This window comes from Caulobacter segnis (assembly GCF_003243465.1).
Classification (GTDB): Bacteria; Pseudomonadota; Alphaproteobacteria; order Caulobacterales; family Caulobacteraceae; genus Caulobacter; species Caulobacter segnis_A.
This window is the reverse complement of sequence record NZ_QFQZ01000002.1, coordinates 55,412-106,600: the sequence shown is the minus strand read 5'-3', so window position 1 is coordinate 106,600 and position 51,189 is coordinate 55,412. Positions and strand designations below refer to the sequence as shown.

Annotated in this window: 67 protein-coding genes (2 of these 67 only partly in view); 19 read left to right on the top strand and 48 right to left on the bottom strand. The window is 66.7% G+C overall.

All coding sequences use genetic code 11. The annotated features are described in order from the left end of the window. From DI526_RS01485 to DI526_RS01465, 5 genes are all read right to left on the bottom strand, one after another. Positions 1 to 367: the 5' portion of a helix-turn-helix domain-containing protein gene (locus DI526_RS01485; RefSeq protein ID WP_304273229.1), read on the bottom strand. The gene continues 53 nt to the left of window position 1, outside the view; only the first 367 of its 420 coding nucleotides appear in the window; it begins with the start codon at positions 365 to 367; its stop codon lies off the left edge, out of view. A 91-nt stretch (positions 368 to 458) separates the two neighbouring features. Continuing rightward, a complete protein-coding gene (locus DI526_RS01480; protein WP_304273226.1) occupies positions 459 to 698 on the bottom strand; it encodes a hypothetical protein in 240 nt (79 codons plus the stop codon). Between the two features lie 109 nt (positions 699 to 807). Continuing rightward, positions 808 to 1,011: a hypothetical protein gene (locus tag DI526_RS01475; protein WP_304273223.1), complete on the bottom strand. Its 204-nt coding sequence runs from the start codon at positions 1,009 to 1,011 to the stop codon at positions 808 to 810. Further along, positions 1,011 to 1,280, bottom strand: a complete 270-nt coding sequence (locus DI526_RS01470; RefSeq protein ID WP_304273221.1) for a DUF2312 domain-containing protein — start codon at positions 1,278 to 1,280, stop codon at positions 1,011 to 1,013. The genes DI526_RS01475 and DI526_RS01470 overlap by 1 nt, the downstream gene beginning before the upstream one ends. 211 nt (positions 1,281 to 1,491) lie before the next feature. Next, positions 1,492 to 1,803 carry a hypothetical protein gene (locus tag DI526_RS01465; RefSeq protein ID WP_304273218.1) on the bottom strand — a complete coding sequence of 104 codons (312 nt, stop codon included), beginning with the start codon at positions 1,801 to 1,803 and terminating at the stop codon, positions 1,492 to 1,494. A gap of 259 nt (positions 1,804 to 2,062) precedes the next feature. Here DI526_RS01465 and DI526_RS01460 point away from each other — a divergent pair, with 259 nt between their 5' ends. Beyond that, positions 2,063 to 2,212 (top strand): hypothetical protein, encoded by a 150-nt coding sequence (locus DI526_RS01460; protein ID WP_304273215.1) that lies wholly within the window; start codon positions 2,063 to 2,065, stop codon positions 2,210 to 2,212. After that, entirely contained in the window at positions 2,209 to 2,445 is a 237-nt protein-coding gene (locus DI526_RS01455; protein WP_304273212.1) for a hypothetical protein, read from the top strand. The genes DI526_RS01460 and DI526_RS01455 overlap by 4 nt, the downstream gene beginning before the upstream one ends. Here the strand turns inward: DI526_RS01455 and DI526_RS01450 are convergent. Next, complete coding sequence (locus DI526_RS01450; RefSeq protein WP_304273209.1) at positions 2,438 to 2,632, bottom strand: hypothetical protein; 195 nt, start codon at positions 2,630 to 2,632, stop codon at positions 2,438 to 2,440. The two genes, DI526_RS01455 and DI526_RS01450, sit on opposite strands and share 8 nt — an antisense overlap. Before the next feature lie 287 nt (positions 2,633 to 2,919). Between DI526_RS01450 and DI526_RS01445 the strand changes: the two genes are divergently transcribed. Then, positions 2,920 to 3,054: a hypothetical protein gene (locus DI526_RS01445; RefSeq protein ID WP_304273207.1), complete on the top strand. Its 135-nt coding sequence runs from the start codon at positions 2,920 to 2,922 to the stop codon at positions 3,052 to 3,054. Positions 3,055 to 3,217: 163 nt separating this feature from the next. On the opposite strand, the gene DI526_RS01440 is transcribed toward DI526_RS01445, so the two are convergent. Both DI526_RS01440 and DI526_RS01435 read right to left on the bottom strand, forming a co-directional pair. After that, positions 3,218 to 3,772: a hypothetical protein gene (locus DI526_RS01440; protein WP_304273204.1), complete on the bottom strand. Its 555-nt coding sequence runs from the start codon at positions 3,770 to 3,772 to the stop codon at positions 3,218 to 3,220. 119 nt (positions 3,773 to 3,891) lie between these two features. Beyond that, on the bottom strand, positions 3,892 to 4,101 hold the full coding sequence (locus DI526_RS01435) for a hypothetical protein (RefSeq protein WP_304273201.1): 210 nt from the start codon (positions 4,099 to 4,101) through the stop codon (positions 3,892 to 3,894). A 742-nt stretch (positions 4,102 to 4,843) separates the two neighbouring features. Here DI526_RS01435 and DI526_RS01430 point away from each other — a divergent pair. Continuing rightward, entirely contained in the window at positions 4,844 to 5,266 is a 423-nt protein-coding gene (locus tag DI526_RS01430; protein WP_304273198.1) for a hypothetical protein, read from the top strand. Beyond that, on the top strand, positions 5,263 to 5,982 hold the full coding sequence (locus tag DI526_RS01425) for a helix-turn-helix domain-containing protein (RefSeq protein WP_304273195.1): 720 nt from the start codon (positions 5,263 to 5,265) through the stop codon (positions 5,980 to 5,982). The genes DI526_RS01430 and DI526_RS01425 overlap by 4 nt, the downstream gene beginning before the upstream one ends. Positions 5,983 to 6,388: 406 nt before the next feature. Here the strand turns inward: DI526_RS01425 and DI526_RS01420 are convergent, their stop codons facing one another. Both DI526_RS01420 and DI526_RS01415 read right to left on the bottom strand, forming a co-directional pair. Next, positions 6,389 to 6,706, bottom strand: a complete 318-nt coding sequence (locus tag DI526_RS01420) for a HigA family addiction module antitoxin (RefSeq protein WP_304273192.1) — start codon at positions 6,704 to 6,706, stop codon at positions 6,389 to 6,391. Positions 6,707 to 6,746: 40 nt separating this feature from the next. Next, on the bottom strand, positions 6,747 to 7,028 hold the full coding sequence (locus DI526_RS01415) for a type II toxin-antitoxin system RelE/ParE family toxin (protein ID WP_304273190.1): 282 nt from the start codon (positions 7,026 to 7,028) through the stop codon (positions 6,747 to 6,749). Between the two features lie 399 nt (positions 7,029 to 7,427). Between DI526_RS01415 and DI526_RS01410 the strand changes: the two genes are divergently transcribed. The 3 genes from DI526_RS01410 to DI526_RS01400 are packed head-to-tail and all read left to right on the top strand — an operon-like array spanning position 7,428 to position 8,270. Then, positions 7,428 to 7,604 carry a hypothetical protein gene (locus DI526_RS01410; RefSeq protein WP_304273189.1) on the top strand — a complete coding sequence of 59 codons (177 nt, stop codon included), beginning with the start codon at positions 7,428 to 7,430 and terminating at the stop codon, positions 7,602 to 7,604. Between the two features lie 49 nt (positions 7,605 to 7,653). Next, positions 7,654 to 7,839, top strand: a complete 186-nt coding sequence (locus tag DI526_RS01405; protein WP_304273186.1) for a type II toxin-antitoxin system HicA family toxin — start codon at positions 7,654 to 7,656, stop codon at positions 7,837 to 7,839. Then, on the top strand, positions 7,839 to 8,270 hold the full coding sequence (locus tag DI526_RS01400) for a type II toxin-antitoxin system HicB family antitoxin (protein WP_304273183.1): 432 nt from the start codon (positions 7,839 to 7,841) through the stop codon (positions 8,268 to 8,270). Before DI526_RS01405 ends, DI526_RS01400 begins: the two co-directional genes overlap by 1 nt. A 117-nt stretch (positions 8,271 to 8,387) precedes the next feature. On the opposite strand, the gene DI526_RS01395 is transcribed toward DI526_RS01400, so the two are convergent. From DI526_RS01395 to DI526_RS01320, 16 genes are all read right to left on the bottom strand, one after another. Continuing rightward, entirely contained in the window at positions 8,388 to 8,666 is a 279-nt protein-coding gene (locus tag DI526_RS01395) for an ogr/Delta-like zinc finger family protein (protein WP_304273180.1), read from the bottom strand. A gap of 109 nt (positions 8,667 to 8,775) precedes the next feature. Further along, on the bottom strand, positions 8,776 to 9,756 hold the full coding sequence (locus DI526_RS01390; protein WP_304273179.1) for a contractile injection system protein, VgrG/Pvc8 family: 981 nt from the start codon (positions 9,754 to 9,756) through the stop codon (positions 8,776 to 8,778). Then, entirely contained in the window at positions 9,756 to 10,253 is a 498-nt protein-coding gene (locus DI526_RS01385; RefSeq protein ID WP_304273176.1) for a phage tail protein, read from the bottom strand. The genes DI526_RS01390 and DI526_RS01385 overlap by 1 nt, the downstream gene beginning before the upstream one ends. Before the next feature lie 8 nt (positions 10,254 to 10,261). Then, the gene (locus DI526_RS01380; RefSeq protein ID WP_304273174.1) at positions 10,262 to 12,742 is read right to left on the bottom strand and encodes a phage tail tape measure protein; all 2,481 of its coding nucleotides are present in this window, start codon (positions 12,740 to 12,742) and stop codon (positions 10,262 to 10,264) included. A gap of 1 nt (position 12,743) precedes the next feature. Further along, positions 12,744 to 12,872 carry a GpE family phage tail protein gene (locus DI526_RS01375; protein WP_304273172.1) on the bottom strand — a complete coding sequence of 43 codons (129 nt, stop codon included), beginning with the start codon at positions 12,870 to 12,872 and terminating at the stop codon, positions 12,744 to 12,746. Positions 12,873 to 12,901: 29 nt separating this feature from the next. Further along, positions 12,902 to 13,198 carry a phage tail assembly protein gene (locus DI526_RS01370; protein ID WP_304273170.1) on the bottom strand — a complete coding sequence of 99 codons (297 nt, stop codon included), beginning with the start codon at positions 13,196 to 13,198 and terminating at the stop codon, positions 12,902 to 12,904. Between the two features lie 121 nt (positions 13,199 to 13,319). Further along, positions 13,320 to 13,832 carry a phage major tail tube protein gene (locus tag DI526_RS01365; RefSeq protein WP_304273167.1) on the bottom strand — a complete coding sequence of 171 codons (513 nt, stop codon included), beginning with the start codon at positions 13,830 to 13,832 and terminating at the stop codon, positions 13,320 to 13,322. Positions 13,833 to 13,892: 60 nt separating this feature from the next. Then, positions 13,893 to 15,035, bottom strand: a complete 1,143-nt coding sequence (locus DI526_RS01360) for a phage tail sheath subtilisin-like domain-containing protein (protein ID WP_304273164.1) — start codon at positions 15,033 to 15,035, stop codon at positions 13,893 to 13,895. 9 nt (positions 15,036 to 15,044) lie between these two features. Continuing rightward, a complete protein-coding gene (locus DI526_RS01355) occupies positions 15,045 to 15,419 on the bottom strand; it encodes a GPW/gp25 family protein (protein WP_304273161.1) in 375 nt (124 codons plus the stop codon). Next, positions 15,416 to 15,985 (bottom strand): phage baseplate assembly protein V, encoded by a 570-nt coding sequence (locus tag DI526_RS01350; RefSeq protein WP_304273159.1) that lies wholly within the window; start codon positions 15,983 to 15,985, stop codon positions 15,416 to 15,418. Before DI526_RS01350 ends, DI526_RS01355 begins: the two co-directional genes overlap by 4 nt. Before the next feature lie 117 nt (positions 15,986 to 16,102). Continuing rightward, a complete protein-coding gene (locus DI526_RS01345; protein ID WP_304273156.1) occupies positions 16,103 to 16,600 on the bottom strand; it encodes a hypothetical protein in 498 nt (165 codons plus the stop codon). 2 nt (positions 16,601 to 16,602) lie between these two features. Continuing rightward, entirely contained in the window at positions 16,603 to 18,648 is a 2,046-nt protein-coding gene (locus DI526_RS01340; protein WP_304273155.1) for a hypothetical protein, read from the bottom strand. Positions 18,649 to 18,650: 2 nt separating this feature from the next. Then, the gene (locus DI526_RS01335; protein ID WP_304273153.1) at positions 18,651 to 18,833 is read right to left on the bottom strand and encodes a hypothetical protein; all 183 of its coding nucleotides are present in this window, start codon (positions 18,831 to 18,833) and stop codon (positions 18,651 to 18,653) included. Positions 18,834 to 18,841: 8 nt separating this feature from the next. Beyond that, on the bottom strand, positions 18,842 to 21,106 hold the full coding sequence (locus tag DI526_RS01330; RefSeq protein ID WP_304273150.1) for a hypothetical protein: 2,265 nt from the start codon (positions 21,104 to 21,106) through the stop codon (positions 18,842 to 18,844). A gap of 7 nt (positions 21,107 to 21,113) precedes the next feature. Then, positions 21,114 to 22,337 (bottom strand): phage tail protein I, encoded by a 1,224-nt coding sequence (locus DI526_RS01325; RefSeq protein WP_304273147.1) that lies wholly within the window; start codon positions 22,335 to 22,337, stop codon positions 21,114 to 21,116. Beyond that, positions 22,330 to 23,277: a hypothetical protein gene (locus DI526_RS01320; RefSeq protein WP_304273144.1), complete on the bottom strand. Its 948-nt coding sequence runs from the start codon at positions 23,275 to 23,277 to the stop codon at positions 22,330 to 22,332. The genes DI526_RS01325 and DI526_RS01320 overlap by 8 nt, the downstream gene beginning before the upstream one ends. A gap of 320 nt (positions 23,278 to 23,597) precedes the next feature. Between DI526_RS01320 and DI526_RS01315 the strand changes: the two genes are divergently transcribed. Further along, positions 23,598 to 24,458 carry a hypothetical protein gene (locus DI526_RS01315; RefSeq protein ID WP_304273141.1) on the top strand — a complete coding sequence of 287 codons (861 nt, stop codon included), beginning with the start codon at positions 23,598 to 23,600 and terminating at the stop codon, positions 24,456 to 24,458. Positions 24,459 to 24,480: 22 nt separating this feature from the next. On the opposite strand, the gene DI526_RS01310 is transcribed toward DI526_RS01315, so the two are convergent. The 11 genes from DI526_RS01310 to DI526_RS01260 form a co-directional block, all read right to left on the bottom strand. Beyond that, a complete protein-coding gene (locus tag DI526_RS01310; RefSeq protein ID WP_304273140.1) occupies positions 24,481 to 25,173 on the bottom strand; it encodes a phage virion morphogenesis protein in 693 nt (230 codons plus the stop codon). Beyond that, a complete protein-coding gene (locus DI526_RS01305; RefSeq protein WP_304273137.1) occupies positions 25,170 to 25,667 on the bottom strand; it encodes a phage tail protein in 498 nt (165 codons plus the stop codon). Before DI526_RS01305 ends, DI526_RS01310 begins: the two co-directional genes overlap by 4 nt. Beyond that, positions 25,654 to 25,863, bottom strand: a complete 210-nt coding sequence (locus DI526_RS01300) for a hypothetical protein (protein WP_304273135.1) — start codon at positions 25,861 to 25,863, stop codon at positions 25,654 to 25,656. Before DI526_RS01300 ends, DI526_RS01305 begins: the two co-directional genes overlap by 14 nt. Before the next feature lie 16 nt (positions 25,864 to 25,879). Next, the gene (locus DI526_RS01295; protein ID WP_304273132.1) at positions 25,880 to 26,317 is read right to left on the bottom strand and encodes a hypothetical protein; all 438 of its coding nucleotides are present in this window, start codon (positions 26,315 to 26,317) and stop codon (positions 25,880 to 25,882) included. Next, positions 26,310 to 26,798 carry a glycoside hydrolase family protein gene (locus tag DI526_RS01290; RefSeq protein WP_304273131.1) on the bottom strand — a complete coding sequence of 163 codons (489 nt, stop codon included), beginning with the start codon at positions 26,796 to 26,798 and terminating at the stop codon, positions 26,310 to 26,312. The genes DI526_RS01295 and DI526_RS01290 overlap by 8 nt, the downstream gene beginning before the upstream one ends. Next, complete coding sequence (locus tag DI526_RS01285; protein WP_304273129.1) at positions 26,795 to 27,151, bottom strand: hypothetical protein; 357 nt, start codon at positions 27,149 to 27,151, stop codon at positions 26,795 to 26,797. Before DI526_RS01285 ends, DI526_RS01290 begins: the two co-directional genes overlap by 4 nt. 2 nt (positions 27,152 to 27,153) lie before the next feature. Next, positions 27,154 to 27,366, bottom strand: coding sequence for a tail protein X (locus DI526_RS01280; RefSeq protein ID WP_304273128.1), 213 nt, complete (start codon positions 27,364 to 27,366; stop codon positions 27,154 to 27,156). Beyond that, positions 27,366 to 27,854 (bottom strand): head completion/stabilization protein, encoded by a 489-nt coding sequence (locus DI526_RS01275; protein ID WP_304273126.1) that lies wholly within the window; start codon positions 27,852 to 27,854, stop codon positions 27,366 to 27,368. Before DI526_RS01275 ends, DI526_RS01280 begins: the two co-directional genes overlap by 1 nt. Positions 27,855 to 28,022: 168 nt before the next feature. Continuing rightward, positions 28,023 to 28,769, bottom strand: coding sequence for a phage terminase small subunit (gene gpM / locus DI526_RS01270; protein WP_304273124.1), 747 nt, complete (start codon positions 28,767 to 28,769; stop codon positions 28,023 to 28,025). Between the two features lie 2 nt (positions 28,770 to 28,771). Continuing rightward, on the bottom strand, positions 28,772 to 29,809 hold the full coding sequence (locus DI526_RS01265; protein WP_304273123.1) for a phage major capsid protein, P2 family: 1,038 nt from the start codon (positions 29,807 to 29,809) through the stop codon (positions 28,772 to 28,774). Between the two features lie 59 nt (positions 29,810 to 29,868). After that, positions 29,869 to 30,759: a GPO family capsid scaffolding protein gene (locus DI526_RS01260; protein ID WP_304273121.1), complete on the bottom strand. Its 891-nt coding sequence runs from the start codon at positions 30,757 to 30,759 to the stop codon at positions 29,869 to 29,871. A 167-nt stretch (positions 30,760 to 30,926) separates the two neighbouring features. Between DI526_RS01260 and DI526_RS01255 the strand changes: the two genes are divergently transcribed. Together DI526_RS01255 and DI526_RS01250 are read left to right on the top strand one after the other, a co-directional pair. Continuing rightward, on the top strand, positions 30,927 to 32,786 hold the full coding sequence (locus DI526_RS01255; RefSeq protein WP_304273119.1) for a terminase large subunit domain-containing protein: 1,860 nt from the start codon (positions 30,927 to 30,929) through the stop codon (positions 32,784 to 32,786). Position 32,787: 1 nt separating this feature from the next. Continuing rightward, positions 32,788 to 33,795, top strand: coding sequence for a phage portal protein (locus tag DI526_RS01250; protein ID WP_304273117.1), 1,008 nt, complete (start codon positions 32,788 to 32,790; stop codon positions 33,793 to 33,795). Between the two features lie 113 nt (positions 33,796 to 33,908). Here the strand turns inward: DI526_RS01250 and DI526_RS01245 are convergent, their stop codons facing one another. The 5 genes from DI526_RS01245 to DI526_RS01225 form a co-directional block, all read right to left on the bottom strand. Continuing rightward, entirely contained in the window at positions 33,909 to 35,522 is a 1,614-nt protein-coding gene (locus tag DI526_RS01245; protein ID WP_304273114.1) for an SGNH/GDSL hydrolase family protein, read from the bottom strand. Beyond that, positions 35,522 to 36,058 (bottom strand): hypothetical protein, encoded by a 537-nt coding sequence (locus tag DI526_RS01240; protein WP_304273111.1) that lies wholly within the window; start codon positions 36,056 to 36,058, stop codon positions 35,522 to 35,524. The genes DI526_RS01245 and DI526_RS01240 overlap by 1 nt, the downstream gene beginning before the upstream one ends. Positions 36,059 to 36,060: 2 nt before the next feature. Beyond that, positions 36,061 to 36,417 (bottom strand): hypothetical protein, encoded by a 357-nt coding sequence (locus tag DI526_RS01235; protein WP_304273109.1) that lies wholly within the window; start codon positions 36,415 to 36,417, stop codon positions 36,061 to 36,063. 165 nt (positions 36,418 to 36,582) lie between these two features. Next, the gene (locus DI526_RS01230) at positions 36,583 to 37,098 is read right to left on the bottom strand and encodes a hypothetical protein (RefSeq protein ID WP_304273107.1); all 516 of its coding nucleotides are present in this window, start codon (positions 37,096 to 37,098) and stop codon (positions 36,583 to 36,585) included. A 1,003-nt stretch (positions 37,099 to 38,101) separates the two neighbouring features. Continuing rightward, positions 38,102 to 38,941 carry a hypothetical protein gene (locus DI526_RS01225; RefSeq protein ID WP_304273104.1) on the bottom strand — a complete coding sequence of 280 codons (840 nt, stop codon included), beginning with the start codon at positions 38,939 to 38,941 and terminating at the stop codon, positions 38,102 to 38,104. On the opposite strand from DI526_RS01225, the gene DI526_RS01220 reads away from it, so the two are divergent. Further along, the gene (locus DI526_RS01220; RefSeq protein ID WP_304273102.1) at positions 38,940 to 39,086 is read left to right on the top strand and encodes a hypothetical protein; all 147 of its coding nucleotides are present in this window, start codon (positions 38,940 to 38,942) and stop codon (positions 39,084 to 39,086) included. The two genes, DI526_RS01225 and DI526_RS01220, sit on opposite strands and share 2 nt — an antisense overlap. Before the next feature lie 70 nt (positions 39,087 to 39,156). Beyond that, positions 39,157 to 39,336: a hypothetical protein gene (locus DI526_RS01215; protein WP_304273100.1), complete on the top strand. Its 180-nt coding sequence runs from the start codon at positions 39,157 to 39,159 to the stop codon at positions 39,334 to 39,336. Between the two features lie 33 nt (positions 39,337 to 39,369). Here the strand turns inward: DI526_RS01215 and DI526_RS01210 are convergent, their stop codons facing one another. Together DI526_RS01210 and DI526_RS01205 are read right to left on the bottom strand one after the other, a co-directional pair. Beyond that, a complete protein-coding gene (locus tag DI526_RS01210) occupies positions 39,370 to 39,639 on the bottom strand; it encodes a hypothetical protein (protein ID WP_304273096.1) in 270 nt (89 codons plus the stop codon). Then, entirely contained in the window at positions 39,636 to 40,298 is a 663-nt protein-coding gene (locus DI526_RS01205; RefSeq protein ID WP_304273094.1) for a ParA family protein, read from the bottom strand. The genes DI526_RS01210 and DI526_RS01205 overlap by 4 nt, the downstream gene beginning before the upstream one ends. Before the next feature lie 665 nt (positions 40,299 to 40,963). Between DI526_RS01205 and DI526_RS01200 the strand changes: the two genes are divergently transcribed. From DI526_RS01200 to DI526_RS01190, 3 genes are all read left to right on the top strand, one after another. Beyond that, positions 40,964 to 41,494 (top strand): YfiR family protein, encoded by a 531-nt coding sequence (locus tag DI526_RS01200; RefSeq protein ID WP_304273092.1) that lies wholly within the window; start codon positions 40,964 to 40,966, stop codon positions 41,492 to 41,494. Beyond that, positions 41,491 to 43,218: an ATP-binding protein gene (locus DI526_RS01195; protein WP_304273089.1), complete on the top strand. Its 1,728-nt coding sequence runs from the start codon at positions 41,491 to 41,493 to the stop codon at positions 43,216 to 43,218. Before DI526_RS01200 ends, DI526_RS01195 begins: the two co-directional genes overlap by 4 nt. Before the next feature lie 99 nt (positions 43,219 to 43,317). Then, a complete protein-coding gene (locus DI526_RS01190) occupies positions 43,318 to 43,863 on the top strand; it encodes a hemerythrin domain-containing protein (RefSeq protein WP_304273086.1) in 546 nt (181 codons plus the stop codon). Positions 43,864 to 43,991: 128 nt separating this feature from the next. Here DI526_RS01190 and DI526_RS01185 read toward each other — a convergent pair whose 3' ends face one another. The 3 genes from DI526_RS01185 to DI526_RS01175 form a co-directional block, all read right to left on the bottom strand. Continuing rightward, positions 43,992 to 45,482: a UdgX family uracil-DNA binding protein gene (locus DI526_RS01185; RefSeq protein ID WP_304273083.1), complete on the bottom strand. Its 1,491-nt coding sequence runs from the start codon at positions 45,480 to 45,482 to the stop codon at positions 43,992 to 43,994. Then, positions 45,482 to 46,711: a putative DNA modification/repair radical SAM protein gene (locus DI526_RS01180; protein WP_304273080.1), complete on the bottom strand. Its 1,230-nt coding sequence runs from the start codon at positions 46,709 to 46,711 to the stop codon at positions 45,482 to 45,484. Before DI526_RS01180 ends, DI526_RS01185 begins: the two co-directional genes overlap by 1 nt. A gap of 122 nt (positions 46,712 to 46,833) precedes the next feature. Beyond that, positions 46,834 to 47,115: an HU family DNA-binding protein gene (locus DI526_RS01175; protein WP_066682603.1), complete on the bottom strand. Its 282-nt coding sequence runs from the start codon at positions 47,113 to 47,115 to the stop codon at positions 46,834 to 46,836. A gap of 349 nt (positions 47,116 to 47,464) precedes the next feature. On the opposite strand from DI526_RS01175, the gene DI526_RS01170 reads away from it, so the two are divergent. The 3 genes from DI526_RS01170 (at position 47,465) to DI526_RS01160 (ending at position 50,928) form a co-directional block, all read left to right on the top strand. After that, entirely contained in the window at positions 47,465 to 47,734 is a 270-nt protein-coding gene (locus DI526_RS01170) for a hypothetical protein (protein ID WP_304273071.1), read from the top strand. A 9-nt stretch (positions 47,735 to 47,743) separates the two neighbouring features. After that, positions 47,744 to 50,404 carry a DNA ligase D gene (ligD, locus tag DI526_RS01165; RefSeq protein ID WP_304273068.1) on the top strand — a complete coding sequence of 887 codons (2,661 nt, stop codon included), beginning with the start codon at positions 47,744 to 47,746 and terminating at the stop codon, positions 50,402 to 50,404. A gap of 98 nt (positions 50,405 to 50,502) precedes the next feature. After that, positions 50,503 to 50,928: a nuclear transport factor 2 family protein gene (locus DI526_RS01160; protein WP_304273065.1), complete on the top strand. Its 426-nt coding sequence runs from the start codon at positions 50,503 to 50,505 to the stop codon at positions 50,926 to 50,928. 14 nt (positions 50,929 to 50,942) lie between these two features. On the opposite strand, the gene DI526_RS01155 is transcribed toward DI526_RS01160, so the two are convergent. Continuing rightward, positions 50,943 to 51,189, bottom strand: partial view of a Ku protein gene (locus DI526_RS01155; RefSeq protein ID WP_304273062.1) — the final stretch only. The gene runs 623 nt beyond the window's last position; only the last 247 of its 870 coding nucleotides appear in the window; the start codon falls outside the window, past its right edge — the gene reads right to left on this strand; it ends in the stop codon at positions 50,943 to 50,945.

Below are 51,189 nucleotides of genomic sequence, written 5' to 3'. Positions count from 1 at the left end.
TCAGCACGCTGGCGCGTTGCGCGGGATCGAGGTCGACGTACAGACGCGCCAGCTCGGGCCCGCCGTTGTTGGCCATCATGAGGGTGACCTGGTCGACCTCGGCCGCGACGTCCAGGTCCTGGTCGGCGGCGGGCAGGCCATCGAAGAAGAAGCCCACGTCGGTATGCAGCTCACGGGCGAACAGATAGAGCACCGAGCACGAAACCCGGTTCGCGCCGTTCTCGTACTTCTGGATCTGCTGAAACGTCTTGCCGACGGCGTCCGCCAGTTTCTGCTGCGAGACGTTGAGCATCTTCCGGCGCATGCGGATCCGCGCGCCGACATGCACGTCGATGAAGTGGGGCGTGTGGTCTTCCTGGTCGCTCATCTTCTGCTTCCTTTGAGGGCGATGACCATGGCGGTGACGAACCCGATGAAGATCATCATCGCCGCGGCGAGGGCTTGGATTGGGCGGCGCACTAGGGCGTCTCCTTGGGCCAGTACCGGCCGAACTCGTCGTAGAGCCCGCGGACCACGGGAACGGGCGCTTGATGCTTCACGTGCTCCTCAAGCCAGGCGCCGAGAGCGGCCAGGCGAAGCAATTCACGTATCCCGCTGTACGCGGCGATCGAGACGCCAGACTTCACGGCGACGAGGGCCAGGCCCTCGCGATCTTGCCGATCCAGCAATCCTCGCAGTTCTTGAAGGCGGTAATTCATCACAGCCGCCGCAGAGCGATCGCCAGACCCAGCCAGACCACGGGCATGGCGACGACCAGGACGAGCCAGAGCGTGGGCCGGCGAGGGCGGCGAGGGCGAAACTCGGTGATCAACGCAGGATCCTCCGCGCCACTAGGACCGCGGCGGCCGCGCGGATCCGGCTGCTCCAGAAGCGCAGGGCGAAGACTCGCTCGACCAGGCCCCCGGCGGGCGCGGGCGGCATGTAGTTGAAGCCCTGCCAGGCCGGGGCGTTGTCGTTGTGGGGCGCCGGCGGCGTGCGCCGTTGCGGGAAGAGCTTGATCGCGGCCGACATCAGAGTTCACCGATGGCGGAGAGGTAGAGGTCGAGGATCGCGTCCTCTTCCTGGCGCTTGGCGCGATCCTGCTGGCGCAGGCGGACGACCTTCTTCAGCACCTTGACGTCGAAGCCGTTGCCCTTGGCCTCGGCGTAGACCTCCTTGATCTGCTCCATGGTCTCGGCCTTCTCGACCTCGAGGCGCTCGACGCGCTCGATGATCGACTTCAGCTGGGCCTGGGCGGTGCTGTTGAGGACGTCGGAATGGGGAATTGAGTCGTCAGCCACGGCGGACTCCTTGCTAGAGGATGTCCGCCCAGGGCCGCTGAGCGGCTAAGGGGGAAGGACGTCAACGGCGCAAGATCGCGCGTCGCCCTGGGTGGACAGGTGGAGTTTGGCAAAACCAAACTTCCTGTCAAGCGTGTCGTTTGGAAAAACGAAACTGATTAGTGTGCCGGGGGCGATCCGCAGTTCCTTTTACGTGAACTGCGGGGTGATGTCAGGTGCCAGTGCGTCTCGTTTTTCGCGCTGGCGGGGCCGCCGTCGGGAGGAACCGCTCGCCTTCTGGATTAATAGCGAACGCTGGTTGCCCTTGCACGATTCGCTCGGCCGTCTTGTAGAGCTCGCGGATCGCCAGCGCTTTGGAGGGCGGCATCAGCAATTCGTAGGGTTCAATACCTAACCAGCTCGCCACTTCATTTATTTTGTCGCGCTTGTAGGGCTGCTTCCCGTGAAAAATGAAGTTGGCGCGGCTCTTGTCCCAGCCGAGCTCCTTGGTGAGGTCGGCTTGAATTTTGCCGAAGTGCCTCATCCACTCTTGCAGATACCAATCGGGTTCTTGGTTTGGCATTCCGCAAGTATGGGCGAGATTGATCTCTTCGGCGGTCCCGCAAAACGCAAATCCGCACCTTGACGTAGAGTTTGGAAAAGACAAACTTCCGAGCACTATGTCGGACCTCGCGACCTATCGAAAATCACAGCGCCTGACCCAAACCCAGCTGGCATCAGCGTTCGGGTTGCGGTCGAAGGGGCATTGGAGCCGCATTGAGCGTGGCCTCGAAGCGTGCCCGATGAAGCTGGCCCTGCGGATCGAGGACGTCTCCGACGGCGAGATCCTGGCTACTTCCGTGGTTGAGCCGGAGGATGCGCAGTTGCTCACACGGTATGCCGACCGGGCGATCGCGCGAGCGCTCCGTTCGGCGGAGCAAGGCCACGCATGACCGACGCCTTCACGCCCGAGCAGGAAGAACGGATCAAAGCGCTCCTCGATGAGGCCGGCGGGGCGACAGATCTTCGCCTGGTTCGCCTGGAGTGCCTGCGTCTCGCGGTGGGATCGCGGCGGGCGGACTGCGTCGAGCTGGCGCGGGAATTCTACAGTTTCGTGGCCGGCCGAACGGCCGAGGCGCCGCGCCCCTTGAACGACGCGGCGCAGGATCAAGCCGATGTCAGGTAAGGTCCCTCGTATCGAACGGGCGGCCGTAAGCGGCCTTGAGGCATTGTTCGAAAACCTTGAGCTGTCGCTTGACGTAATCGGCCTGGGTCTCGCCGCTCTGCCTCGTGGGCTGGCTGAGTTTCTCCCAAAGATCGAAAGCCACGCGCTGGGGCGAGCCGTCGCTCTTGTTGGCCGGACTATCCGACATTCAGTTCTCTCCATGGTTGGGTTTGCAGCTTCCATGAAGAGGCGTCCCGTCGATTCGCGCCAGCGGATCGGCGGGGCGAGCCTTGCGTCCCTTTCAGCTCTCAGCGTGGCGGGCCTAGAAGCACCCGCCGCGCCGAGCCGCCCCGCCGGCCGGCCCCCATCCCTCGCCGGCGGGGCATCCAACACCGAGCCGCCAGGTCGAGCATGACCAAGGCCGGGGGGCACATCACAGAACAAGGCGACGCCGCGGCGGACGATCTCACGGTCGTCCTGGGCCGAGAGCGCTTCATGGTCGTATGGACCGCGCGCGGCCTGCAACTGCACGTCGCCGGCGTCGCCGCGCCCGTGCGCCTTAGCGCCGATGGAGCCCGTCACCTGGCCGACCTGCTTATCGCGGCGGCCGACCTCGAGGAGGCGGCATGAGCGTCTGGGAGGGGATCAAGTGGGGCGGAGTCGCCCTGTCTTTCCTCATGGCGGCTGCAGCGCTGCTCAAGGGCTTGATCTGGCTGGTAACTTGGTCGCGTGAAACCTGGATCTGGCAGATCCAGTTGGCCATAGCCGAGATCAAGCCGCCGCCGCCTAAGGCTCAGGTTTGGCTGGTTTTCACCGCAATGTTCATCCTGGCCCTCGCCCACTGCGCCTTGCTGGGTGCGATGGTCCTGGAGATCAGGCATCTGCCGGTGTCGTGGTCGAACACCTTGAACGACACCCGCCAAGGCTTGTCGGTCTGCCCGGTCACAACGAAGTCGCAGCCCACCAGCGGCGAACCGGCTTCCATCGGCGTCAAAGCCACATGACGCGGGCCGCGAAATGTCAACGGCGGCAGCACGGGCGAGCCTTCGACCCCGCGGAGCCAGGCCACGTCTGGGGACGGGGGCTCCACTATGGCGATGGAGGGCGTCTTGCCCTTCGCCGCCGCGTAGAGACGACGCCGGCGCCAGCCGGGAACGGCATAGCGCGCCTGGACCCGCCAAATGGTCGGCGTCAATGGGTCCAGGTAGAACTGGATTGCCGTGTGATAGCGCCACCAGCTTGCGGCGAACCGAACCGTCGCTATGGCCGCCATCAAATAGGCGAGCACAGTCCCCAGGGCCTGTACGCCGTCGCCGTTGGCATTGAACCACGCCAGCACCTTCAGCACCGCAGCGCTCCGGGGCGGTGGGCATGACGACGCATTCCAAGTTCTCCGTGGGGTGGTTCAGGGAACCCACGAAGAAGCGCCCCGTCGATTCGCGCCAGCGCTTCGACGGGGCTGTTTCCTCACGAAATGGTGGGCGTGCGGCCCAGGGCCAGCTCGAGCAGCCGGATTTTGTGGGCCTGGACCATGGGCTCGCCGGGGACCACTTCGGGTTCTCCGCGATCGAGCATCTGGGCGCGGATCCGCGCGATGGCCAGGGTCTTGTCGAGCAGGCCGGGCGCGGCGCGCTCGATGGCCTGCACCAGGTCGGTGACGATGGAGGTGAGGGCCATGACCTCGACCTCCAGGGGCTGCGGAAGGGGAAGGGCGGTCGCCCTGGGTTCCGCGTCGGTAATCGCGTCCTGCCCCACAGGCGCGACGCAGCTAGATCCGTCCAAAATACGCTCCAATACACACAAACGGCGTCGGAAATGGCCGTTTCACTGGAGCTTTGCAATCCGTACCCACCCCAAATGCGGGCGCATTCAACCGTTGCGCGGCATAGGGGTGGGGTATTCCCCCCACAGGCGACATAGCGATGGCGCGCAGGTGGTCCGAGTATTGGTCCAATCCGCCGTTCAGTATCGCTTACCGCGCGTTGTTCCTGATTCGATCCAGAGTTTACCAAGGTGTTAAGGCCGCGCTGGCGGCCAGCACCGGCCGGGCGCGCGCGCTTGCGCGCCTGGCGCGGGATCGCGAGCGCCTCGCGCGCGCCTTGAACCATCGCATCGGCGTGGATGCTCGCTGCCGCCACCGGCCGCCGGGGAGCGCCTGACGCAGGTTCCGCCAGGTCGCGGACGACGGCTGAAGCGCCACCATTGAAATCATCACCGATCACGGATCGCGCCCCCGCGTCGCCTTGAGGCAACGCGCGGGATTGCTGTTGTCTGATCGCCACGACGCCCGCCGCCCCTGCTGGGACGGCGGACCGGATCGTGCGCGCCAGACGTCGGGCAATCCCGCGCGTCGACCAGGGCGAACGTGCGTGGAGCAAGCGCGGCCGTCATCGGGAAAGCCGTGGGGGAGTTCCCGAACGTGCATGCAAAGCGTCATGCCCTGCTCGCGCGCCTATTGATCGAGGCGAACGGCGGGCTCGAGAAGTCGGCCGACAATTGTCGGCTGGATAAGTCGCAGCTCCAGAGGTTCTGCGACACCAGGTACCGGCAATGGATGCCGGCCGACGTCATCGACGATCTGGAAGCGGCGTGCGGCCGCAAGATCTACTCGCTGGCCCTGGCGGCCGCCGAGCCGTCGACGGAAGCCATCGACAGCCTGCTGGTCGAGGCCTGCGAGTTCTCGGAAGAGACGGCCATCCTGCAGCGGGCGATCCGCAAGGCGGTCGAGGACGGCCGGATAGACGAGGTCCTGGAAGGGCCGCAGATCGATCGGCTGCTCGAGCTGACCGAGCAGCGTCTGCGCGACCTGCGCGCGGCCCGCGACAGGAGCCGGCCGGCATGAGCGGGGTCATTGAAATCGACCTGACGCCGTTCTCCGGCCAGGCCAAGCGCGAGCCTCTGGAACGCCGCACAGGATCCGCCGTCCGGCGGCGCAGCAAGGCCGCCGGCGGCGAGAAAGGCACAACCATCACCTGGACGCAGCGGCGCCTGCGCCTCGACGCGTTCGACAGGATCGCCCGCGAACGCCGCCAGCCCGGCCGGCGCTGGGGCGCGGCGGGCACGTTCTCGCGCCACGATCGCGAGATCCTCGCCCAGCTGCTGGCGCTGGCCGCCCGGCACCGAGGCCAGGTGTTCCCGACTATCCAGGAGATCGCCCATCGCGTCGGCTGCACCGTTCGCAGCGTCGTGAACGGCCTGAAGCGGCTCAAGGCGGCCGGCTTCGTCGAATGGGACCGCCGGTATGTGGAAACGGGCAAGCAAGGCCTTCGCGGCCCGCAGGTGGAGCAGACGTCCAACTTCTACTACCTGCCGCTGCCGACGGCCGCCGCGACCCTGATCGAGGCCTGGCGGCGCGCCAGGGCGCCACGAGAGACCGAAGCCCAGGAGCATGAACGCCAGGCCCAGGAAGAGCGCGCCAGGGCCTGGAAAGCGGCCGACGACCGCCAGGCGTGGCTTTCGAAGTTGAAGCCTGGCTCCCCCTTCCATCGCGCCGAGGAACTCGCCGAACGCGGCCATTCGGGGCGCGGCCAAGGCAAGGGGCCAGCCGACACCACCTAACGTGATTTCCCCCAGGGACGTGAATCCCTGACTGACGTCTTTACAGAAGGAAGAGGAAAGGCGTCGACCTGCCGGTCGACCAGTTATCCAGGCCCGTTCGAGAACCCAGACCCCCTGCTTCAACCCGCAGCGATCCAGTGGCCCCGGAGGCGCTGCTTTCGCATGTCTGCGGCCCTGCCTGCGGCCCCGCCGAATATGCTCTCCGGAGAGAGCAAGCGGTTTCCGTCAGCGGCACCTGGACGACCGCCGGGGAGGCTGATCGGCCGAAGCGAGGCGGTTATGCTTGCAATCTTGCAGGATTGCAAGGATGCAAGATTGCGGCTTTCGACGCCATGGCGACTACGGCTGTCGTGAGCGGCGACGCGGCAGGGCGGAGCGGCAATTCTGCATAGCTGCAAGATCGCAGCTATGCAGCGTCAACCCGGGCGATCGCCGCCAGTTCGTCGCGATGGGCGATGACCTCGCGCGACAGATCATGCTGCGCCTGCAGGTTCATCCAGTACTGGGCGCTGGCGCCGAACACGCGCTCGAGGCGCAGGGCCGTGTCCGGGGTCACGGGCTGCATTTCGCGGGCCAGGCGCTCGATGCGGGTGCGATCCTTCAGGCCCATGCGCTTGGCCAGCGCGCCGGCCGAGAGGCCGAGCGGCGCCATATAGTCCTCCCGCAGGATCTCGCCGGGGTGGGGGAGGGGGGATGCGAAGTCGTATTCCAGGAAGGTGGACATGTGGTTTTCCTCGGTATGGGCATGGCGGCTGGCGAGGCCTTTAGTGGTAGTCGCCGAACCAGACCTCTTCGGGACCCTGAGGACCCCAGATGAAGGTGACCCGGAACTGGTCGTTCACCGAAAGGGACCAGCGGCCCGCCTGGTCGCCGGTCAGCTGGTGGAGGCGGTTGCCCGGGGGCGACTTGAGCTGTTCGACCTCGGTGGCGGCGTTCAGCTGGGCCAGGAGGCGGCGGGCCCGGCGGACCAGGTCGGCCGGAAAGCCCTTCGGGGTCTTGCCCTCGAACACCGCCTTGGCTTCCTTGGTTTTCCAGCTCTGGATCATGACAACCTCTCGACGGGTTGTTTGTAGCGCGATGCGCTACGTGGTGCAAGTGAAATGTAGCGCGGCGCGCCACAACTGACGTGCAGCACCGCAAGACCGCAAAAATGCAAGCCTGCAAGTCTGCAACATGGAAGCCAGCCTCGGCGAAACTGTTCGTGATTTGTTCTCATCGTGGCCGCGCGCTACAGGCGCGGCATGGGTGGGATCAATCCAGACAGAGCCATAAGCCCGCCGTCGCCCCTGGCGGCGATGACGTTCGCAGAGATCCAGGCAGCGGAGTGGACACTTCGCCAGAGGTGCCGTCGTTGCGGCATCGTGCTTCGTGTCTCTCTTCCGGTGGCCATCGCGGCGCTGGGCCGTGAGGCGATACCGTGGGGCCGGGCGCCGCCCTGCCCAGTCGTGTCTGACAACCGGTTCCTGTGTGATGGCCGCATGTTCTATCTGGCGCGGGCAACCCGTCACGGGACCTGGGTGTCCATGGCCGCGCCGCCGAACCAGACCGAACTGGACCTCTGGCGCTCCAGGACGTCGGGCCTCAGCTACGACGAGATCAAAGCCGCGCGTATGAGCAAATAAGCTCAACACTTCTGTTGACTTCAACAGAAGTGTTGACTATGTTACACCCATGAACGCGAACGAACTCAAGCGCTGGCTCTCCAAGCAAGGTTGCACCTTCGAGACGCACCGGGGCGGCTCTGGTCACCTCACCGTCCGCCTGGGCGACCGGACCTCGCAACTCCCGATGCACGGGGCGCGCAAGGAGCTGGGCACGGGCCTCGTCAACAAGATCAAGAAGGATTTGGGCCTCTAATGGCGGTCTATCCCATCACCCTCACCTCGGACGACAACGACACGTTCATGGTCACGTCGTCCGCCTTTCCAGAGCTGGCCACATTCGGCGAGAGCGAGGCGGCCGCCAAGGCCCAGGCGGTCGAGGCGATCCTCGAAGCCATCGCCGCGCGCATGTCGGGCGGCGAGGACGTTCCGGCGCCGGGCGATCACGCCCGCCGCGACGGTGGCGCAACGGTGGCGGTCCCCCTCAACGTCGAGGCCAAGGTCTGGCTTTATCGCTGCCTGATCGCGGCCGGTATCAACCGGGCGGAGCTGGCGCGCCGCCTAGGCTGGCATCGCCCGCAAGTCGATCGACTGTTCGATCTCGATCACCAATCGAAGAACGAGCAGCTGGAGGCGGCCTTCGCGGCTCTGGGCTATCAGGTCGGTCTCACTGTGAGCGCCGCGTAGCCCTCGATCTCGACTGGCGCGACGCGCCTTGCAGATTTGCAGGATCGCAGCGCTGCAAGTCCGCCCGGAGAGGCGGCTTCAAAGAGAGGGAAGCCGGGCGGTAGACTGGCGAAGCTCTCAGGCCTCCGCCAGGTCCTCGATCGCGCTGTCGTTCGCCGGCGTCGGGGGGGCGGCCGGCGCCGAGGCGCGGAACCTGGCGCTTAAGGGCAGCACCACGTCCCTTGCCGGATTCATCGATGGGCAAATCGTCTGGATGACTTCGCAGCGGGTCAAGAAGGTGTGGCGGCACTCGACGTTTTCGCAGGCGTAGTAGATGTCGCGAACAAGCTTGGTTTGCGGCTTGGTCGCGTAGACTTTGGCCGTGGTGTCGCAGTGCGGGCAGATCGCTCGGCTCATAGGCAGGTAACCCCCGACAGGTTGTGGACCAACATACCGCGTTTGTTACGGTAGAGATACGGCCGAACTCTTCCTGAGGTCGTCCTGCGTGATTCAACAGCGTGGCGGTTCAAGGCGCGTTCTCCAGTTGCAGAGAGGTGGTGAAGCCGCCGTCGCCGAACGTGTGGGTCACTTGGGTCACCAGCCAGGTCGGATCGCTGACCTGGCGCTTGTAGCCCTCGAAGCGGACCTTGCATTCGGGGTGGATGTCGGCGCGCCCCTCGACCAGGGCGAAGGTCATTTCGGCCGCGCCGCGCTGGACGCGGGTCCACTCGGCGGCCGCGGCGCGATCGGCCTCGGCCTTGCTGGCGTAGACGGTCTTCAGGCGGCGCGAGCCGTCCTTTTCGCCGGCCGTCGTCGTGTGCCGGCGGGCAGCGCCGCCTTCGTGATAGCTGGCCGTCACGCCCTTGTACTTGTCTCGGCTGGCCGTCTTCCAGGTCGCCTTTCCGTCTTTCCGGGTCAGGGTGATCTCGGGCAACGGCTTGCCTGATGGGGTCTGGCCCGCGCCGATGGGCCCGAAGATCATGGACCCGGCCTTGATGGTCGCGACGGCGTCGTGGTCGCGGCCCAGGCGGCGCAGGAACGCGATGTCGCTTTCGCGGCTCTGGGCGATGATCTTGATCGGCCGGGCCGCCAGATCCGGCGCGATCCTTGTCGTCAGGCCCGCGCCGGCGGCGAGCTGGCCGACGACGTCGCCCAGCGTGGTGTCTCGCCAGCTGCGCTCGCGCCGTATCCGCAAGTCGGCGGTGAAGTCGGCCGACCGGGCGCGGACGGTGATCTTGGCCGGTTCGTCGTCCCAGGCGATCTCGTCGGCCTTGAACGCACCCATCCCCCGCAACGGCTCGCCGCGCCAGCCCAGGGCCAGGGTGATGATCGCCCCGGCCGGGGGAATGGCCAGCTTGTCGTCATGGTCTGTGATGACGAGGTCCAACTGGTCGGCCTCGTCGCCCCGCTGGGAGGTCAGGGTCAGCGACATGAAGCGCGGATCCAGGACGCTGCTCAGGTCCTTGCCGTCGACCACCACTGCGCAGGCGGGGGAGCGCAACGCCATCAGACCAGCCCGCCTTCGGCCAGGAGAGCCTTCTCGTCCTCGGAAAGGACGTCCTTTTCCGCGTCGTCCACGTCGACCGTTTCGTCGAAGTAGCTCTTCTCGACCCGGCCGGCGAGTGCGTCGGCGTCGTCGACGGCCTCGAGGTCGAGCATGAAGTCATAACGGAGGGCGGTTCCGTCGGTCTGCAGATAGCCGCGCCGCTCGTCGAGCCCGACGATCAGGAAGGCCCCGAACACCGTACCATCCCCGCCGACCAGCGGCTGCGCCTCGCCCCTGGCCGCCAGGGTGCGGAGCCGGTTGAGCGAGGAGGCGTCGCCGGCCAGCGTCGGCACCAGGTCGCCGGCGAGCGATAACCGGTCATCGCCCGGGCCAAGATATTGCGCGGCGGATCGGGCCTGCTGACGCGTGTTGCGCGCGTAGCGCCAATCGGTGCGGCGGTTGAGCTCCTGGGGCAGCATCGTCTCGAGGCTGAAGACGAAGTCGCCCAGCGCGAACATGTTCGACATCAGACCCAGCCGTCCTCGTATTGGGCGTTCCTGCGCGTCGGCGCGAGGGCCTTGTTGACCGCGCCGGCGACGTGGTCACCGACCAGCTTTGCCAGCTGCGAATCGTCCTGCCCGGGCGCGGCGTTGATGGTGATGTTGATGACGATCGGCGGCGCGCCGCCGGCGGCGGCCTGGGCGCCGGGCCGCATGCCCGCCGGCGGAGCGGAGACCGCGGCCTGGCCGCTGGCGCTGGTGGCGACCAAGGCGGCGGCGCCCGCGACGTGCGCCAGCCTCGGCGCGGCGCGGCTGAAATGGTCGGCAAGTCCTCCGGCGATCGCGCGCACCCGGGCCAGGGGGGCGGCCTGGCCGTCCTCGAGGCCCTTGTCCAGGCCCGCCATGACGAAGCCGCCCAGGCCCGCGAAGACCCGAGAGGGAGAGTGGATCCCGAGCTTTTCCTTGAACCAGGCCACGATCTTTCCGCCGGCGTTGAAGATCGTGTCCTTCACCTGGCCGAGCCCGCTGCCGATGCCCTGGACGAGACCCGACATCAGGTGCTTGCCGGCCTCGTAAAAGACCACGCTCAGCTTGGTGATGAACGCGACGGCCTCCCGAAAGTGCTGGACGACGCCCGCCCAGACGGCTCCCACGATCGGAACGAGCTGGTGCCAGCCCTTCACCAAGCCGATGACGGCGACGATACCGACCCCAATGATGGCGACGACCGCCGCGATCGTGCTCGCGAGGGCGCCGACTGTCACGCCGAGCGCTGCGGCGGCCCCGCCCAGGGCGGCAAGGAAAGCCAGGATCGGCGCGACGACCAGGGCGATGGCGGCGACAGCGGCGACGAAAACGCCGACCACCACGGCGCCCTTGGCCAGCAGCTGGGCCAATTTGGGGTGCTCATGGGTCCAGGCGCGGAAGTTCTTGGCGATCGCCGCCACCTTGGTCGCGCCGGCCGTGATGATCGGCAGTAGCTTCTGCCCCATCTCGATGTTGATCGCCTGCAGGCCGTTATTCGCCAAGCCGACCGCGCCCGACGTCGTCGCGATCCGCGCCAGGTATTCCTTGTTCATCGACCCCGTGTAGGCGGTCGCGTCGCCGACCAGCTGCAGCCGCGCCTTCAACTGATCGAGCTGGGTCAGCATCGGAGCGATCGCCGCCACCGATTCCGAGCCGAAGAGGTCGGTCAGCAACCCGGCCTGCTTGTCCTTGGGCAGCTTGCCGATGCGCTCCAGGACGGACTCGATGGTCGCGCCGGCGTTCTTCTGCATGTCCTTTGAGACCTGCTCGGCGTTGAGACCGAGCGCCTTGAAGGCGGCCTGTTGATCCTTGGTTGCCGCCGTCCCCTTAGTAAGGGTGAGCAGCAGGTTCTTGATCCCGGTCGCGCTTATCTCCTCCTGGATCCCGAGCTTATCGAGCATCGCGCCCATGGCGGCCGTCTGGGCGGCGCTGACGCCGGCGACTTCGCCCAGCACGCCGATCCGGGTGACTATCGACGACACATTGCCGGCACTGCCGCCGAACCTGTTGGTGAGCGCGTTGATCTGGTCGGCGAGCTCACGGACCTTGGGCTGTGTCAGGTCGAACGCCGTGCGCCAGGTCGCCATCATCGAGCCGGCGTCTTCGGCTGCGACGTCGAAGGCGACGCCCATCTTCGCCGCGTCCTCGGTGAACGTGATCAGTTCGGTCTTGGCGATTTGAGAACGACCGGCAGCGGCCGCGATCGTGGCGAGCTCCTCGGCCTGCATACCGGGCATGTCGGTGCTGGTGTCCAGCAAGCGACGGCCGAACGCGTCGGCCTCCTGGTGGTTCTTGAAGTCGACCACCTTGTTGATATCGGCCAGGGCGTCCTCGTAGTTCATGGCCGGGCGCGCCGGAACCTCGATCGCGCGCTCGACGCCCAAAGCCCCAGCGCCGGCCACGGCGCTGACAGCCAGAGCCTTGCCGGCGCGACCGCCGCCGGCCGCAATGATACGGCTGGCCTTGGCGTGTCGGGCCTGGCGCTCGGCCAGTTCCTCGAGCTTGCCCTTCTGGGCGTCCAGAGCCCGGTTGGCCTCCCGGACCTGGTCGTGCAGCTTGTCCTGGGCGCGGGCCATGTCACCAGTCTCGAACCCGGCCGCCTGCAGCTTTCCCTTGACCTGCTCGAGGCGGGTGACCTGCTCGCGCTGTTTGGCCTCGAGCTTGGCGACGGCATCTGCGGCCTTCGCCGTCTCGTTCATGAGACGCTTGGTCGGCTTGGCGGTCTCGTCAAACTGGCGCTCGAGCGCGGCGGCGGTAGCCCGCGCCTTCTTCATTTCCGCGCCGGTGGCCACAATGTCCTGCTCGAGCTTCTGAAAGCCGGTGAGACTGCGCTGGGTCTTTTCCAGGTCCGAGAGGCGGTCGCGGGCGGCCTTCAGGTCCTTGGTCAGATTCTTGGAGGCCTGGCCCGCCTTGTTGAAGGGAGCGGTGATGCGCTCGACACCAGCCAGGATGATCTCCAGGCGCATGCTGCGGTCGGCCACGTCAGTCTTCCTTGATGCCGTTCATTTTGCGCCAGCGATCGATGGCCATCGATCGCCATCGGACAATCTCGGGCACCGTCTCGACGACGCCGGCCGGCGGCCATCCGAAGACCGCCACGATGTCGGCCATCGCCTCGTCGGTGCTTTCAGGGAGACCGACTAATTGTCCGTCCCGAGCAAAAAACCCGCCACCTCGCTGGCCATTTTCACGAGGTCCGCCACGTCGATCGCCGGCTTGTCGCCGGCGAAGTCACCCCGGTGGACCACAGGATTGCTGATACGCGGCAGAAGGGTCTGCACGTCCTTCACGTCCATCTGCAGCAGCGGCACGAGCGATAGGCCGTGCAGTTCGCTGCCGCCCGGCTTGCGCAGGCGGACCGTGGTGTAAGTCGTCTCGCCGCGCACCAGCGGCCTCTTCAGGGGAACGTCGACGAAATCGGAAGCTGTGTCGGTCATGGAAGCCTCGTTGCTTTTGGTCGCCAGGCGGGGACGTCAGCGCCTGGCCCCGCCGGCGGCGCGGGAAAGCTCCCTCGTGAGCCCCGGAGCGCACGCCGCCCGCGTTGTCGGTGAAGGGGGATCAGACGCCGCCGGCGGCCTGGCGCAGCTTGGCGGTGAGATCGACGCCGCCGATCTTGATCAGGCGGTTGAGCTTGTCGATTTCGGCCTCTTCGACGCCGTCGATCGTCAGCTTGTAGTAGACGCAGTCGACCACGTACTTGTGCTCGGTGTCCTTGCCGACCTCGGCGTCGCCCGGGTCCCACTCGTTCTGCTGGCCGCGAACGACGATCTCGGCCTGCGACGTCTCGCCGGTGTCGGGCCGCTGGTAGGCGCCAGTGAAGCGAAGCTGGACGCCATCGATGGCGGTCGCGCCCATGGCGCGGATCGACTGCACCACCAAGCCGGCCAGGGTGTATTCCAGCTTCAGCTCGTCGATCTGGCCGTTACGGTAGTTGATCGGGCCGATCTCGGTGTTGTGCTTGTCGGTCATGAACTTCAGCGGCGGCGGCTTCACCACCTTGGCCTCGCCCCCGTAGCCGTAGCCGTTCAGGAACGTGTTCATCATCATCAGCTTCGAGGGAAGCTTGCTCATAGGGGCGCTCCAAAGCAGGGGAGAGGACGGCGCGAGCGGTCACCCGCGCCGGTTTTGGCGTCAGGCGGCGACCTGAGCGGCGAAGTCGGACAGAAACTCTTCGGTGATCTCCTGCTGCAGGGTCAGGTCCTCCAGCGGCGGGGTCGGCGTGAACCGGTAGCCGATGCGCAAGCCGCCGGCCGACAGCGTTTCGGCGGTATTGCTCTCGGGCAGATAGGCCTTGCAGTCGATGAGCAGCCCGCTGGTCTTCAGGCGGCGGCCAAAGGTGTTGATCTCCTCGATGGCATCGCGCGCCATGGAGGGCGTGATCGGCCCATCGACATAGGCGGCCAGCCCGCGAGCGCAGGTGTCGGCGAGGACCTGGGCGGTGGCGACCGCGCTCTCAAACACGAAGTCCGGATCGCTAGAGCAGGTACGCGAGCCCCAGAACCGCAACGCTCCGTCGAAATTGACCAGGCAGGTCACGCCGGCGGCGTTCAGGGCTCCGACGTCGGTGCTGCTGTCCTGCAGGTCGAAGAAGAACGGGTTGGCGATCCCGGTGACGGCCGCCACCGGCACGTTGGAGATGGTTTTGTTCCAGCCGATCGTCTGGTCGATCTTCGCGCGAAGGCCCAGGGCGGTGGCGACCCCGTTGACCGTGACCGCGCCGCTATCGGCGGTGAAGTCGCCGGCGATCAACATCAGCTCGCGAGCGGAGAACTTGGCCCGATAGGTGAGGATGGAGGCGACGGTGTTCGCGCCGTTGCAGGAAGCGTAGGCGCGACCTCTCAGCTTGGCGGCCGTCAGGGCCAGCTCGGTCGTCACCGCCTCGGTGTCCAGGCCGGGCGCTCCGATGATCCGCGGCTTGTAGCCGACCAGGGCCTCGGCGACGCGGAGCTGCTTGATCATCGCAACGACAGCCTTGTCGACGGTGTCGATCGGCGCGGCGCCCTGGACGGCTCGGCCGACGATCACGAAGGTCGAAGCCTGGTTGGCGATCGCCTGCAGGCTGCCGCGCAGCGTACCGGTGGCGCCTGCGGCGGCGATGGCCGCATCGATGTTGCCGCCATTGATGACCACCAGCTGGTTGGCCGGGAACATGGCCGCGTCGGCCGCTGGACCCGTGGCCACCAAGCCGATGATGGCGGTCGCGATGGTGCGCAGCGTGCGCCCGCCGGTCTTCACCTCGAGCACGCGGACGCCGTGATTGTACTCTTCGGACATGGTCGCTCCTTAAGCCGTGGTCAGGCCCGTCGCGGTGATGCGCAGCGGGACGGAAATTTGGGTGGGTTCGGGTGTGGCGGACTGGCCAGTTTCCTGGCCCTCGAGGGCCAACACGAACTGGCCGGGCTGCTGGCCGCGCAGCAGCTCCACGCGCGTAAGCTTGAAGTCGCCGACCCAGCGCTGGAGCGCGCCGGCGATCGCGCCGTACAGCAGCAGGACGTTCGCGGGATTGACGACCATGTCGATCATCGCCGGGATCTCGGACCCGTAGTCGCGGCGCATCACGCTGGAGCCGATCGCGGTCGTCAGGACATTGGCGATGCGCTGGCGGAGATAGGCGGGGCCCGAGATCGGCTGGCCGGTGTCGCGGTCGATGCCCCTCATTGGCGGCGCGGCTTCTTGGTGAGCGCGCCGGTCTCGACGTGATCGTGATCCACCAGAGAGACGCCCGAGGCCGTCAGATCAATGTCGGACGAGATCTCGGCCGTCGCGTGCAGCTTGCCCCGAACCTCGACGTCGGCGTCGATGGCCAGGCCGCCGGGCGCCACCAGGCGCACCGCGCCCGCAACGAGCTGTACCGTGAAGTCGCCGGCGCCCGGGTCGTAGCCGATCCAGGACCCATCGGCCCAATCGATGCGGGTCTGTGCGGGATCGAGGGGGGCGGGGTAGTCGTCCGAGGCGTGGCTGGCGTGGATGGTCGCTGCGGCAATGTCGCCGTCAGGGCAGACGAGAGAGACTTCCTCGCCGTTTGCGAAGGGGGCCCAGATCCGAATGGAGCCGGCTCGGATCATCGGCATCTTGATCCAGTCGGTCTCGAAACCCTCGTCCAGCTTCACGCGGCAATGCGCGCCGGCCACTTCACACACCGTGCCGTAGCGCAGCAGGTCGCCCAGGCGGCGGTCGGTTTCAGCGGGGCTGGTCATCGCCGGCACGATGGCCAAGGCGGCCAAGCCATGCGCGCGCGCTTCGTTTACCGGGGCGCGGATCAAACCACGAAAGGCACGGTGACGATCGCGCACAATGGGGGACGCGCGATCGTCGGTCGGCGAAAGGGTCTCGACGGGGTGCTAGGCGCTCGGCGGGACGTTGGCGAGGATCCGCGCCGCCTCGGCGGCCGTCAAGACGCCGTTGGCGACGAGGACCTGGCTGACGCCGGCGATCGTCTCGGGGTGATCGAGTTCGATCAGGTCGGGCAGCATGCCGAACTTCGCGAACATCACGGCGGCCTGAACGAGGGCCGTCTTTGTCGGGTCAGCGAAGTCGGCCGGCGTCAGGCTCTTGGCTTGCGCCTCAAGCGCCAGGTAGGCGACCAGCTCGTCAGTGGTGAACAGTCGGGAAAAGTCGATCTTGGCGATCCGGAGGGGCGTTTTCGAGAGCGAGGTCGGCCGCTCAGCCTCAGGCACGATCTCCCAGGCCGAGCCTGCCCAGGCGGCGACCTGGCCCGGGGCGAGCATCGGCGGCGCGGCCGAGACGATGCGCCAGCCAGCCGGGCAGACGGCGTCGTCGGCGACTTCCGAAATTTCGCCCTGCCAGACGCCGGCGCTATCGGTCTTGGCGATGAACATGCTCAGCCTCCATAGACATAGGTGGGCGGGGTCGTCGTCACGGTGGGCAGGACGGCCATCGTCTTGGGATCGGGCGAGAGAACGACACGCGACGCCTGGCCTGACGCGCTGATCGACCAGACGGTGTTGTTGAGCTCGTCGAACACGAACCCGGCGGGATGCATGGGGGAGGGGTAGCTGAAGAATTGGTCCGCGGTCAGCGGCTTCCACGCACCGCCCGAGCGGGGCCGGTAGCTGAGGCCGGAGTTGACGTTAAGCACCAGCATGTAGTCGCCATGGGCGCCAGGCATGGAGAGGACGCCAAAGACGGCGTCGGAGGTGTTGGGCTCGAACGACGAACGGTCCGGCGAAGAGATGAACAGGGAGGCTCCGTAGGCGAAGGACCCGGAGAACATCACGCATAGCCGATCGTTGACGACGGCAAGGTCGACGCTGGTGTTCGGTCCTGACGTGACGGCGCCCAATACACCCGTCCCGGCACCCGACCAGTTAAGGCCTTCGTCGAAACTGCAAAAAACCGGGATCACGTCCTTATTGAGGGCGTTCATGGCCCAGACCCGCCCGTCCCACCAGGCGAGCTTCTTGATCGATGCGCCCGCGGCCATTCGGGTCTGGGCCGTGCCGGAGGTGTCGGCTTGATCCGACGCGAGGTTTAAGACTTGGCCTAGCGCGCCATTGACCTTGAAATCCGCAAACAGCCACTTGGCGCTCGGGGGAACATAGCAGACCGCCTTGGACGTGGTCTGATCCCAGAAGCTTGAGGGGAAGAACGCCCTTTTGGCCGTGCAGGTAGTGGCGGAAAGGACCACCAAGGTGTTGCCGAAGGCGAAGGCACCTTGCGTGGGTGAAAACTCGATCTGCCGCGCGCCCAGGGCCACGGCGTGATCGGCCGAATAGCCTAGAGCTTGGCCCGCCGTCACGTCGTGCTCTTCGAGGACCTTGCTCCACGGCCCCAGGAGCATGTTGGCGGTCCGATAGACCTGAAGGGCGTGCGTCCCTCCAGTCTCCGAACGCCAGAAGACGGCCCAGTAGAAGCCAAGGCCTTTGGCCAGGCCGATGCAGACAGCGCCGGGGAGCAAGGTGTCGAGCCCGGGCAGCGCCGACCAGTTCAGGCTGCTCGTGGCGGCGGCCAAACCTGCGTCAACGCTGTGGACCTGGGCGAGTTTGGGATAGCTCGCGTTGAGGATGGCGCCCCCCTGGAGCGGGAGCCAGGGCGCGGGCGGGGCGATGTCGAACTGCGCCCTCATGCCGGGAGGCGCGCTCGAGCGTGCGTTGTTGGCGATCGCGCGCCAGCGGGCAGAGGCGGCGACGTAGCGCAGCATCAGCGACTGGCCCGGGCGAAGGACATGGTCTTCGCCCAGGGCGAAGCGATTGCCCGAGGCCGAGGCCGGGGCCTCGGTCGCCAGGGTCACGTCGAAAGTGCCGACGTTGTCGAGGATCTTGAGCTCGCCCGAGCGGCCGGCCGCCAGGCCTGAGATCGTGACGCGTTTGGACGAGGCGATCCGGACGGTGGTCGCGTGACGCAGGTTGTCGGGGTTCCAGTTGGCCTGATCGCCGTCGAGAATCGGTGGCGTGATCTCCGTGACCAAGGCGACCGTTCCGCTGAGATCCGCGTCGGCCTTGGGCGCCAGCGCAGCGATCGCGTCGGTGATCGTGGTCGATACCGTCTGCTGCAGGGTCGCGATCGCGGCGGCCGTCTCGCCAATGCGCGCCCGCTGCTCCGGGGTCACGAACACCCGCGTCGCGTTTTCGACGATGCTGGCGGCCGGCACCGCGCCCTGGAGCAGCTGCTCGATCTGCTCGGTCACGCCGGCGAGGTTCTCCTGGACCTCGGCGACGTCGGCCTGAACCTGGGCGATGAGAGGCGCAACGGTGTCGTTGATACGGGCCAGGCCAACCGCCTGCAGGTCCGAGATCGCGCTGGCCAGCTTCGCGCGGATGGCTTCGACGCCACGGATCCGCGTGTCGATGTCGCCCAGGAGGCTGTTCAGATATTCAGGCGTCAGGACGGTGTCGTCGGTGACCTTGTAGAGGTTGGCCTGGCCCATGATCAGCCGATCTTCTCGAAGCTCGCGACGCTTTCATGGACCGCCTGAAGGAGGCGGCCGCGCATCTCGTAGGGCTCCTCGCGCGGGGCGAGGGTCTGGTGGGGCAGCACGGCGCGTTCGCGCAGGACGACGGCGTAATAGGCGTCGGCCTCGACAACCGGCTCGGTTTGGGTCTTGCGGGTCATGGAGCCTCCTAGAGCGCCTGGTCGATGGCTTCGGTGATCGTGAAGGTGTTGCGGCCGTCGGCGGTCGTCCCCAGCAGCTGGGTGCGATAGCTCGAGGTCGGCGATGCGATGTTGAAGGTCCAGGTCCGCTTGATGCCGCCCGGGTCGGCTCCGATCGCGGGGACCACCTCGTCGGTGACCAGGTCGTGCAACTCGGTCACGCCGCCGATCAGGATCTTCGCGACGCAGGTATGGTTGGCAGGGGCCGCCGCGTTGAAGCCGCGGAGATAGGCCGTGTACTTGATCGTGCTGGTCGTGGCCCGGGCCAGCACCTTGCTCGTGTGGTTCAAGGCCGTCGATCGGCGGAAGGCCCTGACGATGCTGTCCGAAAGCTTGATGCCGGGCATCATGTCGGGAGAGCCGACAAAGGTCAGGCGGGCGTTTAGAGCGGCGGGCAGGCTGGCCAGGCCAGAGGCGGTGTCGTCGCCGCCGACCTGATACCAAGTCGACAGGCCCTGCGGCTGGATCTCGAGCACCAGGTCCGTGCCGGCTTCGCGGACGGCTTCATAGAGAAGGTCGAGATCGGAGATCCCGCCGGCGAGCTGGATCGGCTGCAGCTGCACGACCACGCGGGAGGCTCTGAAGCGGGCGAACTTCACGACCATCAGCAGGTCCTTGTCGCCGGCGGCCGAGAAGAAAGCGCCATCGGTGCTCGAGAAGAGCTGGCCGGCCGCGTAGCGGTTCTTGTCCGCTACGGCCATTCGGTGCGCGCCCTGGCTGACGAACACCCAGGCGTAACGCTTGCCCGGCGAAAGAACAGTCGGCGGAACGCCGAAGCTGGTGGCCGCGGGGTAACGCTTGAGGTCGGCGGCGGCCTTAGTGACCTTGGCGACGCCCCGCGCCATGTTGGGCATGCCGGCGACATCGCATTCGACCAGGTGGGCGTGGACGTCGCCCGTCGCCGCCAGGTCGGTGAAGAAGACATCGACGCCGAGCGTGTAGCCGGCTTGGGCGTTCAGGTACGACTGGCCAAGGGTGGATCCTTGCACCGTCGAACTGGTCGTGACCGCATCCCAATAGGGCTCGCTTTCCGTGATCGTCGTCGACTTCGGGCGAAGGGCGATCATCGCCTGGCCGCCGCCGCTGTACCACTCAGCGTCGACCTGCAGGGTCTCACCGTCCCGGGCGTAGGTCTTGGCCAGGCGGTCGTAGCTGGGGTCGTTGAGGTTGACGACGACGTTGGACGTTTCGCCGTAGACCACGCGTTCGCGGGTCCGCGTCAACTGCACCATCTCGACGGTCTGACTCTGGTAGTTGGCCAGGGCCAGGTCGCCGGCATAGCCGTCGATCGTCACGCGGGCCTCGACGTCGTACGCCGGCAGGCAGAAGCCATTGTCGACGCGCACGGCGGGGTCGTTGGGATTGAAGAGTTGCAGGGCCGCCGAGCTGGAGGCCGCGGTCGGGAAGCGCAGACCGCCGAAGATGCTGGCGGCGTATCCCGCGTAGGTCTTGTCGCTGCCCGTCTCGTCCAGGAAAAGATTGGCCCCGACGGCGACCGCGCTCGAGGAAATGCCGGCGCGGGCCCGCAGGCGCGCGACATCGACCTGCAGAGCTTGGACGTCGCCCGAGCTGGCCAGCAGGCGTTGTTTCTCGGCCAGCGCCGACATGTCGGAACGCAGGGTGACAAACAGGCCTTCGAACACGGCCAGCAGGCGCTTGTGGTCATCCACGGCCGCGGCGATGTCGGCGAGGTTGGCCAGGGCGTTCTCGGCGACCATCTCGACCGCTTCGACGCCCAGCTGCGAAAGCGTGATGGTGGCGACGTGGATTTGTGAGGCGTCGATCGCCGGCAACTGCGGATCCGCGCTCTCCGCCCCCAGCAGGAACGCGATCTGGGCCGAACGCGCGCGGCGCATGGCGACGTCGTCGGCCTCCACCTGGTTGGTCACAGCATTGACGCGGAACTTGCGCTGCTCGACTCCGGTATCCTCGGTCACGCCATAGGTCACGACGGCGACCTTGCGTTTCGCGTTCTGCGGAAGCTGGCCGATGAAGTCGCGCGTGGTGTCGGCTTGGCGCGCATAGACCGCGCCACTGCCGGCGAAGCACCGGCCCGCGGCGATCGTCACCGTCGAGGTTCCGGACTTGGCGGCTTGGAAACCGTCATAGACCGTCCGGCCGACCAGGGCGGCGGCGACGATTGCGTCGAGCGAGGCCTGGGTATAGGCCTGGATGTTGATGAAGTCCTCGGACAGCAGCTGCTGACGTTCGCGGAAGATGACCTGGGTTTCCATGGGGTCCTCAGAAGTCGGCGACCAGTTGGCCGAGCCGGAAGGGTAGGGTGGGGCGGTCGCCGAGACGGGCGGGTCGGTGGGCCGCGAACCTGACCAGGACGGTGTCCCGGTCGGCGGCGGCCGATTGGATCGCTTCGAGCACCAGGTCGGTCTGGCTGCTGTCGTGCGGTTCGCAGAATTCGAGGTCGAAGCCGCCGACGATCGCCGTGGCCTCCGCCAGCGCGTCGGGCACGACCACGTCCAGGAGCAGGGTGAAGGCCGCGTCGCCGACGAGCGCCGGATCATCAAGGAAGGTATCGCCGGGCATGGAGCCGCCGGCGGCCCGGGCGGGATCGGCCAGCCGCCAACGGTCGAACACCAGGACGGCCGGATCCATGCCGGGTTCAGCGAAGACGGCGTCGAAGTAGTCACTGAGACCATAGGCGCCGCCCGCGTCGGCGCCGACGGCGCGCACACGCTCGGGCGCGGTGTCGAGGAACTGGCTCGAGACTGATCGGCCGATCGTCTGGCCAGCCGTTGTATCGAGGGTGACCGTCAGCGCCGGCAGCGGATCGGAGGCGATCGGGAAGTCGTCGGCCCAGGCCATGTCGCCATATGCGCCGCGAGGATCCTCGTCGACGGCCACATAGCGCTCCACGATCGTCTCGACGCCGTCGACCAGGACGAGGTCCTCGCGGCGTGTCATGCGGATCTCGACGCCGTCGCGGAACAGCACGCCGTCGCGCGTCAGCAGGCGGGTCGCGGGCGCATCAGGCGCGAACGCGCCCAGTTCGTCGCCGGCGCAGGCCTCGCCCGTGTAGGCGTCGTCCGGATCTTCCGACCAGGGCGTGTGCGTGAACAGCCGGAATTCAGGAAACCGGGCGATCCAAGCCGCGCGATCGTCGGCGCTGGCCGCTTCGGCGAACAGGCCCTGGCCGGGCGCGGTGATGCGGCGTAGCTCGCCGCCGGCGACCTCGATGTAGGCGCGCAACCCGGCGCGGGTGCCTTTTTGCCTGTGCATCTCGACCGACCGTGCGATGACCGCACGCTTCTTGGTCTCGCTCCAGGTTTCGCTCCAGACGTCGACCGAGCAATCGAACGCCAGGTCCGACAACAGGTGGGGGGCGCAGCGCCACGGATCATGGAAGTCCGGAATCAGATGGACCGGCAGCGACCAGGCCGGCGCGGAAGCGGCTTCGACGGCGCGCATCCACGGCGTGGCGTTGGCGAGCAGGCTCTCGACGTCAGCCATTGACCACCAGGCTCTGGACGTCGATCGCGGTGCAAACCGCCAGGTCGCCTTCGCTGGCGAGGATCGGCGCGGTCGGCGACAGCAGCTGGACGTTCTCTGCGGCGGGGACCTGGCCGGCGGCGATGATTGCGGCCAGCGGCACATCCCGGCCGGGCGATCGGCGCGCGTCGGCCATGGCGGCGCATCCCTCGGCCGACAACGTCCGGAGCGCGGCGGGATCCGGACCGCGCAGGTGTTCGGTCACCAGCGAGATCTGGTAGGGCAGGATCCTGGGCGGCCGAACGCTGATCACATCGCTGGCGGCCGCGACGTCGTCACGGTTGGCCAGGATCCGCACCGCCTCGAGCACGTCATCCGACGGCGTTCCGTCCGCGTCTGAGGCCGGCCGCAGGCGCTTGATCGGCACGGCCGGGTCGGAGGCGTCGACCCATCCGCTGGCCACGCTGACGATCGGCGCGATGCGGATAATCGGCTGGCGCGGATCGGTGCGATCGACCCAGACGCCGGCGTCGGCCACATCGGGATGCGCGGTGAGAGCGGCCAGAAGATAGCCGGCCAGCTTGCCCGCGCCCCAGGACTCCGGAATGAGCAGGCAGCGCCAACGGAACCGCTCGTCGCTTTCGCCGTCCATGCGAAGCAGCGGCAACCGCAGGGCGCAGTTGTCGAGGTCTGTTCCGACCGCCCAGGCCAACATCGTGGCCAAGACGCCGGCGTTCACCTGGGCCAAGCCAAGCAGCTCGCGATAGGCGTCGACCTGTTGCAGGGCCATGGCCGGCTCGGAGTCGATGCGAGCGGCGTCGAACGGAATGTCGCGGGCCGCCAGCTCCGCCTTGAGGCGAACGCGCCGCCGCTCCAGCAATGTCTCATAGTCGAGCGACCGCACCGCCCGGGGCTTGGGCATGCGGGACAGGTCAAGTCCTTCGGCGACATAACGCGGCATGCCGGCATGTCGCTGTGCGGGCGGATCGCGCGCGAGCGCGGCTTGTTTGGTAGGGGCTGCATCAAACCAAGGAGCGGGGGCGTTTCATTTCAGGGCCCCGGCCCCAATTTTAGGATTTTATGCAACCTGTTGGGGCAACGGTTCTCGTGCGTTAGGATCGGTCAACGCCGGCGGAGATTTCACGATGAAGGATCGAGATAAGGCCGACCGGGGCTTAGGCGAACTATTTCGTGCTACCAAAGAGGGAATCGCGCGAAAGGTAATCGCTGAAAGGGAAGCGGCCGCGACGAAGATTGAGGAAACGCGCCGCGAAATTGACAATGGCGGCCGACCTAGAGCAAACCGATTCCGTCTTTGACTTTCTTTACGTCGATCATCGCCGGCTGAGCATCCTGCTAACACAGTTCGGCGTCGACGGGGTTCTTACCGAGCTGGTTCGCGGATCAGAAGATGCGGCGGAGACAGGGGGCGGCGTTTCATTAGCTGTCGGTAAGGCGGACCATAAGCGTAGCGGAAAGACGAGCCTCGCGAGAAAATTCGATCCTCGTTGGCTGTTGCCGTTGAACTTCTTGGACACCGCTCAGGGCTGGTTGTGTCCCGACGTGATCGATGCGCGTGTCGGCCAGCTTGTGCTGTTGAAGGTCGGCGTTGGTGTGATCGATGTAGGCTTCATGAAGAGGCTATGGGAGATTCCCTTTGTCCAGCAGTCTATCGCTGCGACGATCCCGCAGGAAAACCTAGCGGACCTACCCGTGAATAGAGCAGCGCGGCGGCGGGACAAGAGCGGCCCTAAAGGGACTGATACCTCTCCGCTGACGGACTTCGTGGGCTCTTTAATGGGCATGATGCCCCACGCGGTTCAGGCGACATTCGTGACCGAGAAAGGCGAGGTTCTCTGGGGCACCCTTGACGAAGAGCATCTCACCGGTTCAGCGACCGATATCATGCTCAAGCACGGTCATACCCTAGCTGGTGAATGGCATCTCGTCGGCATTCTGGACGCGATGCCGAAAGGTTCCAGCTTCGAAGAACTTAGGAATCGGGTGGAGATCGAACAGTCTGGGAGCCAGCTTTTCGGGATTCTCCAGCACTTTGGTCCGATGCTAGAGCTGGGTTACTCGCGGCCGCCCCACGCCTATGGGGTTACTCCGCTGATCGTCATGAGGGCCATCGCTCCATGATCTTGCAGGGCACCGAGGACCGCTACCTACCGTCGTCGAGGTGGTCTAGCGTCAGCTGAATCATGGCCTCGCGATCCTCAGCGCTGAAGCCAAGCAACTGACGCTGGGGATAGCGAACCTCGGGCCCGCCAGGCCGAACCTTGTCCTTGAGGCCAAACTGGCTAACCCGAGCGATCCGCTCGGCCCGGCTGGTGAACTCGACCCACGCCTCGGTCGGCGAGCCGCCCGCCTTCAGATGGCGGTTGGTCCGCATCTTCACGAACATGGCCTCGACCCGCTTGCGGATCTGGCCGCCGCGGCCGCGCAGGTCGGCTTCCATCTTGCCCGGGTCGGCGGCGCCTTCTGCGGGGAGGTGCCGCACAATCCGGCCGCGGAGAAAGGTCCTGATCGCGCCGCGCTCGCGATCGTAGCCGATGATCTGCGCACCGTCCCGGCGCCAGCTGCGGAGATCTGCGACCCGAGGCTCATCGGCGCCAGGCTTCCTGTACAGGAATCGGATCGGCCGGTTGGCTTTTCGGTCACGCGCCTGATTTTTCCGGGCTGGCCACGGCTCGCCGTCCGGGCCCGCCTGGGCGCGCATCCTCGCAGCCTGGGAGGCGCGAAGCGCGTGCGCCATCTTGCGGGCGAGAGCCGATCGCGCGGCCGGCTCCATTTGGGCGACGACGGCGCCCAGCGTGGACTCGAGCTTGCGCAGCTCCTCGTCGATGTCCTTCACGGCGAAGGCAGTTCGGCGATCAGGTCTTCGCCGAGGTAGAGTTGGCGCAGGTGCGCGTCCGTCTTGAAGCCGCCCAGGTGCTCCCAGCCCGGATCCGGATCCGGCTCGTCGCGCTCAAGCACCTGGATCTTGCCGCCAGGCTGTTCGATGATCGAGATGAGCTGGGACAGTTCGATCTTGAAGGCGACATCGCACGTGTTGCGATCTAGCATCTCGATATTGAAGGGAAAGCCTTTCTCCGCTTGCGGTGAACGCAGAAGGCCTGGCTCGTTTCGGGCGCACCATGTGAGCAGCGCCATATCGAGCGCGAGCAGCTGGCTCTTTGGCAGTTCGGTGATGACGACGGAGACGATCGCGATCTTCAGGTGCGACAGCGCGCCGTTGATCGGCTTGAGATGACCCTCGTCCAGGAAGACGAACAGGTTCTCACCCTTGTCCTTCAGGCCCGGGATCGCTTTGGCGAGATACGCCTCGAGGAGGTCAGCCTTCTTCACGCGCGCACGTCCCGGGCACGGTGTGGTCGATCAGCCGGGTGAGCTGGCTGGCGGTCGCGGCGTAGGCCTTGGCCAGGCGGATGGCGGACGCGCGGACCGCCGGCGGCAGGATTGCCACCTCGTCGGTGGGGAAACCCTCCGGCGCGATCGGGCAGGCGATCAGGTCCGCCGGCGGCGGCGGTGCGCCCACCTTCACCGCGACGACGGGCGGCTTAGCGCTCGGCCTTGTCGCGCAGGCCGCCAGCCCGATTGAGAGCGTCGAACCAAGCACGGCCCACGCGATCGTCCTCGACAGCCGCATCGACGGCCTCCATGTGCTGGGCGGCCGCCCGGGCCGCGTCGGCGGCCTGGCGGGCCTGTTCGGCCGCCTTGGTGTTGCGGGTGGTCGCGTCGGCCATGGCGCCCGCCAGGATCTCGGCCGAGGCGGCGTTCGTCTCGACCTTGAACCTGGCGAGCTCGGCGATGGCCTTTCTGCAGGTGACGCCTGCGGTTTCCTTCGCCGGGGCGTAATCGGATTGCGCGGTCGCGCAGATTTGTTGCGCGTCGGCGGCGAGCTTGTCGCGCTCGGCATAGCCGTGGCGACCCCAGGCCACGAGAGCGAGGACCGACCCGCCCGCGACCAGGCCGATCAGGATCTGGCGCTCAAGCATAGTCGAGACCGGTCAACATCATCCGCACCAGGCGCGCGCCGCGCTGCCCGGGCTCACCGCCCACCTGCCTATACCAGGCGGATTTGCGCATCCCGACCGCCGCGGCGTCGAAATCCCGCCGTGAGACGGCCGCCAGTGTGTTCTTGAACTGAGCGAGCGTGGCGTGGCCCATGTTGAAGGCCATGTCCTCGAGGACCTTGCGACGCACCGGATCGATGGTGCGCCAGTTGGGAACCAGAACGTCCAGAGTCGCGCGCGCCTCGGCTAGGTCGTACGCCAAGAGGCCGAGCGCCTGGGCGCGGCTGACGCCGGCGGCGATCACGGATGTTTTTGTCAGGCCCAGCTTGACGGTCTCGGCCGGTCGAATGCCGACGTCGTCCAGGTTCCGACCGATGCCGATGGTCAGCTTGCCGGCGGGGCAGCGGTAGGGACGGGAACGGAAGCCCTCGTGCAGCTCGAGCTGCTCCTCGATCGTCTTCATGCCTTGCCTCCAAAGGTGCGGATCCGCTCGGCCAGCGCCTGGCCCAGCTGGGCGACGACGTCGGGAATGCGCGCGAAGCTGTCGGCCACGGCCTTGACCAGTGAGGGCGTGGCGCGAAACGCGACCAGGCCGACGACGAACGACAGGCCGCCGGCGACGGCCGCCGACAGGTGCAGCCAATCCTGCAGGGCCCAGCACACGAAGGAGGCGGTGAAGCCGCCCGCTAGGGTCGCGGCGATCTGCTGTCGCCAGGTCAGGCCGGGCATGTAGGCCAGGGACACGATCGCGCCCAGGAAGCCGCTGACCAGAATGAAGCCGAAGTCGTGAACAACGGCGGCGAGATCTTGCTTCACGGTCAGCTCCAGAGGTCGATGAGGTCGGCGATCGGCGCGGCCTGCGCCTCATCCGTGATGATGATCGCCATGCCTTCCGGCAGGCGGGTGAAGGCGGCGGCGCCCGGGTTGGCCGCCAGCACGTCCTCGACGACGCCCTCGGTGCGGCCGATGGCCCGGTGAACGACGGCGTCGAGGGTCTCGCCGGCGCGGGCGTGAACGACCAGCGTGGCCATCACAGCTGCTCGATGGTTATGCGCGGACGGGCGACCAGGTCGGAGATGGCGTTGCGCGCGTTGCGCATGTGGGAGCCGACGACGATGTCGACGCCCTCGGCCCGGCGCTCGCCGGCGTCCGTGGCGGCGTTGTCCCGGTATTTCTCGTCAAGGTCGGCCTTGGCCAGGCTGTAGACGGCCCGACGATACAGGAACTCCAGGCGGTGCTGGCCGCCGAACTCGCTGGCGGGCACGTCGCCCAGGGTGTTGTAGCCCTCCGTCAGCCAAGCGGCCTTGCGCGCCTGCAGGTCGGGGTTGCGGTCCAGGACCAGCATCGCGTCGATCAAGGCGTCATTGATACGCTCGGGCGTGACCTGGCTGACCACGCGCATGGCCGCCTGGAACTTGGCCGGCTCGATCGCCGGGAAAAAGGGGTCGCCGGTGAGAACGATGCTCTCGCCGGTAGGGGGCGCTGGGGTGGCCGGATCGGGCAGGGTGAAGGTGGTCATCGAGTGTCCCGTCGTTGGCGCCCCAGCGCCTTGGCATTCGCTCCTCCGAGGCGGGGGTGAGGGTTCGGATCGGGCGGACCTCTTGGGAGAGAAGGGCCGTCCAGTCCGCTCCCGCCCCCGGACGCGGGGGAGCGACGTCGTGGCGGCTCAAGCGAGAGCCGCGGTCTCTTAGCCGGCCTGGTCGGCCGGCTTGTTCAGGTCCTTCTCGAGACGCTTGATGTCGGTCTTCACGCCGCTGGCGGCATGCAGATCGTTGGCGCGTCGCAGCTCGAGCAGCGCCCGTTCCTTGAAGATCCGGGCGGCACCCGGAACACCGCTGGCGGCGCAGGCGGCCTCGTCGGCCGACACCCGCAGGGCCTCGAGACCCAGCGCCTTGTGGACCTTGGCCTTGACCTCGTCGGGCATGTCGTGGCCGTCGACCATCTCGGCCACCAGCGGCAGGGCCGGCGGCGCGGCTTCGCCGGCGGCGAGCAGCTTGATCGACGCTTCGGCCACGTCCTCGGCGAGGTAGCAGGCGACGCCGCGTTTGAACGGCTCGGGCATGGCCAGGCCGTAGCGCAGGGCGTACTGGGCGAGCGGCAGGGCGCCGTCGAAGTCGCCGACGTCGATGCGCCACATCATGATCGTGACGAAGACGTCGTCCTGGACGCCGCGCGCGGCGTCGACGGCGGCGTCCAGGCGGCCCTGAACCCAGCCGGCGTATTCCGGCAGCAGCTCGCGCTTAAGCTCGATCCGCTTCTCGATCGACTGCAGCGCCTTAAGCTTCACCTGGTCGGTGCGCAGCTTCAGCAGCATCAGGTCGTACTCGGGCGCGGCCGGCGCGGCCGGCGCGGTCGACGACGTGGCGGCCTTGGCGAAGTCCAGGCGGGCGAGCACCCGCTGGCGATGTTGGGCGGCGAGGCTGAACCTGGTCATGATCACTCGTCGTCCACGAACTCGATGTTCTCGATCAGGAAGCCGCGCTCGTAGTCCTCGACCACGAAATCGTCGTTGGACGACTCGTAGGTTTCCACGCGGTCGCGCTTGGCGTTGTCGACCACGGTGCGGCGGCGCGAGCCCTCCTGCTCGTAGATCGACAGGTTGTTCGGCACGTTCACGAAGATCGCGTTTTCCGGGAAGTAGGGGACCTGAGCGGCTTGTTTGCCGCCCACCCGTCGTGCGCTGAGGATCAGGTCGGCGGCATTGGTCTCGGACGGCGGCAGATCGTTGTTGATCAGCGGGAAGAAGATCTCGTGCTCGATATCGCTGCCCAGGATGGCCAGCGAACCCGGCTCGCGCCGCGTCCACGAGGGCAGCAGCTGGTTGGTGGCGTCGACGATCAGAGCATGGACGTTCTTGTAGTCGCAGTCGGCGCCCTTGCCGATCCGGATGGTGTTGCCATAGCGGCCGCTGCCCATGACATAGAGCCCGCCCCGGTACTGACGGTATTTTTCCAGCCAACCGATGTTGACGTCCTGCAGCAGGGGGTTGGCTTGGCGATCGGTGTTGGCGGCCGCCGAGGTGCCGTTGAAGCCGATCATCAGGCGATCGAGGGCCTGGCGGCGCAGGCGCTGGGCCGTGATGCGGGCCTCGAAGTCCGGGAACTTGGCCCAGGTGTCGAGTATGGCGTAGCTGATGGCCGTGTCGCTGTCGGTCTTGCGGCACTCATAGCCGTTCAGGTCCTCGACATCGTGCGTTTCGCGCGCGCTACGGTCGGTCGTCTTGGTGTTGGTGCGGCTGGCGATCGGGCCCTGGTCGCCCAGGCCAAGCTTCTGTCCCTTCATTTCGGGGACGAGCACGACGTTCGTCTGCGCCAGGAAGGCGGACGACTCCTGCTGCTTGTCGGCGATCTTCTGCTGGACGGACGGCTCGATCGAGAACGCCTTCTCGCGGCGGACGGTGTCGGCGTCGGCGCCGTTCAGCTCGGCCTGGTGGTCGAGGTAGGCGTTGAACAGCTCGCGGGTTTCGGTGCGCATCGGGTGAGGGGGCTTTCAGCTGGGGTGCGGGTGTGCGGTGCGGGTGAGGCGCCGGGCGATCAGCAGTCGGCGCGGACCCGGCCGTCGCCGCCGGTCGCCGGCGCGCGTTCGCGGAAGCCGTTTCTGGGCTGCTGCTCGAGGTCGCCCTTCAGCTTGGTGAAGTCGGCCTGCAGGGCGGCGAACTGGTCGGTGATCGCCTTGCTCTGCTTGGCGAACTCCTGGCCGATTTCGGCCAGGCCCTCGGTCACGGACCGGGAGAAGTCGGCCGGATCGAACTCGCCGGCGGCCGGTTGGTTCGCCGGCGCGGCCGGCACGGCCGGCTTGCCGCCGATCGAGGCCAGGATCTTCTCGCCGATCGCGGCGAAGACCTTCATGACCTTGCCCTCGGCGTCGTCGCCGGCGGCCTCGTCCTCGAATTCGATGGTGGTCTCTTCGGCGGCGCTGAAAACGTTGGCCGCGTTCTGCTTGCGGCTGTCGAACATCGCCTTGATCGCAGCGGCGTGCGGATCGTTGGAGGCGCTGAAGACCAGCATCTCGGTGCCGAGGCTCGCCGGGCTGTCGGTCACGGCCAGGCCGACCAGGCCGGCCTTGCCGGTGTCGCCAAAGTTCGGCGCGACCTCGATCGAGGTGTAGACCTTTTGCTTGGCCTTGGTCATCGCGACCAGATCGTCGGTCGGGTCGAGCTGAGCGTAGAGCGCCAGGCGCTTCTCCGTCTTGCCGCCGATCGACAGCTGGACGGTGTCCATCTTCACGGCCAGGACGTCGCCATAGGCCTTGAAGTCGCTGGTCGGCGTGTAGCCGCGGATGTGCTCCAGATTAACCCGGGCGCCGTAGGTCTCCGGGTTGTAGGTCTGGACGATGTCCTTGATCCACGAAGCCTCGATCTTGCGGCCGTCGGTGGCGGTAGCGCCTTCGACGGCGACGCGGAAGAACTTCGACTTGGCGGCCATGACGGCTCCCCGGCTGTTGGCGTTATCGGCCCCTTCATGGGCCGCTGATCAGTCGCCGTAGACCGCCACCCGAGGGGGCTTCGGCTCAACCGAAGCTCGTTTGAAAGCCGAGGCGTCAAACCAGACCGACACGACGCCGACGGCCTCGCGCGCACAGGTTCGCGCGCATGGCAGAGACCAATTCCAATCTGGACGGCGTAGGCCTGGATCCCCGTCGTCAGGCGCGCAGCCTGTACTGGCGCGGCTGGGGCGTGACCGAGATCGCCGACGAACTGGCGCTAAAGCGACCGACGGTCGAGAGCTGGAAGCAGCGCGACGAGTGGGACAAGGCTCCGGTCATGGAGCGGCTGAAGGAGGGGCTTCACACCCGTCTTCAGATGCTAATCGCGAAGGACAAGAAGTCCGGTCACGACTTCAAGGAAATCGACCTGCTGATGCGTCAGGTCGATCGCACCGTCCGATACGACAAGTACATGAACGGCGGCACGGAGACCGACCTCAATCCCAACATCGCCGCCCGCAACGCCGCTCCGAAGAAGGAGCCGAAGCGCGGCAACCACTTCACGCACGACCAAGTCGTCAAGCTACGAGAAGACCTCGAGGGCTGGTGCTATCCCCACCAGCGCGACTGGCTGAAAAGCTCGTCGATGCGCACGCGGATGATCCTGAAGGCGCGTCAGATCGGCGCCACCGAATTCTTCGCCCGCGAGGCCTTGGTGACCGCGCTCGAGACCGGACGAAACAAGATCTTCCTGTCGGCATCGAAGGCCCAAGCGCTCAACTTCCGTCAGAAGATTGTGGCCTGGTCGTTCAAGGTCACCGGCGTCAAGCTGACCGGCGATCCGATGGTCATCACTGCGGAGGATGAGGACGGTGAGGCCGGCGACCCGGCCGAGTTCCACTTCTTGGGCACCAACTACCGAACCGCCCAAGGCTATACCGGCGACTTCATCTTCGACGAGTTCTTCTGGGTCCACGGCTTCGAGCAGATCGAGGCTGTCGCCTCCGCCGTCGCGACGCAGAAGCACTTCACGAAGACCTATTTCAGCACACCGTCGTCTCTCAGCCATGAGGCCTATCTGAAGTGGACAGGAGCTGACAAGAACAGCCAGCGAGCCAAGAACAAGAAGATCGAGGTGGACGTCAGCCACCGGGCGCTGAAGGCCGGCAAGCTGTGCGACGACAAGATCTGGCGCCAGATCGTCACCGTCCTGGACGCAGCCGAGCGCGGGTACGATCTGATCGACATCGACGAGATCCGCGACGATCACACGCCCGACAGGTTCGCCAACCTGTTCATGTGCGAGTTCATCGACGACGCAGAAGCCGTCTTCCCAATCGCCGAGATCCTGAAGCACACCGTCGACGCGTTCGAAAGATGGACCGATGTCGACTTCTACGGCCTGGCCGAGGTGGCGGCGGTCAGCCGCGGCCGCGAGCGCACGTGGGGCGAACCTAGAAGGCCGATCGGCGACGCTCCGGTCTGGATCGCATACGATCCGAGCGATACGGGTGATAGCGCGGGCCTGGTCGTCGTCGCGCCGCCTCAGAAGACCGGCGACAAGTTCCGCGTTTTGCAGCGCTTCCAGCTGTGGGGCGAGGACTTCGAAGCCCAGGCCGAGCTGATCCGCCGACTGTGCGCCTCCTATAACGTCACGCGGATCCGCATTGACGCTACCGGCGTCGGCCGCGCCGTGCACCAACTGGTGCAGGCGTTCTTCCCGACGGCAGAGGGCGTCCAGTTCACGGCCGACCTGAAGATCGACATGGTCCACAAGCTGCAGGACACGTTCCGCCGCGGCCGAATCGAGATCGACACAGGGGCGACCGATCTGTTCGCCGCCCTAGTCACCATCCGCCGCACGATCACCGAGAGCGGTCGTCGGATGACGTACGAGAGCCCGCGCAGCGCCACGACCGGTCACGGCGACCTCGCCTGGGCGCTGCTGATGGCTCTGCACCTCGAAGCCCTGACAGCGCCGCTGATGGCGGCGACTGCGGCCAAACCCTCAATGGAGATGTCCTGACATGGCTCGCGCCAAGAAGGCCGGCGGCGCGCCGGCGATCGAGAGCTTTTCGTTTGGAGATCCGGAGCCGGTCCTGGGCCGCCGCGACATTCTCAGCCACATCGAGTGCTGGAACAACGGCCGGTTTTACGAGCCGCCGGTGAGGCTCGACGCCCTGACGCGCGCCTATCGCGTCGGGCCCCACCACGAGAGCGCGATCAACTACAAGGTCAACCTGCTGACGGCCTATCTCGAGGAGACGCCGCTCCTGGATCCGCTGGCCTTCGAAGGCTTCGCACTCGATTACCTGGTGCTGGGCAACGGCTACCTCGAGAAGGTCTACAACCGCCTGGGCGGCGTGCTTCGCCTGGACCATCCGCTGGGCAAGTACATGCGGCGCGGCGTCAAGCCGGGGGTGTTCTTCAGCCTGGCCGAGCCGCGCAAGGAGGTCGAGTTCGAACCCGACACCATCGTTCATCTCAAGCGCGCGGACCTTAACCAGAACGTCTATGGCCTGCCCGAATACCTCGGCGCCTTGCAGAGCGCCTTCCTCAACGAGGCCGCCACGCTCTTCCGCCGCAAGTACTACCTGAACGGCTCGCACGTCGGGTTCATCCTGCGCAGCACCGACCAGAACATGACCCAGGAAGAGGTCGACGCCCTCAAGCAGAAGATGAAGGAGGGCAAGGGGCCGGGCAATTTCCGCAACCTCTTCGTCCACGCGCCCGGCGGCAAGGAGAAGGGGATCGAGGTGATCCCGATCAGCGAGGTCGCGGCCAAGGACGAGTTCATGGGCATCAAGAACACCTCGCGCGACGACGTCCTGGCCGCGCACCGCGTGCCGCCACAGCTGCTGGGCATGGTGCCGGCCAACGCCGGCGGCTTTGGCGACGTGGACAAGGCGTCGGAGGTCTTCGAACGCAACGAGATCAAGCCGCTGATGCGTCGCTTCACGGCGGTGAACCGCCAGATCGGGGCGGAGGTGATCCGCTTCCGCCCATTCCGCTGGGAGCTCGAACAGGCTGCCTGACCAGCGGTAGGATCCCCGAGCCTTCGGTGGCCCGGCGCCTGCGCCTCGTGGGCGTGGTCGTGAATCAAAAGCCCCGGCGGGTGACCGCCGGGGCTTTTCTGTTCAGCTTGGGTTTAGACCGAGACGCCCCAGGCCGGGCGCGGGTCGGGCACCGTGGCCATCCAGGTCCTGTGGACGTAGACGCTCGCCGTACCGGTCGCGCCGGCGGGCATGAACGCGAACTGCACGCTGGGGCTTAGGGCGGTCGCGTTCGGGCCCAGTAGCACCGGCTCCGACATGATGAGGCGTCTGCGGGCCACGGGCCGGAGAGCGGAATAGTAGTTTCCAGCGCCGACATTGAGCGACGGCTGGAAGCCGATGCCGGACTGGTAGGCCGTGGCCGTGTCGACTTCGGTGAGGATCACGCTCGGGGCCATCAGCCAAGGCGTGCCGTCGGTTTCGACTTCCGCAAACAGCCTGGCCCACTTGCCGCCGAGATTGGAGACGTTCTGGTTGTAGGCGGCGATGCGGAAGTTGATACGCTCGTAGGCGGCGGATCCGCTAGGCGTGATGACGGCCTTGGCGGACTGGCCGCCCGTCGCGGCGTTGGGCAGCACGGAAACGGCGACGGTGCTCGCGACCGCCGACTGCGGTTCCCAGCGCCAGCTGGTCGGCGCGACGCCGGTGAAGCCAGCCCCCAGTGTGCCGGCGGCTCCCGTCAGCGTCGGGTTCACGATCACGTTGGGATTGGCGGCCATCAGGTCGGCGTAGACGTCGCCCGGCTGCACCAGGGATCGGATAGCGGCGACAAGCGAGTAAGGGGAGAGGCTCGATGCGCTCGCGCCCCACGCGCCCAGCTCCGCCCCGGCTTCGTTCGGGTGCAGCAACCTGTCGTAGGTATCGAGCGGGTCGATGTAGCCGTCGCCGCGGTCATACTGCTTGTAAGCGTCCCAGAGCTTCACGAGCGGGTCGTTCAAGCCGGCGACGTAGCTGCGGATCGACGCGTTGATGGCCTGAATATTGGCCTTCGAGCGGTTCACGCTCTCGTTCGCCAGCGCGTTCGGCCTGATCGTCGCGACGATCGCGGCGGCGCCGGCCGCCCGCAGCGCTGACACGGCCGTGGCTATGTCCGCGAGGATGATGGACGCCTGGGTGGTGTTGTTGGTGCCCATGGCGACGATGCCGAGCTGCACGTTCCTGGCGACAAGATCGCTAACCCGCGCAGCGATCTGGGTCGAGGTCTGCCCGTTGACGCCTTGGTCGGAGCCGTCGGTAAACCTGGACGTGCCAGTGCCCTTGTTCTGGTCGTACCAGTTGATCGCGTTGATGCGCGGATCCAGCGCCAGCGCCTGGGTAATTTCGCCCGTCGCTCGGCTGATGGCGCCGCCCTGCGTGGCGTCTCCGCTGCGTGAAACGCCTTGGGCGTTTTGTTGGCCGATGCTGTCCGCCAGGATGCCCGTTCGCGCGCCGTAGGGCAGCGTCGGGTTGAAGACCGGCAGCGGTGCGTCGATCACCGCGGCCGTTGGATCGCTAGTTACGCCGGCGATCGTCGCCGTGATCGACTTGCCGACGTCGCCCGGGACCGGGACATAGCTCGTCGACGGTGCGAGGAAGGCTTTCGCCACGCCTCCCACCGACCAGGTCGCCGGAGCCCTCGTCATGAGGACCTGGCCGACCTGCGCCACGCCGGTGATGCGGACGCCGCCGCTGATCAGAACAGCGCGGCGCGAGCCAACGGAGATCGACATCAGTCGAGAATGGCCTTCAGGGCCACCTTCAGGTCTGTGGCCGAGTTCAGCGTCGGCGTGCCGCGCGAGATCAGGACGCCGTAGATGTCGGTTTGTCCGACCGCGACCTTGTAGGCCATGGCCAGCTGGGTCGCTTCGGCGAAGGACGGTCCGCCCAGAGCGGTCCAGTCGCTGATGTGAACCACGCCCAGGATCTTGTCCCAGTCGGCGGCGGCGATCACCGCGGCGTTATTGTCGACGAAGGCCGAGGCCGCCGGGGCGGTGTGGAAGAGGACCAGGTCGCACGCGAAGGTCTGGGCCGACTTCGACATGACCGACGCCATCTGCACCAGGCCGGTGCCGCCCGCGATGCGGCCAAAGCCGGCGAAGGTCAGCAGCCCGCCGATCGCGTCGCCGGCGGCATATTGCGTGGTGGAGCCGGCCAAGGCTTGGGTCTGCACGACCGTGCGGCCGCCCACTTCGCCGATGTGCGCCTCGCTGGCGCCCAGAGCGCTAACCGCGCCGCCGGCGCCGCCGCTGTTGAAAGCCAAGGACATGGTCAGGCGCCTCCGCCGTTGATGGCTACGACGGCGGACGCGCCGGTGATCGCCACGCAGCGCGCGCGCCACCAGGCGACGCCCGGCTCGAGGTAGGGTTGCGGGGAGAAGGTGGCCGGCGCGGCCACGATGCTGGGACCGGCGGGAGCGATGTTCGCCGCCGGAGCCGGCGCGCCCAGGAGCGGGTTGCGCGTCGACCGTTCGATCTGCACCTCGATCGAGGTCGCGGGGCCCGTGATCTGCACGGCCAGCTCGCCGGTGAGGCAGGCCCAGTCGCTGACCTGGTTGGCCGCGGTGAAGGTGTGTTCCAGCGTACGGGCGAACCCGGGCCGGTCATATCGTTTGGTCGTGCTGGGCATTCGCCTCGTCCGGAGTGGAAGGCTTTTAGGGCTAGTTCAGCTCAGTGAGGCGCGCGCGGAAGCGTCGTTTGAAACCTCAAGAACCAAACCTCTCAGCGGCGAGGCGTGATGATCACTTCCTGGGCGGGGCCTTCGCTCCTGGAGCGGCCTAAGGCGGCGTTGCACTTATCTTGGCGCTACCTTGTATCTCCGCTTTCGACGATTAGCGGCCTGCTCTTCGGGGGTAGCCCATCGACAGTTGCCGGGCTCATAGTCGCCATCGTTGTTGATGCGATCCAGGGTCTTCCCCTCTGGGCGCGGCCCCATGTCCTCAAGGAACGCTTCAAAGCTGTCCTTCCAGCGCTGGCAGATGCCAACGCCCCTTCCGCCCCAGAGCGCGAACTTAGGAGAGTTAGGGTTGAGACAGCGATCCTTCATCGACTGCCAAGACCGATAGGTCTGGCCACCGCCTCTTTTGCTGGCAAGTCCATGCTTCAGCTTTCGGGCGACCATCATCTCGCGATGGATGCAGCCGCAACTTAATGTGTTGCCGCGCCTGACATTTGCAGTGGCCGCGACGTGCCTCTGCCCGCAATCGCAATTGAAGAGCCAAAACGTCTGCCCACGCTGATCGACATGATGCAACTCGACGCCGACCAGCCGCCCATAACGCTGGCCGGTTAAATCTAAACGAGCCGCCATCAGTTGTTCTTCAGGCTAACGAGGAGCCGAGCGGCCCATTGAAGCTGTTCCCACGCCTCCTGTGGGACTTGAATCCAGATCAGCTTCTCAGGTTCATCCATTGGGGCAAAAGCAGGTGAGGGCTCTGAATAAATGTAGGGGCTAAGGTCGATAACCTCGCCACGCCAAATCATCTCTTTGCGAAGTTTAGAGCCGCAACGCGGGCGCGGAGGGGGCGTCAACGCTGCGGTCGGCAGGCGGACCACGTTTGTGGTAATGGCTGAGTCAGCCTTGGACATGACGAGCCTCATCGTCGAGTTCTTGGTTAGGGCCGTTGGGAAGGTGCGAACTTCCCTTCGGCCCGTTTTCTTGTTACGGAAATCGCCATGAGCGGTCAAGAAGTTTCCGTTACGAAAAAGCGCGGGCGCCCTTCTAAGGAGCCCACTGGTGTGGTGCGGCTTCCCCTCCGCACGTTAGAAGCTGCTGACGCTTGGGCCGCTACTCAGCCTGACCAGCCCGGGCGAGCCGAGGCTCTGCGCCGCCTAGTCGATCTCGGCTTAATGCGCTGATCTTGCCCTGACTGCTGGTGCGCCCAGCGGGTGACGGAGCGCGGTCATGAACGCGCGATGTGCGGATCCCCTAGATCCACGGCTCGGGGCGTTGGAAGCGCCCCGGGCCCGCCCAACACTGTGAAGCGGCCCGGCCCCGACGTCCAGCGCCGGTGACGCCGAAGCCCTAGCGACGGCCTTGCGCGAACGCACGGCAGGCTCGTTTGAAACCCTGCGGATCAAACTAGGCCGCTTCGGCCCCTCACGAGGCCCAGGCGAGCCCCTCGCGCGCGCGAGGGCAGGGGGCACCCACCCCCTCGAGGTCGCCGCGCCGAAAAACGCGCTCGGCTCCCCTCCCCGCCCGCGGGCTTAACTTATCGCTTTCGATGCAGTCTGCGGACGGTCTTTAAGGCCCGCCCGGCGCGCCGTCGCGGGAGGCGTGTTAAGCGAGCGGCTTGATGCAGTTTGATGCGTGCTCAACCACCAGCACCAAGCGCGATCGGCCCCTTGTGATCCGGATGCCCTGGAGACACTGCCACGTTAACTAAGCACTCCATGTTCGCTTGGTGGTGGCTGAGGATCACAAGGAGATGTCGCAGCTTGTCCGCTGACGAAATGATGTGCTGGTCGAGCAGCGCCACGAACTTGTTGATGTTGAGAATAATGGGATCGAGATCGACAACGATGGGTTCGCCTTGCGCGGAGAACGCGTTCTTTAGTGATCCGCGGTGAAGGACGGCTCCGCACTCATTCCATAGCGTGATCAGCTCTGCCTTCGTGATCTGAGGGTCGGGGCGATCGACAAAATCGACGTTATTCTCAGTCACGGTTATCAGGATCCCACGAGGAAAGAACTCAGGGTTCACCGCTTCAAGTGCGGCCATGATTTCATGCGGCTTGTAGGATTTGTGAATGCTCTTGCTGGTGACGTCGCCATGCGCCACCAAACAGGCGAGAGCGACTTGCTCACACAGCAACCTGAATTGCAGATAGCAAAATTCCTTTAGAAGCTTAGGCGCCCAGTTATCGCGCTCTTGGATGGCCCTTGCGAGAGCCTCCAGTCGCCAACGCGCCTCGTTCATCAGGTCAGCGTATAGCCGCCCCGCGTCATCCAGATCGAACACCGTGCCCACCTTTGCAACGCCCAGAGAGAAGCGACACTTGTAGCCTCTCGTCAGATCTTCGACGACCGGCTCATTGAGCTTTAGAAGGGGATGGCCGATCGAGGTACGTGTTGACTGCTCCCCGGACTGTGCGTATATATACGCACATGGACGCCGGCGCTTGGCCGGGTCGCTGATCGGAACGACCGACATGACCTTCTTCATTACCGCGCTTGAGAATACCCGGGCCCGCTTGATCCACAGCGAGACGAGGACGACCGACGCGACCATCGCCGCGCTCGTCGCCGAACAATATCGCCGGATGGGCCTGATCGTCATTGAGAGGATGGAGGGCTAAGAGGCGAATGGGCAAACAGGCTCAGAATCTGGTGGCCGAGGCCGGCCGCCTTCTCTTCGGGGAGCGGTGGATGAGCGACCTAGCGAGGGAGTTGGGGGTGGCGGTCCGGACCATGCAGTCCTGGTTCGCCTCGCCGAACTCAAGCAGCTACCGGGACATGCCGTCGAGTGTGGTCGGCGAGGTTCGGGTCCTCGTCGAGCGCCGCCGATCGGCCCTGGAAGAATGGGTCGCCAAGGTCAAAGAGCCGTAGGCATCCGGGCGACCCAAACTTGCCCCAGTGGGTTCACCCCCCGAACGAGCGTCGAGCTTGCTCCTTTGCATAGAGATCGTCGATCGCGCGCTTGATCAGCTCCGAGTTGTCGAGCTCGAGCCAAGCCTTAAGAAGTGCGAACGTCGCGACGTCTTCTTTGTCGAAATAGCCGCCGATGTGTTTGAGGCCTGGGCCCGTTTTCGGCTTACCGGTCGCGGTCCTAGACGGCCGGGATGGTGGCTGGGCGGGCGCTTCGGTTCGGTCCAGGGCTTCCAGGACGGCCATTTTCTTCGACGCACTCATGCTGCAGCACTCCCATCCTGCACGCTTGCAGGCGTGCAAATTTGCATTTCCGCGCTCAACCAATCCCAGAGGCGCGAGATTTCGGCGGCGCCCTTGGCGGATTGGTCGACCTCGCGAGCCGATCTCCCCGCAAGGGCGGCCTCTCTGTGGATCTTCCGGCGGAAGATCACGACGGGCGCCATCTTGACCTTGGTTCGTTCGAACACGGCTTTAGCCGTGGCCACGTCTGACGAGCTGTTAGGTGTGGCCATGTTCAGCACAACGAACGCCGTCTTACCGGTCGTACGCGCCAGCCGGGCCGTCCGGGGCAACTGCTCGAAGGCCTCGATGTCCGGGGTGCAGGGAACAAGCACCAGGTCCGCGGCCTCGACCGCGGCGGGCGCCTCGGAGCTTCTGGCCGGCGGCGTATCGATGAACACCAGGTCGCAGCCGGCGTGCCTGACGCGCTCGAGCGTCGGCTCGAGGTCTAGCTCCGTCACGAACCGCACCGGAAGATCCTGAACGTCCCTCCGGCGCGACCATTGCTCGACCGATTGCTGCGGATCCATGTCCAGGATGAGCACGGCCAGGCCCGCGTGCGAGGCGGCTTCGGCGAGTGAGCGGGTAAGCGTGCTCTTTCCGACGCCGCCCTTCTGCATAGCGATGGCGATCACCTTCATTGGCGCGTCTCCCTGCTGAGCGGTGCAGGCGTGCAGCGCTGCAACCCTGCAAGTCGCGACCGCGATTCGCGCGGCGCGGATTGACCCTCTGGGCCTTGCGAAACGCCTGCGTTGTTGGCCGTCAGGGAGCCCGCAACAGACCGCGTTTGCCACTCCACATCGGCTAGGCCACGGAAAAAAAACGGGTTTCCGTAGATTGTGGATCTAGAGGTCCTCGGTTCGAGCCCGAGAGCTGGTACCATCGCAAGACTTTGAAAAGCCCGGGGTTCGCCCCGGGCTTTTTGCATTTCGACCGGGCCCGCGGCGCTTGCCTCGAAATGGTCACGCGAATGGGATCGAACCGTCCGGCTTGGAGCTTGGCAGGTCGGCGCCGATCGGCGGAAGCTGCGGGCGATGACGGGCTATCCCTCCGGGATGGACGGTCAGGACCGGTGACCCCGGGCCCCGTTCGCCGGCCAAGGCGTCCTATCGGACAAGCCCGGGGAGGACGGACGTGAAGCGCTCTAGGCGATTGCGCTTGAGTCGCTCACCATGGCGGCCGGGGCGTGTCGAGGTGCGGAGGGGACCGACGGATGGTTTGGGGCGTTTCGCCCAACGGTCGACAAGGGCGCGGGCGGCGTCGAGACCGGCGTCGGCTGGGTCTCATCGCGGCCTGCGGGCTCTGCGTGCTCGCGGGGGTGGCGCGAGCCCAGGAGGGCGGGCCGGCCACGCGCGAGGCCCGCTCGCCCCATCAGGGCGCCTATCCGGTCAAGGCGGTCCATCTGGCCCGGTTTCCCGCCTTCGTGGCCTGGCCCACGGCCGTGTTCGAGACGGCCGAAAGCCCGCTGCGGCTGTGCATCGGCGGGTCCGATCCGTTCGGCCCGGCGATCGACCGCATCGCGCGCGAGGAACGGATCGGCGATCACCCGATCACCGTCGTGCGCCTGCCCGCCGTCGCCAAGGGCGCCGACTGCCAGATGCTGTTCCTGTCCGCCTCGCGCGATCAGACCCCCCGCGAGGCCCTGGCCGCCGTCGCGGGCCGGCCGGTCCTGACCATCGCTGACGAGGGCGTGGACGCGCCGGGCGCCATGATCCAGTTCGTGACGCTCGAGGGCCGGCTGCGGTTCGAGATCCGGGCCGAGGCCGCCCAGGCCGAAGGCCTTGTGGTGAGCTCAAAGCTCCTGTCCCTATCGGCCCGTGGGAGCGGCGAGCGATGAGGGGGGCGCTGGAGGGCGCGCGCCGTCGCTGGCGCCCCGCCTTGACGGTCTCCATGGCGGTGGGCTTGGCGGTGGCCATTATAGTCGCCGCCTTCGGCCTAGCCCTCTATAACGAGCGCCTCGCCCGGCAGGAGCGGCTGCGGCAGGCCGAGGTGCAGCTTCGCATCCTGGCCGGCAGCATGGCCGCGCCGCTCGCCTTCGACGACCGCTCGGCCGCCCGAGACTATGTCGGCGCCCAGAGCTCGAACCCCGATGTCGAAGCCGTGGGCGCCTATGACATGCAGGGCAGGCTGGCGGCCGGCTACACCCGCGGCGGGGCGCCGCCGCCGCCCAGCAACGTCCTGAGCCCGCCGCGGATCGCCGATGGGCGTCTGGTGCTGACGGCGCCCGTGTCCGAGGGCGGCACGGTCCTGGGCTCGGTCTATCTGCGCACCGTGCTGGAGTCGCCGACGCGGCGACTGATGCGCTATGCGGGCTTCGCGCTGCTGATCGTGATGGCGGCGCTGCTGGTGGCCGTGCTGGGCGCGGCCAGCGCGCGCGAGGCCGAGGCCTATCGCAAGCTCAAGGCGGAAATCCGCGAGCGGGAGAAGGCCGAGGAGGCCCTGCGCCAGTCCCAGAAGATGGAGGCCATGGGCCAGCTGACCGGCGGCGTGGCGCACGACTTCAACAACCTGCTGATGGTTGCATCCAGCGGCCTGGATCTTCTGGAAAGGACCTCGGACCCGGCGCGGCGCGAGCGGCTGCGCGACGGCATCCGCCAGGCCATCGATCGCGGCGCCAGCCTGACCCAGCAGCTCCTCGCGTTCTCGCGGCGCTCGCCGTTGAAGCCCGAGGTGGTCGATATCGGCGAGCGGCTTTCGGGCATGCTGGCGATCCTCGACCGTTCGCTGCGTGAGGACGTCACGGTGCGCATGCAGTTGCCGCCCGACCTGTGGCGGGTGGAGGTGGACACCTCCCAGCTGGAAGTGGCGGTGCTGAACATCGCCATCAACGCCCGCGACGCCATGCCCGACGGCGGAACGATCACGATCGAGGCCCGCAACGAACCGTCCGGTCATGCCGACGGGGCGGGCGACATGGTCCGTCTGGCCATTCGCGACACGGGCGTCGGGGTCGCGCCCGACATGATCAGCCGCCTGTTCGAGCCGTTCTTCACGACCAAGGCCGTCGGCAAGGGCACCGGCCTGGGGCTCTCCCAGGTGTACGGCTTCGCCCGCGCCTCGGGCGGCGAGGTGGGCGTCGACAGCGTGGTGGGCGAAGGGACGACGATCTGGCTGCGCATCCCGCGCACCACGAAGGCGCTCGCGCGCCTGGTCGCCCCGGCGGAGCGGCCCAGGCTCGCCGAAGGGGAGCGCCGGCGCGTGCTGATGGTCGAGGACGACGACAGCGTCGCCCAGCTGGTCGAGGAAATGCTGCGCGAGCTCGGCTACGAGGTGACGCGCGTCGGCGATGGCCCGAGCGCCTTCGAGACGCTGCGGACCGACCCCGGCCATCATTTGGTGTTCAGCGACATGGTGATGCCGGGCGACATCGGCGGCCTCGACCTGGCCCGCGACCTGTCGCGACTTCGCCCCGATCTGCCCGTGCTGCTGACGACCGGCTACAGCGCCGCGGCGGCCGCCGCCAGCCGTGAAGGGCGGCGGGTGCTGGTCAAGCCGTACCGGATCGAGGCGCTGGCGGCTGAGTTGGACACGCTGCTCGCCGGAGCGGCCGGTCGCGCCTAGCCCTTATGCATATGCCTCGCATGTGAGAGTTCGCCGCCGCCGGAACGTCCAGCGCGGCCCGGGTGTTGGTTGGCGGTCGGTACTATCCAGGAGATCCACATGGCCGCCGCCACAAAGAGCTCGTCCACCCAAAAGTCGACCACCAAGACGAAGGCCCGCAAGGCCACGCGTCGCACCGGTCGTCGCGATCCGCTGGCCATTCGCCTGCTGAAGCAGGACCACCGCGAGGTGGAGAAGATGTTCGACGAATACGAACAGCTGGAAAGCGACGCCGAGAAGCTGGAGCTGTTCAACCAGATCGCCCTGGCCCTGAAGGTCCACACCCAGATCGAGGAGGAGATCCTTTATCCGGAGAGCCGCGGCGAGGTCGAAGACGACCTGATCGACGAGGCCTATGTCGAGCACGACGGCGCCAAGAAGCTGATCGCCGAGATCGAGGCGATGAAGCCGGGGCAGGAATTCTACGACGCCAAGGTCAAGGTGCTGGGCGAGTACATCAAGCACCACGTCAAGGAAGAAGAGCAGCCCGGTGGCTTCTTCGCCCAGGCCAAGAAGGGCGACGAGGACCTTGAGGCCATCGGCGAGCGCATGAAGGCTCGCAAGGAAGAACTGATGGCGCAGATGGGCGCCGCCAAGGTGAACTAAGGTGGGATGCACCTCCCCCGCGCGCGGGGAGGTGGCCCAGAGGGTCGGAGGGGGCGAGCTCGGCCTTATGCCCCGTTAGCCCCCCCACTCACGCCGTGACAGCTCCCCCGCATCGCGGGGGAGCATCTTTACGTTAGCCCCGCCAGGGCTCCCGCCATCCGCAGGTCCGCGACGAACTCCGCATAGGCCCTCGCCTTGGCCTCCGCGTCCGGGACGCGCAGCAGGAACGACGGGTGATAGGTCACCACGCCTTGCGCCTGGTCGGGCAGCTGCAGCGCCTTGCCCCGATTGGCGGCGATCGGGGTCGGCTTGCCAATCACGCCCAGCGCCGCCGTCGCGCCCAGCATCACGATCACCCGGGGCCGTACGATCCGGCGCTCGGCGTCCAGCCACCATCGGCAGGCCGAGACCTCGCCGCGATCGGCCGTCTTGTGGATCCGCCGCTTGCCGCGGACCTCGTGCTTGAAGTGCTTCACGGCGTTGGTGACGAAGGCGCGGTCGCGCGGCACGCCCGCTTCCGCCAGGGCTTTGTCGAACATCTGGCCGGCCGGCCCGACAAAGGGACGGCCGGCGAGGTCCTCCTGGTCGCCGGGCTGCTCGCCCACGAACATCAAGGGCGCGGGGTGAGCCCCTTCGCCGGGAACGCCCTGGGTGGCGTCGCGCCAGAGGTCGCAGCGGCGGCAGACCTGAACCCCGGCCTCAAGTTCCTCCAGCGTCGTCGGCGCGCCCTGGCCGAACGAGGCGTCACGGCTGTGGCGCAGCGCGGCCTTCAGCACGCGGTCGGAAGGTTGGCGGGGCGGGGCGGCGACCATGGCGGCGGCGCGATCCTGGGCGGAGGCGATCAGGTCGGGAATGAGCGCCGCCTCCGGCAGGTTCCGCCAATAGCGCTTGGGCATCTCCTGGCGCATCTGCTTGGGGTTCAGACGGGCCGGGTTGAAGATCGAGGCGTAGTAGGTGCGCCAGAGCTCTTCCTGCGCATCCTCGGAGGGCGCGTCGGCCGGATCGGCGCCTTCCGACACCATCAGGCGCTCGCCGTCCCAGGCGACGCAGGCGTCGGGCGTCAGAATCGTCCAGTCCATGGCGGTGAAGCGGCGGACGAAGAACGGCGCCACCGCCTGCGTGACCCGATGCGCGGGCTCGAACCAGGCGGCGTAGGTCTCGGTCGCCGCGCCCTCGACCAGGCGGAAGCGCACGAAGGCTTTCATCTTGTGGGCGGCGCGGCTGACGGCCTTGGCCATGTCGCGGGCGCGCGCCATGTCGGCGTCGGCCGGATTGTCGATCAGGCGCGGCTCGCGCTCCAGCCGCCAGAGGATGCGATAGAGCAGGGCGAAGCGATCGGGCGCGCGGTGCAGGATCACCTGTTCGGCCAGTTCGAGGAAGGCGGCGGGGACGGTGAAGCCCCTTCCCCCTTGCGAGGAAGGGGGTGGGGATGGGGGAGCCAGCTCCGAGGTCGCCGCGCTGACACCCCCTACCCCCTCCCCGCAAGGGGGAGGGGAAAAGAGCTCCCGCTCCACCGTCCAGACCACCGCCTGCGGCTCCACGCCTTCCGCCCGCAGCGCCCGCGCCGCCGTCCGCCAACCGGCGAAGTCGATCTCCGAAACCAGCCGGACCACGCGCATCAGAAGAGGCTCAGCTGCTGCGGTTGGACCAGCGCCGCTTTCAGGCTGTCCTGATCGGTCAGGGCACCCGGCGTCCAGTCGGCGGTGACCACGAAAGCCCTGGCGCGCTTGACGACTGCCCCAACGCGCTTGAGGTCGTCCAGGGTCAGCCGGGCCACCTTCCGGGCCATCAAGACGCGCCCCACGGCCTTGGCGCCGAGGCCCGGCACCCGAAGCAGCGTCTCGCGGTCAGCGGTCTGAATATTGACCGGGAATTTGGCGCGGTTCTTCAGGGCCCAGGCTGTCTTGGGATCGACGGAAAGGTCCAGATCCTCGCCTTCGTCCACGATCTCCGGCCGCTCGAAGCCGTAGAAGCGCATCAACCAGTCGGCCTGGTACAGGCGATGCTCGCGCAGCAGCGGCGGCCGGGCCAGCGGCAGTCGATGACTGGCGTCCGGGATCGGGCTGAAGGCGGAATAGTAGACCCGGCTTAGCTTGTAGGAGCCGTAGAGGTTGGCGCTGCGGGCCAGGATGTCGCCGTCCTTGGCCTGGTCCGCCCCCACGATCAGCTGGGTCGATTGGCTGCGGGCGAAGGTCTTGCGACTGGCCTTGCGCGCCGGCTCGGCCTTGTCCTCGATCGACAGGCGCATGCGGCCCATGGCGCGCTTGATGTCGGTGACGTCCTTCTCGGGCGCGAGGGCCTTCAGGCTGTCGTCGCGCGGCAGCTCGATATTGATCGACACCCGGTCGGCGTAGAGCCCCGCCTCGGTCGCCAGTTCGGGCGAGGCCTCGGGGATCAGCTTGAGGTGAATGTAGCCGCGGAAGTCGTGGTCCAGCCGCAGCGACTTGGCCACCCTGACCATCTCTTCCATCGTGTAGTCGCCCGTGCGGATGACGCCCGACGACAGGAACAGGCCCTCGATATAGTTGCGCTTGTAGAAGTTCAGGGTGAGGTCGACGACCTCCTGGACCGAGAACCGCGCCCGGGGCGTGTTCGACGACACCCGGTTTATGCAGTAGGCGCAGTCGTAGATGCAGAAGTTGGTCAGCAGGATCTTCAGCAGGCTGATGCAACGCCCGTCGGGAGCATAGGCGTGACAAATGCCCATGCCTTCGGTGGAGCCCACGCCAGTCCCGCCCAGGGAGTTGCGCTTCTGCGCGCCGGACGAGGCGCAGGAGGCGTCGTACTTGGCGGCGTCGGAGAGGATGGCGAGCTTGCGCCTGAGATCGAGAACGGCCATGGCTGGCACGTTATCGTTCTTGATTTGTTCTGGAAAGTCTTCACGCGCGACGCTGGCATGAGGCGAGACGTCGCGCGTGAAGGGAAGCGTCGGGGAGCAGACACTTTGCGGCGTCCGCTCCCCAGACCGAATTAGCCGTTGACGGCGTCCTTCAGTTGCTTGGCCGGCGTGAAGGCGACCTTCTTGCTGGCGGCGATTTCGATGGTCGCGCCCGTGGCGGGGTTGCGGCCGGTGCGGGCCGGCTTGGCCTGGACCTTGAACTTGCCGAAGCCCGGGATCGAAACTTCTTCGCCCTTCACGGCGGCGTCGGAGATCGACTTGAAGACGCCGTCGATGATGGCCTTGGCTTGGGTCTTGGTCAGCTTGTCGTCAGCGGCGACAGCGGCGTCGACCAGATCGGAAACGTTCGTCATCTCTAAGCTCATGTCCTGTGAATCAGGGAAATGCGAGCCTGCCCAGGCGTTTTGCGTTTGTCACGCGTTAGGGAAGGTTAAAAAGCTGATTTGTGGGGGCAAAACGCCCGTGGGCCGGGGTTTTTAACGAAAGCGTCGTGTTGCGAAGCGCTGCTTTCGGGGCAAAAGCGTTAATTTTAGTCCTGCAAGTAGACCGACGCCTCGCTCGCGTCATGGGTGATTCTGCGAGGGAATCGCGATGCGCGGCCGCGCGCGTGGTCCCTCACAACCCTCTCTGACGCGCAGATTTCGATCCCCGGAACGTCGCCGCCCGCCATCCATTTCTCCCTGCAAGCACAGGAGAACAGCGATGACCGATGTCGACAATGGATGGGACGGCCAGGACGGCGCCGAGGCGATGGACGATGACGTGATCGGTCGCGACGGCGAGTTTCGCACCTTCGAGGAATTGCCCGACGTTCTCGACGTCACCCAGGCCGAAGGTGATGCGGACGATGACGACGCGCTGATCGCCGAGGAGCTCGACGACGAGGAGATCATCGAGCTGGAGCAGGACGACGACCCGGGCGACGGCCGCGACGTCGACGACAAGCGCCCCGAAGTGTTCGACGGCGAGTAGGCGGCGGCGATGGCGGCGCGGAAGCTGGCGGCCTACGAGGCCAAGCGCGATTTCGAGAAGACGGCCGAGCCCTCGGGCAAGGTCGCCGTCGCCGCCTCCGACCGGGCGCGCTTCGTCATCCAGAAGCACGACGCCACGCGCCTTCACTACGACCTGCGGCTGGAGCACGAGGGCGTGTTCCTGTCGTGGGCGGTGACCAAGGGACCCTCGCGTGATCCGCACGACCGCCGCCTTGCGGTGCATGTCGAAGACCATCCGCTGGCCTATGGCGACTTCGAAGGCACGATCCCCAAGGGGCAATACGGCGGCGGCACGGTGATGCTGTGGGACCGCGGCTGGTGGGCGCCCGAGCCGGGCTTCGACCTCGCCAAAGGCCTCAAGAAGGGCGAGATCAAGATGGTCTTCGCCGGCGAGCGGATGAAGGGCGGATACGTCCTGGTCCGGATCAACAACGACAAGTTCGCCAAGGGTGGATCGAGCGGCAAGCGCGAGAACTGGCTGCTGATCAAGCACCGCGACGAGTTCGCGATCGAGGGTGACCTCGACTTCCTCGAGGACATGTCGTTCTCGATCGCCTCGGGACGAACGATGGAGGCGATCGCCGCCGGCAAGGGCAAGAAGCCCACGCCCTTCATGACGGCCAAGGGCCCGGCCTCCGACGCGGTCTGGCACAGCAACCGCTCACTCGAGGGGAGCGCCGAGCAGGTGGCCGAGGAGACGGACGCGCCGAAGGGGCGTGGGGCGAAGGCTGCGGCCAAGGCCCAGGCTCCCCGCAAAGTCGCCAGGAAGACAGCGGCCATGCCGGACTTCGTGCCGCCGCAGCTGTGCAAGCTGGTCGATCGGCCACCGGGCGGGGGCGACTGGGCGCACGAGATCAAGTTCGACGGCTACCGCATGCAGATGCGGATCAAGGGCGGCAAGGCGACCTTGCGCACCCGCGCCGGCCTGGACTGGAGCGGCAAGTTCGCCCAGCTGATCAAGGACGGCGCGGCCCTGCCGGACGCCTTGATCGACGGCGAGGTCGTCGCCCTCGACGCCGACGGCGCGCCGTCCTTCGCCGGGCTGCAAGCGGCCCTGGCCGAGGAGAAGACGGACGATCTGATCTTCTTCGCCTTCGACCTGCTTTACGCCGCCGGCGAGGACCTGACCGGGCTGCCGCTGTCGGAACGCAAGGTGCGGCTGAAGGCGCTGCTGCCGGACGACGGCGACCGCCTCCGCTATGTCGAGCACTTCCAGAGCGGCGGCGAGGCGGTGTTGCAATCGGCGTGCAGGATGTCGCTGGAGGGCGTGGTCTCCAAGAAGCTCGACGCGCCGTACCGCTCGGGCAAGCCAGGGACCTGGACCAAGGCCAAATGCCGGGCCGGCCACGAGGTGGTGATCGGCGGCTGGACGACGACGGGCGACGCCTTCCGTTCGCTGATCGTCGGCGTCTATCGCGACGGCGACCTCGTCCACGTCGGCCGTGTCGGCACGGGCTATGGCCGCGACAAGGTGGCGCGCCTCTTGCCGAGGCTGAAGGCGGCCGAGCGCAAGACCTCGCCGTTCACCGGCAAGGGCGCGCCGCGCGACGGAGCCAATATCCACTGGGTGGACCCGGTTCTGGTGGCGGAGATAGAGTTCGCCGGCTTCACGGGAGACGGCTCGGTGCGCCAGGCGTCGTTCAAGGGTCTGCGCGAGGACAAGCCGGCCCAGGCGGTCGAGGCCGAGGCGCCCGCGCCCGCCGAGGAAATCGCGCTGGCCGAGCCGAAAGCCGCGGCCCCGAGGCGCGCCGGCGGCAAGGCGTCGGTGCGCGGCGTGGCGATCTCCAACCCCGACAAGCCGATGTGGCCGGACGCCGGCGACGGAACGCCTGGGACCAAGCTCGAGCTCGCCGAATATTTCGAGGCTGTCGGCGACTGGATGCTGGGGCACGTCAAGGGCCGGCCGTGCTCGGTGATCCGCATGCCCGACGGCATCGACGGCGAGAAATTCTTCCAGCGACACTCGGGCAAGGGCGTCTCGGCCCTGATCGACGAGATGGTGGTCAGCGGCGACCGCAAGCCCTATCTCGTCTTCAACACGGTCGAGAGCCTAGTCGCGGCCGCCCAGTGGGGCGCGACGGAGCTGCACCCGTGGAACTGCCGCCCCGGCGAACAGGATGTCCCCGGCCGTCTGGTCTTCGACCTCGACCCCGCGCCCGATGTCTCGTTCGATGTAGTTGTGGAGGGCGCGCGCGAGATCCGCGATCGGCTGGAGGCGCTGGGGCTGGCGCCGTTCTGCAAGACGACCGGGGGCAAGGGGCTTCACGTGGTCACGCCGCTGAAGCCCACGAAGGTCGACTGGGACACGGCCAAGGCCTTCGCGCGCGAGGTCTGCGCGCAGATGGCCGCCGATAGCCCTGACCAGTACCTCCTGAACATGTCCAAGAAGGAGCGGGGCGGGAAGATCTTCCTCGACTACCTGCGCAACGACCGGATGAGCACGGCGGTGGCCCCCCTGTCGCCGCGCGGCCGGCCCGGCGCTCCTGTGTCATGGCCGGTGGCCTGGACGCAGGTGCGGAAAGGGCTCGATCCCAAGCGGTTCAACATCCGCAGCGCGCCGGGTTTGTTGAAGAGCCTCGACGCGTGGGACGCCTATGCCGAGAGCGAGCGGGATCTGGAGGCGGCGATCCGGAAACTGGCCAAGCCCTAGGCCCTCTGAGTGCGCGACGTTGACGGCGCCGTCATGAATTTTAAGGTGTCGCCAGCGACGCGTTCGAACGTCGCGTCCAGGTTTACGGGAGTGACGGCATGGCCCGAGAGCAGGCGATACAAACCCTGGAGACCTGGCATGACCTGCTGGAGAAGGGCGAGTTCGACCGCCTTCGCCCTTTAGCCGCCGAGAATGTCGTCTTCCGCTCGCCAGCGTTCTTCTCGCCCTATTCCGGCGTGGAGCCGCTCGTCCATATCCTCTCCACCGTCAGCACGATCTTCGAGGATTTCGCCTATCACCGGCAATTCTGGACCGAGGAACAGGACGCGGTGGTCCTGGAGTTCAGCGCCCGCGTCGACGGCAAGACGCTGAAGGGAATCGACATCATCTCCTTCGACGACGCCGGCAAGATCCGCGAGTTCGAGGTGATGATCCGCCCCGCCAATGCGGCGGCCGCGGTGGGCGAAGCGATGGCCGCCAGGGCCGGGCCGCGACTCAAGGAATTGCTCGGCAAGGGGCGCTGAGGTCGGCGCGGAGCCTAGCCCGCCTTCTTCCGCGCCGTGGCCTTCTGAGCCACCTTGGCTGGGGTTTTCGCCGCCGGCTTCTTCGCCGCGGCCTTGCCGGCCGGGGCCTTTCCCAAGCTCGCCCGCAGCGCTTCCATCAGGTCCACCACATTGGTGTCGGCCGGTTCTTCCGGCGCGGTGACCTTGGAGCCCTTGCCCTTCTGCTTTTCCTTGATCAGGGCGCGCAGGGCGTCCTCGTAACGGTCGTTGAACTGCTCGGGA

What these genes read in the sequence shown, in the direction of transcription:
- DI526_RS01420 (WP_304273192.1), bottom strand. Translation starts at nt 6,706, where the DNA reads ATGTCCACCTTCCTGGAATACGACTTCGCATCCCCCCTCCCCCACCCC.
- DI526_RS01330 (WP_304273150.1), bottom strand. Translation starts at nt 21,106, where the DNA reads ATGGAAACCCAGGTCATCTTCCGCGAACGTCAGCAGCTGCTGTCCGAG.
- DI526_RS01280 (WP_304273128.1), bottom strand. Translation starts at nt 27,366, where the DNA reads ATGGCCACGCTGGTCGTTCACGCCCGCGCCGGCGAGACCCTCGACGCC.
- DI526_RS01465 (WP_304273218.1), bottom strand. Translation starts at nt 1,803, where the DNA reads ATGAGGCACTTCGGCAAAATTCAAGCCGACCTCACCAAGGAGCTCGGC.
- DI526_RS01345 (WP_304273156.1), bottom strand. Translation starts at nt 16,600, where the DNA reads ATGTTCATCGCCAAGACCGATAGCGCCGGCGTCTGGCAGGGCGAAATT.
- DI526_RS01235 (WP_304273109.1), bottom strand. Translation starts at nt 36,417, where the DNA reads ATGCCCAGCACGACCAAACGATATGACCGGCCCGGGTTCGCCCGTACG.
- DI526_RS01190 (WP_304273086.1), top strand. Translation starts at nt 43,318, where the DNA reads ATGGCCGCCGCCACAAAGAGCTCGTCCACCCAAAAGTCGACCACCAAG.
- DI526_RS01250 (WP_304273117.1), top strand. Translation starts at nt 32,788, where the DNA reads ATGGCTCGCGCCAAGAAGGCCGGCGGCGCGCCGGCGATCGAGAGCTTT.
- DI526_RS01275 (WP_304273126.1), bottom strand. Translation starts at nt 27,854, where the DNA reads ATGACCACCTTCACCCTGCCCGATCCGGCCACCCCAGCGCCCCCTACC.
- DI526_RS01260 (WP_304273121.1), bottom strand. Translation starts at nt 30,759, where the DNA reads ATGGCCGCCAAGTCGAAGTTCTTCCGCGTCGCCGTCGAAGGCGCTACC.
- ligD (WP_304273068.1), top strand. Translation starts at nt 47,744, where the DNA reads ATGGCGGCGCGGAAGCTGGCGGCCTACGAGGCCAAGCGCGATTTCGAG.
- DI526_RS01240 (WP_304273111.1), bottom strand. Translation starts at nt 36,058, where the DNA reads ATGTCCTTGGCTTTCAACAGCGGCGGCGCCGGCGGCGCGGTTAGCGCT.
- DI526_RS01450 (WP_304273209.1), bottom strand. Translation starts at nt 2,632, where the DNA reads ATGTCGGATAGTCCGGCCAACAAGAGCGACGGCTCGCCCCAGCGCGTG.
- DI526_RS01390 (WP_304273179.1), bottom strand. Translation starts at nt 9,756, where the DNA reads ATGGCGTTGCGCTCCCCCGCCTGCGCAGTGGTGGTCGACGGCAAGGAC.
- DI526_RS01185 (WP_304273083.1), bottom strand. Translation starts at nt 45,482, where the DNA reads ATGCGCGTGGTCCGGCTGGTTTCGGAGATCGACTTCGCCGGTTGGCGG.
- DI526_RS01160 (WP_304273065.1), top strand. Translation starts at nt 50,503, where the DNA reads ATGGCCCGAGAGCAGGCGATACAAACCCTGGAGACCTGGCATGACCTG.
- DI526_RS01480 (WP_304273226.1), bottom strand. Translation starts at nt 698, where the DNA reads ATGAATTACCGCCTTCAAGAACTGCGAGGATTGCTGGATCGGCAAGAT.
- DI526_RS01400 (WP_304273183.1), top strand. Translation starts at nt 7,839, where the DNA reads ATGGCGGTCTATCCCATCACCCTCACCTCGGACGACAACGACACGTTC.
- DI526_RS01175 (WP_066682603.1), bottom strand. Translation starts at nt 47,115, where the DNA reads ATGACGAACGTTTCCGATCTGGTCGACGCCGCTGTCGCCGCTGACGAC.
- DI526_RS01455 (WP_304273212.1), top strand. Translation starts at nt 2,209, where the DNA reads ATGACCGACGCCTTCACGCCCGAGCAGGAAGAACGGATCAAAGCGCTC.
- DI526_RS01370 (WP_304273170.1), bottom strand. Translation starts at nt 13,198, where the DNA reads ATGACCGACACAGCTTCCGATTTCGTCGACGTTCCCCTGAAGAGGCCG.
- DI526_RS01290 (WP_304273131.1), bottom strand. Translation starts at nt 26,798, where the DNA reads ATGAAGACGATCGAGGAGCAGCTCGAGCTGCACGAGGGCTTCCGTTCC.
- DI526_RS01315 (WP_304273141.1), top strand. Translation starts at nt 23,598, where the DNA reads ATGGCGGCCGACCTAGAGCAAACCGATTCCGTCTTTGACTTTCTTTAC.
- DI526_RS01170 (WP_304273071.1), top strand. Translation starts at nt 47,465, where the DNA reads ATGACCGATGTCGACAATGGATGGGACGGCCAGGACGGCGCCGAGGCG.
- DI526_RS01360 (WP_304273164.1), bottom strand. Translation starts at nt 15,035, where the DNA reads ATGTCCGAAGAGTACAATCACGGCGTCCGCGTGCTCGAGGTGAAGACC.
- DI526_RS01225 (WP_304273104.1), bottom strand. Translation starts at nt 38,941, where the DNA reads ATGTCGGTCGTTCCGATCAGCGACCCGGCCAAGCGCCGGCGTCCATGT.
- DI526_RS01245 (WP_304273114.1), bottom strand. Translation starts at nt 35,522, where the DNA reads ATGTCGATCTCCGTTGGCTCGCGCCGCGCTGTTCTGATCAGCGGCGGC.
- DI526_RS01295 (WP_304273132.1), bottom strand. Translation starts at nt 26,317, where the DNA reads ATGCTTGAGCGCCAGATCCTGATCGGCCTGGTCGCGGGCGGGTCGGTC.
- DI526_RS01320 (WP_304273144.1), bottom strand. Translation starts at nt 23,277, where the DNA reads ATGCCGCGTTATGTCGCCGAAGGACTTGACCTGTCCCGCATGCCCAAG.
- DI526_RS01335 (WP_304273153.1), bottom strand. Translation starts at nt 18,833, where the DNA reads ATGACCCGCAAGACCCAAACCGAGCCGGTTGTCGAGGCCGACGCCTAT.
- DI526_RS01220 (WP_304273102.1), top strand. Translation starts at nt 38,940, where the DNA reads ATGACCTTCTTCATTACCGCGCTTGAGAATACCCGGGCCCGCTTGATC.
- DI526_RS01475 (WP_304273223.1), bottom strand. Translation starts at nt 1,011, where the DNA reads ATGTCGGCCGCGATCAAGCTCTTCCCGCAACGGCGCACGCCGCCGGCG.
- DI526_RS01230 (WP_304273107.1), bottom strand. Translation starts at nt 37,098, where the DNA reads ATGGCGGCTCGTTTAGATTTAACCGGCCAGCGTTATGGGCGGCTGGTC.
- DI526_RS01460 (WP_304273215.1), top strand. Translation starts at nt 2,063, where the DNA reads ATGAAGCTGGCCCTGCGGATCGAGGACGTCTCCGACGGCGAGATCCTG.
- DI526_RS01365 (WP_304273167.1), bottom strand. Translation starts at nt 13,832, where the DNA reads ATGAGCAAGCTTCCCTCGAAGCTGATGATGATGAACACGTTCCTGAAC.
- gpM (WP_304273124.1), bottom strand. Translation starts at nt 28,769, where the DNA reads ATGACCAGGTTCAGCCTCGCCGCCCAACATCGCCAGCGGGTGCTCGCC.
- DI526_RS01395 (WP_304273180.1), bottom strand. Translation starts at nt 8,666, where the DNA reads ATGAGCCGAGCGATCTGCCCGCACTGCGACACCACGGCCAAAGTCTAC.
- DI526_RS01375 (WP_304273172.1), bottom strand. Translation starts at nt 12,872, where the DNA reads ATGGCCGACATCGTGGCGGTCTTCGGATGGCCGCCGGCCGGCGTCGTC.
- DI526_RS01215 (WP_304273100.1), top strand. Translation starts at nt 39,157, where the DNA reads ATGAGCGACCTAGCGAGGGAGTTGGGGGTGGCGGTCCGGACCATGCAG.
- DI526_RS01340 (WP_304273155.1), bottom strand. Translation starts at nt 18,648, where the DNA reads ATGGGCCAGGCCAACCTCTACAAGGTCACCGACGACACCGTCCTGACG.
- DI526_RS01415 (WP_304273190.1), bottom strand. Translation starts at nt 7,028, where the DNA reads ATGATCCAGAGCTGGAAAACCAAGGAAGCCAAGGCGGTGTTCGAGGGC.
- DI526_RS01195 (WP_304273089.1), top strand. Translation starts at nt 41,491, where the DNA reads ATGAGGGGGGCGCTGGAGGGCGCGCGCCGTCGCTGGCGCCCCGCCTTG.
- DI526_RS01405 (WP_304273186.1), top strand. Translation starts at nt 7,654, where the DNA reads ATGAACGCGAACGAACTCAAGCGCTGGCTCTCCAAGCAAGGTTGCACC.
- DI526_RS01425 (WP_304273195.1), top strand. Translation starts at nt 5,263, where the DNA reads ATGAGCGGGGTCATTGAAATCGACCTGACGCCGTTCTCCGGCCAGGCC.
- DI526_RS01355 (WP_304273161.1), bottom strand. Translation starts at nt 15,419, where the DNA reads ATGAGGGGCATCGACCGCGACACCGGCCAGCCGATCTCGGGCCCCGCC.
- DI526_RS01435 (WP_304273201.1), bottom strand. Translation starts at nt 4,101, where the DNA reads ATGGCCCTCACCTCCATCGTCACCGACCTGGTGCAGGCCATCGAGCGC.
- DI526_RS01325 (WP_304273147.1), bottom strand. Translation starts at nt 22,337, where the DNA reads ATGGCTGACGTCGAGAGCCTGCTCGCCAACGCCACGCCGTGGATGCGC.
- DI526_RS01385 (WP_304273176.1), bottom strand. Translation starts at nt 10,253, where the DNA reads ATGTTCGCGCTGGGCGACTTCGTCTTCAGCCTCGAGACGATGCTGCCC.
- DI526_RS01265 (WP_304273123.1), bottom strand. Translation starts at nt 29,809, where the DNA reads ATGCGCACCGAAACCCGCGAGCTGTTCAACGCCTACCTCGACCACCAG.
- DI526_RS01445 (WP_304273207.1), top strand. Translation starts at nt 2,920, where the DNA reads ATGGTCGTATGGACCGCGCGCGGCCTGCAACTGCACGTCGCCGGCGTC.
- DI526_RS01205 (WP_304273094.1), bottom strand. Translation starts at nt 40,298, where the DNA reads ATGAAGGTGATCGCCATCGCTATGCAGAAGGGCGGCGTCGGAAAGAGC.
- DI526_RS01255 (WP_304273119.1), top strand. Translation starts at nt 30,927, where the DNA reads ATGGCAGAGACCAATTCCAATCTGGACGGCGTAGGCCTGGATCCCCGT.
- DI526_RS01210 (WP_304273096.1), bottom strand. Translation starts at nt 39,639, where the DNA reads ATGAGTGCGTCGAAGAAAATGGCCGTCCTGGAAGCCCTGGACCGAACC.